Below are 57,671 nucleotides of genomic sequence, written 5' to 3'. Positions count from 1 at the left end.
GACCTCGGTGAACGAAGTCGCACCCAGCAAGCCGAGGCAACGCAGCACTTCGTCCTCGAGCAGCTCCAGCATGCGCGCCACGCCGGCTTCGCCGGCCGCCGCCAGTGCCCAGCATTGCAGCCGGCCGATGCCGACGAGGTCGGCGCCCGCCGCTATTGCCTTGACGATGTCGGTGCCGCGACAGACACCGCCATCGACCATGATTTTCGCGCGGCCCTTCACGGCATCGACGATCTCGGGCAGCACGTGCATGGCGCCGCGACCGTGATCGAGCTGACGGCCGCCATGGTTGGAGACGTAGATCCACTCGACGCCATGATCAATCGCGATCAGCGCGTCCTCTGGCGTCGCGATGCCCTTGAGGATCAGCGGGATCTTGAACTTGTCCTTGATCATCTTCACCGTCCGCCACTCCAGGCCCTTCTGGAAATCGCCGCCGGTGGCGCGCAGGCGGCTCTCGCGAACGTACCGCTTGGCGATGTCACGCTCGCGACGGCTGTAATGGGCGGTATCGACGGTCAGGCAGAAGGCGGCATAGGCGTTCTTCTCGGCCCGGCTGACAACGTCGGCGACGAAGGCATCGTCGCCGCGCACATAGAGCTGGTAGAGGCGCAGCGCGCCAGGTGCCGCCTCGGCGGTCTTCTCGAGGCCGGGCTCGGACACCGAACTCAGCATGTGCGCCGCACCGAAAGTGCCGCAGGCGCGTGCCACGCTCGCCGCGCCATCCGGATCGAAGATTTCGAGCGCGCCGACGGGGGCGAGCACCACCGGCAGGCGCATCTTGCGGCCGAATTGCTCGACCGAGCCGACGACCTTGCTGACATCGCGCAGCACGCGCGGGCGGAAGGCGATTTCGTCCAGCGCCATGCGGTTGCGACGCATCGTGGTCTCGGTCTCGGCGGCGCCGACGATGTAGTCCCAGGCGTTCTGGTTCAGATTGGCACGCGCCTTGCGGATGAATTCGTGCAGGTTCTGGAACGGCTCGGCGCTGGCGCCGAGTTCGACGTTCCTCTCCGGCCGGGTGCGGGGCGCGTCATTCATTGTTGTCCTCCCGAGAATTTGAACTCTTATTGTCATCGCCTATCGTGTCCGGCCCTCCAAAACCATCCTAAAATCGCATAGCTGCGAGGCGTGGGCCGGCGGACCGATTCCCGTCTTGCGCGAAACGGTTTCGGAACGTTGCCAAAAGTTTAGGCCCGGGCGAAGGGATTTTTTACGGTCTAGCCGCCGGCGTGGTATCTCGGCCTTGAAGAAACCAGAATGGTATTGTGAACAGCGGGCTGGATCGCCATTTGCATGGCGCAGCCGAAGCCCAAAGCAAAAAGGCCTGTCTATCCATGCGGAAAACCCTGCTGTTCCCCTTGGGCGCGCTCACCGGAGCGTGTCTGACCCTTTTGGTAGCCAGTCCGCACGGCGGCGTATGGGCAGCACGGGCGGCAGCGAGCGCGAATGACGCCTATTCCCAGCTCAATTTGTTCGGCGAAGTATTCGAGCGGGTGAAGGCGAGCTATGTCGAGAAACCCGACAATGCCAAGCTGATCGAAGGCGCGATCACCGGCATGGTGACCGCGCTCGATCCGCATTCGCGCTACATGAACGACAAGGCCTGGACCGAGATGCAGGAGACCACCTCCGGCGAGTTCGGCGGGCTCGGCATCGAGGTCACGATGGAGGAGGGCCTCGTCAAGGTCGTCTCGCCGATCGACGACACGCCGGCGTCCAAGGCCGGCATCATGTCGGGCGACCTCATCAGCAAGATCGACGGCGATGCCGTGCAGGGCATGACACTCGAGCAGGCCGTCAACAAGATGAAGGGCCCGGTCGACACCCAGACAAAGCTCACGATCGTGCGCAAGGGGGCCGACGCCCCGCTCGACGTCGCGATCAAGCGCGAGATCATCCATGTGCGCCCCGTCCGCTTCCACGTCGAGAACGGCGATATCGGCTATATCCGCGTCTCCTCGTTCAACGAGCAGACCACCGACGGCCTGAAGAAGGCAATCGCGTCGATCTCCAAGGACATCCCGCAGGAGAAGCTCGTGGGCTACGTGATGGACCTGCGCAACAATCCGGGCGGATTGCTCGACCAGGCCGTGTCGGTGTCGAGCGCGTTTCTGCAGCGCGGCGAGGTCGTCTCGACCCGCGGCCGCAATGCGGAAGAGACCCAGCGCTTTACCGCGCACGGCGGTGACCTCACCAAGGGCAAGCCGCTCGTGGTTCTGGTCAACGGCGGCTCGGCTTCGGCCTCCGAGATCGTGGCCGGCGCGCTGCATGACCACAAGCGCGCGACCATCATCGGCACGCGCTCGTTCGGCAAAGGCTCGGTGCAGACCATCATTCCGCTCGGTGCCCGCAACGGTGCGCTGGCGCTGACCACGGCGCGCTACTACACGCCGTCGGGCCGCTCGATCCAGGCCCAGGGCATCGCGCCCGACATCGAGATCCTCCAGGACGTGCCGCCCGAGCTGAAGGGCCGGATGGACACCATGGCGGAGTCCCAGATGCGCGGCCATCTTCAGGCGGCCGATGGCACGGAGCAGACCGGATCACAGTCCTATGTTCCGCCGGAAGAGAAGGACGACAAGGCGCTGCATACGGCCTATGACTTCCTGCACGGCCAAACCGCGAATGCTGTCGCGGCCAAGCCTGCGCCTAAGGCTGCGGTGCCGAACTAAGTCTCGCGATTCCAGACATTGATCGCCCGGGACTGGATGACCGCTCCTGGGCGAATTCGGTTGGGACGCTGCAACGACGCGACTTCCTGGTTCACATCGGTCAAGCGCTCGGTTTCAACTGCGTCATGGCAACGCCGGACATCGCGAGCAGCCCGCCGATGATCAACTTTGAGGTCATGTGTTCGCCAAGAAACAACACGCTCGACATCAGGGCGAACACCGGAAGTAGCAGACCGAAAGGGGCGACGCGACCCATCGAGCAACGCCCGATCAGCCAGAACCAGAGTCCAAACCCGACAATTCCTCCGATGAAAATCGTGTAGGCGAGTGCCAGCCAACCACGTCCATCCGCGGTGACAAGGCTCGCGAGTTGTCCGTGTTCAAGGAGCAACGACATCAACATGACCTGCGGCACCGTGAGCAGCGAGGACCACCCCATCAACATCAGGGGATCAAAAGGGCCGTAGCGCTTCGTCAAGACGTTGGACACGGCGAATGCGAAGGCTGCCCCGACCACGAGCAGCAGGGGAAGCGCGTTTGCCGACAGGCCGGGCTCCGCCGCCAATACGACCACGCCGACAAATGCAAGCACCACTCCGGCGGACGTGGTGAGAGACGGCCTCTCCGCGAGCAGCGGCCACGCCAACAGGACGGTGAAGGGCGGCGCGAGTTGATATGCGACGGCCGACATGCTTCCCGAGCCGAGCCCGAGGCCAACATAGAAGAGCCCGAAGTTCAGCCCACCGAGGAAAATCGAAATAGCTACGATGGGGCCGAACTGTGCACGCGTGGGCCGTTTGACGAACGGAACGAGCAGCAGCGCGATGGCCAGGAAGCGCAGTGCGAGGAAGAAGAGAGGCGGAAACTCCGTAACGCCTACCTTGATGGCCACGAACTGATAACCCCAGAGCAAGGGGACGGCCACCGCACAGACGATCTGGATGGCAGACATGGCATTCTTCCTTTCAAGACCGATCAGTCTAGATATCGACGCGCCAATAGCGGAGGCGTCCATGGGTTGTTTACCTAAATGGGTTGTTTACCTAATGAAGCGGTCGAGAAGAGCGTCAACGGCGGCTTGCGACGTGATCCGTGTCGGTGCCGTTTTGGCGACCACGCGTAGCCCCCAAAGGAAACAGACGAGAATTCGGGCGGCACTGGAAGGCTCGACGCCATCGGCCAATTTGCCCGCCGCCTTGGCACGGGACAGGGCATCAGCCAGCTTGGCCTCCATGGCCTTGAAAAAGCTCCCGATGCGACGATCAACTTCAGCGTCACGGCCGGCCAGTTCCATGGCCGTGGCCACCAGCAGGCATCCGCGCCGACCATTGGCACCGCTCGTTCGCTCAACGTAGCCGGCAAGGTAGGCCCGCAGGCCGTCGACCGGCTCTCTGCGGGGGTCGAGTTCGACGTCCATCCGAGTCACGGCATCGGCGACGTAGCGATCAAGCGCACGCAAGAACAGCGAGTGCTTGTCCCCGAAAGCGGCGTAGAGGCTGCCACGCGATAGCTTCGTCGCTCGAAGAAGGTCCGGTAGCGCGGTGGCATGATAGCCGCGCGACCAGAACACGCCCATCGCCTGTTCGACAGCGGCTTCCGTGTCGAAACTTCGGGGACGGCCACGGGGCAACTGCACTGGGCTTTGGCGGCGCATCTCCGATATATAGACCAAATGGTCTTGAATTCCAAGCGGTCGCTCGCGCCGATTGGCTGTCCGTCGATGTTTCTAGCCCGCTTCGCGGCGTCGGCTCTCGTTGCCGCCGCGCTGGGCGAGCCGGCTGCGATGGAGCGCGAACAGCTCCAGCACCTTGTCGGCAGGCTTCGCGGCGCTGAACAGATAGCCTTGCATCTCGGAGCAGCCGAGGGCGCGGAGCAGCCGCTGCTGCTCCTCGGTCTCGACGCCCTCGGCCGTGGTGGTCATGCGGCGAGCGGCCGCGAGATTGACGACGGCCTGCACGATGCTGGCGGAGCCGTCGGGGCCGGCGATGTCGTTGACGAAGCAGCGGTCGATCTTGATCTTGTCGAACGGGAAGCGGTGCAGATAGCTCAGGGAGGAGTAGCCGGTGCCGAAATCGTCGAGCGCGATGCGCACGCCGATGGCGCGGAGTTGATGCAGGATCGCGAGCGCGGTGTCGTCGTCGCGGATCAGCACCGCCTCGGTGATCTCGAGCTCGAGCCGGCTCGCCGGCAAATTGGAGGCAGCGAGCGCCGCCATGATCTTCAGCGCCAGCGTGCCGCTCTTGAACTGCACCGGTGAGACGTTGACGGCGAGGCGGATGTCGTCGGGCCAGTTGGCGGCGTCCCGGCAGGCGGTCGCCAGCACCCATTCCCCGATCTCGTTGATCAGGCCGGTGTCCTCGGCGATCGGGATGAACTCGGCCGGCGAGACCATGCCGCGCTCGGGATGACGCCAGCGCACCAGCGCCTCGCAGCCAGTGATGCGGTCGTCCTTCAGGCTGAGGCAGGGCTGGTAATAGACATCGAGGCCGCCATGGGCGATGGCGTGGCGCAGATCGATCTCGAGCTGCCGCCGCTCGTGGACCTTGGCGTCCATCTCCGGCTCGAAAAAGCGATAGGTGCGGCGTCCGGCGGCTTTGGCGGCGTACATCGCCATGTCCGCGTTCTTCAGGATCTGGTCGAGCGCCGTTCCGTGGTCGGGTGCCAGTGCGATGCCGATGCTGGCGTCGGTGGCAAGATGATGGCCCATGCAGTCAAACGGCGCGCGGATGGCCTCGAACAGCCGCGCGACGAGCTCGTTGACCTGATCCAGCGACGTCACCGCGCTCTGTACGATGGCGAATTCGTCGCCGCCAAGCCGCGCCACGAAGTCCGCCGGGCCTGCGCACCGGCGGAGGCTCTGCGCGACCGACTTCAGGAGTTCGTCGCCGACGAGATGCCCGAGCGCGTCGTTGACGCCCTTGAACTCGTCGATGTCGATATAGTGCACCGCGAGTTGTTCACCCGCGGCGACGAGAGCCAGTTCCTCGCGCAGATGCTCGTGGAACAGGGTGCGGTTGGGCAGGTCGGTCAGCGCATCGTAATGAGCGAGATGGGTGATGCGCTCCTCGATGCGCCGGCGCTCCGTGATGTCCTCATGTGTCGCCACCCAGCCGCCGTCCGTGAGCGGTTCGTTGACGATCTGGATCGAGCGACCGTCGGAGGTGTCGACCACCATCGAATTGCGCACATGGATGTCGCGCAGGACCCGTGCGATATACGGGTCCACATCGCCGGTGAAAGAGCCGGTGGCGCTGCGGTGTGCAATGATGTCGCGGAAGCTACAGCCGGGTCTCACGATTTCGGCAGACAGCCCGTACATCTCGATGTAGCGCTGATTGCAGATCACGAGCTGCTGCGAGGCGTCGAACAGCAGCAGGCCCTGGGTCATGTTGTTGACGGCGCGGTCAAGACGCTGCTTTTCCAGCGTTAGCCGTTCCCGCGAAAGGCGGTGCTGCTCCAGGAGCTTGCGCACGATCGCGATCAGCACGCCCGCGATGGCGAGCGCGGAAGAGGCGGCGACCGAGATCAGGATGCCGATCTGCTCGCGCCAGTCCATCAGTGCCGACGCGCGCGTCGTGGTAGCCATCATCAGGATCGGGAAATGGGGCAGGGCATGCGAGGAGATCAGCCGGTCCTCGCCGTCGACGGGGCTCATGAAGCGGCCGGCGAACTGATCGAGCCCGAAGACCCTCTGGTGCTCGAACGGACCGTTCTTGAAATTTCGTCCCATCAATTCGCCGGAATGGGGATATCGGGCCAGCAGAGTGCCGTCCCGATGCAGCATCGAGATCGTCGCTCCTTCGCCGAGCACGACGGTCTCGAAGAATTTTTCGAAGCCTGCCGGCTCGATGCCGCGTCCGACCACACCCATGAATTCGCCGTTCGGTCCGACGATCTTGCGCACGATGAGGATGGTCCAGGCTCCGGAGATGCGACTGTGCAGTGGTTCGATCAGGACGTCGGGAGCATTGGGATCATATCGAAAGGTCCGGAAATAGGCGCGATCGGCGACGTTCAATTTCGGGACTGGCCATGCCGTCGACGAATTGATCAAATTGCCTTCGGCATCGATGATGTTGACGCCGCCCATGTAGGGCAGTGCCTCGATCTTCGAGCGCAGCATCCGGTGGATGTCCTGGCCGGAGAGGCGTTTGCGATAGTCCGCTGCACTGGTGATGCCGGTGGCGCGAACGTGGTCGACGAAATCCTGCTGGATGACGGCGAAATCCTGCAATTGCTGGTCGAAATGATGGGCGAGCATCAGCACGGTGTTTTCCAGCTCGCGGCCGGAATTGCGAAGCGCACGTTCGCGGAAATTCTGCGCCATCAGCGTCGCGCGCCGACAGCGATCGCCGCGATCAGCAACATGCCGCCCACCACCAGCCAGCGGATCGGTCCGCTGCGGACGAAGGCATGGTCAAAAAGGCGGCTGCCGAATCTCGTCATCATGATCGATCGTTGTCATGCACACGCCAGGGTCAATTCGCGGCCCCGGAAACATCCGTTGGTTTACGGGAACGGGGTGGAGGTGAAGTTAGGAAGCTGGGTTAATGCGCCGTGAATGGACACGCACAAATACGATCGATGCGCGAAGCCGGGAGGCGTGCAGAACATCAAGTTCGGATCGATCAGCTCTTCATTGCGTTGATCGTCCGCGTGCTGCGGCGCCCCAGGATCGCCACAACGATCAGCGCCGCGACGATGTTCGCGGCGGCGCTGATCAGGATCGGCAGCGCGTAGCTGTGGCTCGCATCATAGGCGAAGCCGGCAGCGCTCGGGCCGACCAGCGTCCCGAAGGCAACGCTGGTGTAGAGAACGCCGATGATGCCGCTGACGTTGCGTCCGCCAAAATAATCCATGACAACAGAGGGTAGCACCGCGACCCAGCCGCCGTAGAACACGCCGTAGATGAAGGCGAAGGCGGCGAGGGCCCAGACATCAGCGGCAATGGCCCAGATCGCCATCGCGAACGCCATTCCGATCAGGACCATGATCAGAGAGCGGTCGCGGCCCATCCGGTCGGCGACCGCGCCGAGGAAGAAGCGGCCCGCGGTGCTGCCGGCCCCGATCACGCCGAGCAGCAGCACGGCAGAGGACGCCGCGACCCCGTGATCGCGCGCGTAAGGCACGAGATGAACGAATGGAACGAAGGCGCCGAACGAGCAGACCAGACACGATACATAAAGGGCGATAAACCGCGTCGACCGGACGGCCTCGCGCACCGAGGCGCCGCCGGCGTTGTTTGCGTCCGCCGAATCGCAAGGCGGATCGCCGTCGGGTCGGAGGCCGCGGTCCTTCGGATCGTTCTCGATGAGCAGCGACATCCCGCCGCCTAGCACCAGCGCGATCGCGCCCAGCACCAGATAAGCGCCGCGCCAGCCCGTCGATGCGATCAGCAATGAGGCGAGCGGCGGCATCGCCAGCGTACCGAGCCCGATGCCGCTCACCGCGAGCCCAGAGGCAAAGCCGCGGCGCTTGACGAACCAGCGTTGGACCGCGCCGATTGCTGGAACATAGGCGCAGCCGACGCCGAGGCCGACGCCGAGCCCGTAGGCGAGATAGACCTCCACGAGGGAACGTGCAGCGCTCGCGGCCGCTAGTCCAACCGCCATCAGGATCATGCCCGCGACGGCCAGTGGACGCGAACCGAGCCGGTCGGCGAGAGGGCCGCTGACGAGTCCGAGGGCGAAGTACAGAAAGCCCGCAATCGAGAACACCAGCGAGATTGAACCGCGGGAGGCGCCGAAATCGCGCTGGAGCGGCTCTAGAAATGCGCTGAATGTGTAGACAGAACCAAAGCCGACGAACATGACGGCAAATGCCCCCGCGACGACGAACCAGCCGTGGAAGATGCTTCGCCCAGCGGGCATGAATGGAGTGGTCAATGCTGCCTCCGCGAGGTGGGGGAAGGATGGCGACGATGCCAGGACGTGACACGCTGGAACGTTGCGCCAGCGCGAACCAGCGTGGCCTCGTCGAGATGGGCGGCAACAAGCTGGAACGCGATCGGCAGTCCGTCCGTCGATGCACCACCTGGTAGCGTGATCGTGGGATGACCGGTCATGTCGAACGCGCAGGTGTAGCGCTGCAGCTTCGCAATCAGATCCGGCTGCTCGCCGAGCGTCCGGATCATGGTCAGCGTCAACGGCGCGAAAGGGTGTACCGGGATCAGCAGCAGGTCGATGGTCTCGAACAGCGCAGTCACCTGGCCGCGCAGTGCCAGCCGCCGCAGCAGGATCTTCTGATAATCGAGACCGGAGAGCGCGCGACCAGCCTCGAGCAGCGAGGCGAGGATCGGACCATACTCGTTCTTGCGGGCAGGATAGGTCGCCTCGTGCGCGACCGCAGCTTCCACCGCGCAATTAGGGGTCCAGTCGGTGATCGCCTGTCTTACGTCGGGAAATCTGACGTTGACGGTGTGGGCGCCAAGCGCGCGGAAAGCATCAATGGCATCCGCCAACACGTGTTGTGTCGCAACGTCCACGTCCTCGCTGTTCCAGGCAGCGTCGACGCCGATCCGCAAGCCCCGCACGTCCTGTGCGGCCGCGGCAAGATAGTCCGGCACCGGATTGAGCAGCGACATCGGGTCGTTCGGGTCGTGTCCGGCGATGACCCCAAGCAGCACGCCGGCATCGACAGCGCTGCGGCCGATTGGTCCGATATGGTCGAGCGTCGCGGCCAGCTCGAACGTGCCGTGGCGGCTGACGCGGCCCCAGCTCGGTTTCAGCCCGGTCAGGCCGTTGGCGGCGGAGGGCCAGCGGATCGAGCCGCCGGTGTCGGAGCCGAGCGAGCCGAAGCAAAGTCCGGCGGCCGTCGCAACCGCCGAGCCGCTGGATATGAAATACCCGGCCAGTAATCCGGATTCCATGGATTTCGCGGTGGCGTCACCAACGGATGGTGATCGGAATAGGCGCACTCGGTGAGCTGCAACTTGCCGAGCACCACGGCGCCTGCATCCCTGAGCCTGCGCGCGACGGTCGCATCTTCACCGGGACGAAAATCGCGATGAAGCGTAGTGCCGGTCGCCGTCGGAATGCCCTTGGTCCAAAACAGATCCTTCAGCGCAATCGGTACGCCATGCAGCGGGCCCCGATACTGGCCATTTGCGATTTCGGCATCCGCGGCTTTCGCCTCGTCGATAGCCGTTTCCGCCATCACGTGAACGTAGCTGCCGAGTTCACGGTCCAGGGCGTCGATACGGTCGAGTTGCGCGCGCGTCACATCCAGCGCGGAGATTTCGCGCGCCTTGATGCGTGCAGCAAGCTCGGTGAGTTCGAGATAGTGCAGGGCTTCGGCCACGGCGTTCTCCATTTTTTGTCATCGCAATGACGCTCGGTCTCAACGAGTAATCGACACCAGTATAAATAGAATACAGGTGTCTATTGCTGTCAACAGGTAAACATGTTTTACTGGTGTTCCAATTCCTCCGGTATTCTGATGTCGAAAGAGTCACGCAAATTCCAGGTTCCCGACGCGCTGGCGAACGTCTACGATTTCGCCAACACGCTCGATGTTCGCCACTTCACGCATTTCGGTGTGGAGCACCCGCAGAGCGACGAAATTGCCGGGATGAAGCAGATCGCGGACTGGATGCAGGAGCGCGGCCTCGGCGGCGGGCGCATCACGCCCGCGATGTTCGCTACCGCGCTGCGGCTGCGCGAAGCGCTACGCGCCTATCTGCAATGCGACCCAGCCGAGCGGCGCCGGAACAAGGAGGTTCTCGGCGCGCTCGGTGACGCGCTCGCGGCGTTTCCGTTGCGGGTGGAGGCGCGGGTTGGCTGCGGCGCAGTATTATCGGCGATGCGCGCGGATGCGCTCGGCGGCCTGTCGACTATTGCGATCGAGCTACACAACGCAACGCTTGTGGGAACGCTGGACCGGCTGAAGATGTGCGCCTCGGAGGAATGTCGCCGGGTGTTCTTCGACCGGTCGAAACCGGCGACGCGGCGGTGGTGTATGTCGACGCTTTGCGGCAATCGGATGAAGACGCGCGCCTATCGCGAGCGGCAGCGCGAGGCGAAATAGATCAGCGGCAATCAGGCGCGGTAATGGCCGGACTTGCCGCCGAGCTTCTCGACCAGGTGGATGCCCTCGATGCGCACGCCGCGCTCGACCGCCTTGATCATGTCGTAGATGGTGAGGCAGGCGACCGACACGGCGGTGAGCGCCTCCATCTCGACGCCGGTCGGGCCCGTGACCTTCACAATGGCGCGGACGAGGCAGCCCGGCAGATTTGCGTCGGGCTCGATGTCGACCGTCACCTTTGACAGCGCGAGCGGATGGCAGAGCGGGATCAGCTCCGAAGTGCGCTTGGCAGCCATGATGCCGGCGATGCGGGCGGTGCCGAGCACGTCGCCCTTCTTGGCGTTGCCGGACACGATCAGGTCGAACGTCGCCTTGGTCATGACGACGCGTCCTTCCGCGACCGCGAGCCGCTCGCTCGCGGGCTTGTCGGACACGTCAACCATCCGCGCCTCGCCGGAGGCGCCGATATGAGTGAGGGCGGGGCCGGTCTTCGTCGGATTGGCCTTTGCGCGCTTACGCGCCATCAGCGCGTGCCTGTGGCGCGCGCGGTCTCGCGTGCGAGCAGCGTGCGCGTCGCAGCGGTGACGTCGGCTTGCCGCATCAGGCTCTCGCCGACCAGGAAGGTCGACATGCCGACGCGCTCGAGCCGGGCGAGATCGGCGGGCGTGAAGATGCCGCTCTCGCCGACCATCAGCCGGTCCCCGGGGATCAACGGCGCCAGCGTCTCGCTGGTCGCTAACGTGGTCTCGAAGGTACGCAGATTGCGGTTGTTGACGCCGATCATCGGCGAACGCAGTTTTAGCGCGCGGTCCAACTCGGCGTGGTCATGAATCTCGATCAGCACGTCCATGCCGTAGGCGAGGGTGGCGTCCTCGAGGTCCTTTGCCGCGGCATCATCGAGCGCCGCCATGATGATCAGGATACAGTCGGCGCCGTGCGCGCGGGCCTCCGCCACCTGATAGGTGTCGAACATGAAATCCTTGCGCAGCACCGGCAGTGAAGTTGCCGCGCGCGCGGCCACCATGAAGTCGAGATGGCCCTGGAACGAAGGCGTGTCCGTCAGCACCGACAGGCAGGCGGCGCCGCCGGCCTCATAGGCGCTGGCGAGCAGCGGCGGATCGAAATCGGCGCGGATCATGCCCTTTGACGGCGAGGCCTTCTTGACCTCCGCGATCAGGGCGTAGTCGCCGCTGGCGTGCTTGGCCTTGATTGCGCGCACGAAGCCGCGCGGTGCTGCTTGCGCCTTGGCTTGCGCCTCCATGGCCGACAGCGGCTGCGCGCGCTTGGCGGCTGCGATTTCCTCGCGCTTGTAGGCTTCGATCTTGGTCAGGATGTCCGACATGTCAGGCTCAGCCGTTCGAGACCGCGATCAAATGTTTCAGCCGCGCGCTCGCCGCGCCGCTGTCGAGCGATTTTGCGCCGATCGCGACGCCTTCCTTGAGGTCCCTGGCACGCCCGGCCACGACCAATGCGGCAGCCGCGTTGATCAACGCGACATCACGGTAGGGGCTCGGCTTGCCGTCGAGCACGCTTTGGAGCGCGATCGCATTGGCGTCGGCGTCGCCGCCTTTGAGTGCACCGGCCTCGCAGCGCGGCAGGCCGGCGTCTTCCGGCGTCACCTCGAAATTCCGGATCTCGCCATTGTGTAGCGCGGAGACGAAGGTCGGGCCGGTGAGGGTAATTTCGTCGAGGCCATCGGAGCCGTGCACGACCCAGGCGGATTCGGAGCCGAGGTTCTTGAGCACTTGCGCCAGCGGTTGCACCCATTGCCTGGAGAACACGCCGACCATCTGCCGCTTCACGCCGGCCGGATTGGACAAGGGGCCGAGCAGATTGAAGATCGTGCGTGTCGCGAGCTCCACCCGGGTCGGGCCGACGTTCTTCATGGCGGGATGATGGGCGGGGGCGAACATGAAGCCGATGCCGCATTCGCGCACGCAGCGGCTGACCTGATCCGGCCTCAGATCGATCTTCACCCCGAGCGATGCCAGCACGTCGGCGGCGCCCGAGCGCGACGACAGCGCGCGGTTGCCGTGCTTGGCCACCGGCAGACCTGTGCCCGAAACGACGAAGGAGGCGCAGGTCGAGACATTGACCGAGCCGGAGCCGTCGCCGCCGGTGCCGACGATGTCGACGGCGTCCGCGGGCGCGTCGACCGTGAGCATCTTGGAACGCATCGCCGAGACCGCGCCGGTGATCTCGTCCACGGTCTCGCCGCGCACCCGCAGCGCCATCAGGAGGCCGCCCATTTGCGAGGGCGTAGCCTCGCCGGACATCATGGCGTCGAAGGCGGAAGCCGCTTCGTCACGCGACAGGCTGGCGCCGGTCGCCACTTTTCCAATGATCGATTTCAGGTCGTCCATCGCGTGCTTTCAACTGCTCTATTGGTTCGCGCCCGTCACCTGCGCGAAGGCGGCCTGATTAATGGTGGTGCCGATTTCGGTTTCGAGCCTGTTGACGTAGGAAGCGATCTGCTCCTCGGTCTGCGCGCGGTCGAGGCTGTCCTTCAGCTTCTTGACCGCGTCGGAGGCGGCGTCGACCGTGGGATCGATGATGTCGGTGACGCGGAACACGATCACTTCGGTGCCGCCGGTCACCGGCGTCTGCCCGACGCCGTCCTTGGCGGCGCGAAAGGCGGCCGCCACGACGGCTGCGGGCACGCTGGCGGGCGAGTCATCGCGCTTGAAGCCGGTGGCGGTCTCGACCTTGGCGCCGATCGCGGCTGCTTCGTCGGCGAGCTTGCCGCCGGATTCGAGCTTCTGCACCATCTCGGTCGCCTTGGCCTTCAGCTTGGTCGCGATCTGGTCCTGCCGGCCAGCGCGCCTCGACCTGGTCGCGAACCTCGTCGAGATTGCGGTCGCGCGAGGGCGTGATGGCAACCACGTCGTACCAGACATAGCCGCCCTTGAACGAGATCGAGTCATTGTCGACACCGACATCGGTGTTGAAGGCCTGCGACACCACGTCGAGGCCCTGCGGGATGTTGGAGACCGGCTGGCCGTTCGGGGTGCGGCCGGAACGGTCGACGGCGTCGATGGTCACGGCGGTGAGGCCGAGCTTCTGCGCCGCGTCGATCACGCTGGCACCTCCGCCGCGCTCGTCTTCCATCTTGTCGCGGAGATCGGCGACCTTGACGCGCGCACGTTCGGTGGCGATCTCGCGCTTGATGTCGGCGGCGACGCTCGCATAGTTCGCCTCATTGCCCGGCTCGATCTTGTCGACCTTGACGATCGACGTGCCGAGACGGCCCTGGATCGGCTGGCTGATTTCACCGGCGGGAAGCGCGAAGACGGCGTCTCCAACCGCGGGATCGAGCGAGGATTTGGTCACGAGCCCGAGATTGACATCGGACGCGCTCAGTCCGCGCTCCTTGCCGAGGTCCTCGAACGACGTCCCGCTGGTGAGCCGCTCGCGTGCGGCCTGCGCCTCGGCGGCATTGGGGAATACGATCTGTTGGATCTGGCGCTTCTCAGGCGTGCCGAGCCGGTCCTTGCGCTGGTCGAACACTTTCTTGGCGTCCTCGTCCGACACCTCGCTCCACTTGCCGATCTCCTCCGGCGAGACCACGACGAACGCGATCTTGCGATATTCGGGCGCGCGGAACTGGACCTTGTGATCCTCGAAATAGGCGGCGAGCGCCTCGGGCGAGGGCGCGTCGATGGTGCCTGCCTGGGCTGCGTCGAGCCTGACGAATTCAATGGCGCGCTGCTCGTTCTGGAAGCGCGTCAGCACGTCGAGCATCGTCTTTGGCGGCTCGAGGCCGGCACCGATCGTACCGGTGATCTGCCGGCGCAGCGAGACCTTGCGCTGCTCGGAGACGTAGCGCTGCTCGGTATAGCCGACATTGCGGATCACGGCCTGGAAGCGATTCGGATCGAAGCTGCCGCCGACGCCCTTGAAGTTCGGGTCGTTCATGATGACCTGGCGGATCTGGTCGTCGGACTGGCCGAGCCCGAGCCGACGCGCCTCTTCGTCGAGGGCGGCTTCCGCGATCGTCTGCTGGAGCACCTGACGGTCGAGGCCGAAGGCGCGCGCCTGCTCAGGCGACAGCGGACGGCCGAACTGGCGGCTGATCTGTTGCAGGCGGTCGGTATAGGTCTGGCGGAACTCGTTCAGCGAAATCTCGGTGCCGCCGACCTTGGCCACGGTGGATTGCCCGAAGCCCTTGAAGATGTCGGCGATGCCCCAAACGCCGAAACTGATGATCAACACGCCCATCACGATGGCCATAATGGTCTTGCCGAGCCAGTTTGATGAGGCCTTGCGCATTCCTCGAAGCATTTGGTCCAACTTGTTTGGCAGGAGGGGAACGGGAGCGCGTCTTAATGCAGATTCCGCAAAAGCGCGTCACCAAATTGATAGATCATCATAAAGTGGCGGCTTTCCCCCCGCAACCTCAGGTCCAGCATGCTTTCGATCCATGCGGTTAAAAGCCCCTGGTCTCTGGAACTGCCACGGGACCTCTGCTAGCGCATGCGCAAACCTCATTTTGCTGGAAATTGACATGACCGACGCCATTCGACCGCTGATCGCCGGCAACTGGAAAATGAACGGGCTGAAGGGCTCGACTGCCGAATTCGACGCCATGCTTAATGGTGCGGCAGAGGTGGCCGGCAAGGCTGATCTGCTGGTTTGCCCACCGGCGACCCTGATCGTAGCCTTTGCCGAGAAGGCGCGCGGCAAGAAGGTCGCAGTCGGGGCCCAGGATTGCCATCCCAAGGCCTCCGGCGCCCATACCGGCGACATCGCCGCCGAAATGCTGGTGGATGCGGGCGCGACCGCCATCATTGTCGGCCATTCCGAGCGCCGCGCCGACCACGGTGAGGGCGATGCCCTGATCCGGCAGAAGGCCGAGGCTGCCTGGCGCGCGGGGGTGACGGCGATCGTCTGCATCGGCGAGACGCAGGGCCAGCGCGATGCCGGCCAGACCCTGGACATCCTGCGCGGCCAACTCAACGGCTCGCTGCCGGATGGCTCCACCGTCGCCAATCTGGTCGTGGCCTATGAGCCGGTCTGGGCGATCGGCACCGGCCTGACCCCAACGGCCCAGGATGTCGAGCAGATTCATGGCTTTATTCGGGAATTCCTGACCTCCAGGTTTAGGGGCGACGGCGCTAAAATGCGCATCCTCTATGGCGGCTCGGTCAAGCCCTCGAATGCGGCCGAGCTGATGGCGGTGAAGAACGTCAATGGCGCGCTGGTCGGCGGGGCCAGCCTGAAGGCGGCCGATTTCCTTGCGATCGCCCAAGGCTGTCCCAACTAAAGGCTGTTCCAACTAAGGGCTGCCCCTGGCTAATTCCAAACCTTAGGACCCGGCCGATGGGGGTGGCAATGCCCCTTCCGATCGTGTAACACCGCGCAACTTCAGGAAAACCCGCGAAGCACGATCGGCCGCCTCTCGGCGCTGTCGGCTTGTGACGGAAGGACACTATGCAGACCGTTGTCATCGTCATCCATCTCATGATCGTCAGCGTCATGATCGGCGCCGTGCTGCTCCAGAAGTCGGAAGGCGGCGGCCTCGGCATGGGAGGTGGCGCAGGCTTCATGTCGAGCCGCGGCACCGCGAACCTCCTGTCGCGGACCACCGCGATCTTGGCCGCGGGCTTCTTCCTGACCAGCTTGTTCCTGTCCTGGCACGCGGGCTACGACCGTGCGCCTTCGTCGATCATCGGTACACCGGCGTCGCAGAGCCAGCCGGCCGGCGGCGGGCCGATCGCGCCGCCGACCTCGGGCGGTATCCTGGATTCGCTGAAGAAGGCGGATGAGCAGCAGCAGGCTCCGGCACCGAGCGGCCCGCAGGTACCGCGTTCGCAATAAAGCAGGGGGGCCATGCAGGGCGGCTTCTACCGTCCTGCATCAACAATCCCCATCAAGGCTCTGTCACCACTCTTAGTTTTTGGCTCACCCACAGGCCCGCGGAATCTTTGGGGCGGAATACGAATCGCTTTGGCGAATCGAATTCGAGGGATTAGAGGTTAAGCCCCATGGCGCGGTACATATTCATCACCGGCGGCGTGGTTTCTTCGCTCGGCAAAGGTCTGGCTTCAGCGGCACTCGGTGCCCTGTTGCAAGCCCGAGGCTACAAGGTCCGCCTCCGCAAGCTCGACCCCTATCTCAACCTCGATCCCGGAACGATGTCGCCGTATCAGCACGGCGAAGTGTTCGTGACCGATGACGGCGCGGAAACCGATCTCGATCTCGGTCACTATGAGCGCTTCACCGGACGGCCTGCGACCAAGGCCGACAACATCACGACCGGGCGCATCTACCAGGACATCATCACCAAGGAGCGCCGCGGCGATTATCTCGGCGCGACCATCCAGGTGGTTCCGCATGTCACCAACGCCATCAAGGACTTCGTCCTCCACGGCAACGACGATTACGACTTTGTGCTGGTCGAGATCGGCGGCACCGTCGGCGACATCGAGGGCCTGCCGTTCTTCGAGGCGATCCGCCAGCTCAAGAACGAACTGCCGCGCGATCACGCGATCTACATTCATCTGACGCTGCTGCCTTACATTCCGAGCGCCGGTGAGTTGAAGACGAAGCCGACGCAGCACTCGGTCAAGGAGTTGCGCTCGATCGGCATCCAGCCGGACATCCTGCTCTGCCGTACCGACCGCGAGATCCCGAAGGAGGAGCGGCGCAAGCTCGGGCTGTTCTGTAACGTGCGCGAGAGCGCCGTCATCGAGGCGCGCGACGCCGACAGCATCTACGCCGTCCCTCAGGCCTATCATGCCGCAGGCCTCGACGACGAAGTGCTCGCCGCCTTCGGCATCGGCTCGCGGATTCCGCCGGAGCTGCGGAGCTGGCAGCAGATCAACGAGCGCATCCGCAATCCCGAAGGCGACGTCACCATCGCCATCGTCGGCAAATATACCGGCATGAAGGATGCGTATAAGTCGCTGATCGAGGCGCTCTCGCATGGCGGCATCGCCAACAAGGTGAAGGTCAATCTCGACTGGATCGAGAGCGAGATCTTCGAGAAGGAAGATCCGGCCCCCTTCCTCGAGCACGTCAACGGCATCCTGGTGCCCGGCGGCTTCGGCCAGCGCGGCGCCGAAGGCAAGATCCGCGCGGCGCAGTTCGCGCGCGAGCGCCGCGTGCCCTATTTCGGCATCTGCTTCGGCATGCAGATGGCGGTGATCGAGGCCGCACGAAACCTCGTCGGCATCGAGGACGCCAACTCCACCGAGTTCGGCCCGACCAAGGAGCCGCTCGTCGGCCTGATGACGGAATGGCTGCGCGGCAACGAGCTCGAGAAGCGCTCCAACGCCGGCGATCTCGGCGGCACGATGCGGCTCGGGGCCTATCCCGGCCGCGCTCAACCGCGGCAGCCGGGTCTCGCAGGTCTATGACGGCGCGACCGAGATTTCCGAGCGCCACCGCCACCGCTACGAGGTCAACACCGCCTACAAGGACCGCCTCGAGCAGCACGGGCTGAAATTCTCCGGCCTGTCGCCCGATGGCATCTTGCCGGAGATTGTCGAATACGAGGATCACCCCTGGTTCATCGGCGTCCAGTTCCACCCCGAGCTGAAGTCGCGGCCGTTCGAGCCGCATCCTCTCTTCGCCTCCTTCATCCAGGCGGCGATGGTGCAGTCGCGTCTCGTCTAGCAACTGTCACGCGGAACGATTGACCCGTTCTCGCCCGGAATGCCAACGGCTAATCTTGGGTTCAGCGGAGCAGGGTGCTCACGCTCCAGCCCTGACGTTCGGCGGGTCGATCTGAAGATCCAACCTGTCCAAGCCAAAGGTGTCGCGAAGCCCGGCCTGGCCAGCAGTTGTCAATTGCACAGCCCGTGTATCATTCACTCGAACCAGCCAATTCAACTCCATACAGCATCGTTGGATCTCGGCTCCGACATGGCCAGCGATGTGATATCGGCGCTCGCTCCAGTCGAGGCACGGCTTGCAAAAGATACGCTTGTTTTGGCGCTTTCGACTCAGGTCGACGCCAAATTCCGTCAGTATCTTTGCGCCGGCATCGGTGACATCTCCACCATCTTCACCCAGAACGATGCAGCCGCTGGCGACCAAAGAGTCCGCAATCGCAACGCCCAATCGACCCGCCAAATGATCGTAGCAGGTCCGACCGAACCGCAACGCAGAGTCACGCGCGGATCGAGGTTGATATCGCTGAGGAACCTCGAGAGCAGCCACCAACTTGATGCTCTCAAGCATGCTGGCGACCAGTGGTGAGGAAATACGGTAGTACCGGTAGCTGCGCTTCCTGGTTACCGAGATAAGCCGGGCGTCGACCATCTTGGACAAGTGCTCGCTGGCCGTCGGTCGCGAAATTCGTGCGAGAAGCGCCAGCTCACTTCCGGTCAAGGATTGTCCACCCATGAGGGCTGACAACATGGTCGCGCGCGCCGTATCGCCAACGAGCGCTGCAACCTCGACCATATTCGCCGCTGCAACCATAGCCTCCTCTACCATCGTCCGCATTGGATCAACAAGCGACGTGAGTTCGGCATGCACCAAACTCACGACCGGAGACAATGAGCGCGTCGGATGCGACAGCATGGGAAGTGTTGAGTCCACTTGATCGATATGTCTTGCAGGAGGCGGCCGTGAAACGCGAATCCATCAGAGTTGAACCCATTTCCACGTATTTGGAGCGACGGCGGAAGGGACCGATCTGTCCCGTCGTGGTCGCCGGTGAGACGGTTTATGTCTCAGGCCTCCCGCCATTTGATCCGGTCACCGGTGAGGTCAAGCGATTGCCGTTCGTGCAGCAAACCGAGATCGTGCTCGACCAAATGAAACTTTGCCTGGAGGTTGCCGGCTCGTCGTTGCAGGAGGTCGTGAAATGCAATGTCTACTGCACGCCTGATAGTTCAAATTTCGATGCGTTCAATGACGTCTACCAACGCTATTTCCCCGTTTCGCCACCTGCGCGCATATTTCTAACGGTGCCCTCCTGGCCGGGTGAATTTGATGTGGAGGTCGATTGTGTTGCGATTAAATCCGACCTGGAAGATCGGTCGGCGTCCGCAAGGGATATGAATGAACTAAAGCATCTCAATGCGGGCTATATGCGCTCGGTCGCCTTGAAGGATGTCGATTGGTTTCGCGAACATCTGAGCGATGACTTCCTAAACAGCAACCCTGACGGATCAGTGGTTGATCGTGCCGGGTTCATTGAACAAATCGCGAAGCCGGCAACCATATCGAATTTGGGATACGAGGACGAGCGGATCCGGATCATGGGTGATATGGCGATTGTCCATGCACGGACGACCTATACCAGAGCCGATGGGTCGGCCAGCCTCGGACGATATACCGACAGTTGGGCACGTCGAGGGGGCGTCTGGGTTTGTGTTGCCGCTCACGTCACCCGGGGATGAGCATAGGCCCGGATTTGACGGCAACCCGAGTTCGTGGTTGTCGTGCTGCCGAAGATCCCGAATACGAGGATCACCCAGGTTCATCGGCGTGCACTTGCGCAATGCGGCGTCGACCTTCGACTGCCAGAGCCCGGACCTTGCAGTCAATCGCTCGCAGGGGAGGCATGTGTGCCCAGCTACAAGACAGTCTCAGACGCAGCCGCTATAGATCACGGGAAATGTCAGGGAGGATAACAAATGATCTACGAAATGCGCATCTATCGCTGCGTGCCCGGCCGCCTGCCGGCACTGCTCAAGCGGTTCGAGACCGTCACGCTGAAGCTGTGGGAAAAGCACGGCATCAAGCAGGCCGGGTTCTTCACGACGCTGATCGGTGAATCCAACCAGGAGCTGACCTATTTTCTGGCCTGGGACTCGCTCGCCGAGCGCGAGAAGAAGTGGGCCGGCTTCATGACCGATCCGGACTGGATGAAAGCGCGCGCCGAGAGCGAGGCGGACGGCCAGATCGTCGGCAACATCATCAGCCAGATCATGGCGCCGACCGCCTTCTCGGCGGTGAAGTAGCGGTCGCCGGCGAGGGGCATCGTGGGGAGCCCGGGCGCAACCCTGATATTCTGGGGGCCCGGGCCGAATGGGGTTGATCCGCCCTTCATCGCGGATATGGTCGCGCCGAAACGAGGGATTTGCCTTGAGCTCTTCGACGTCAGCGGCGCCGGTCGTCACCATTGGCACGGTCCAATTCGGCAATGATCTGCCGATCGCGATCATTGCCGGGCCATGCCAGCTCGAAAGCCGCCAGCATGCGCTGGAGGTGGCCTCCGCGCTGAAGGAGATCGCCGCGCGGCTGAAGATCGGCCTCGTCTACAAGACCTCGTTCGACAAGGCCAATCGCACCAGCGCGTCGGCTGCGCGGGGTCTTGGGCTGACGCAGTCGCTGCCGATCTTTGCCGAAATCCGATCGTCGCTCGGCCTGCCGGTCCTGACCGACGTGCATGACGCGGCGCAGTGCGCCGAAGTGGCGCAGGCGGTGGACGTGTTGCAGATTCCCGCCTTCCTGTGCCGGCAGACCGATCTGCTGCTGGCGGCCGCCGCGACCGGCAAGGTCGTCAACGTCAAGAAGGGCCAGTTCCTCGCGCCTTGGGACATGGCCAATGTCGTGTCCAAGATCACGAGCGCGAACAATCCGAACGTGCTCGTCACCGAACGCGGTGCGTCCTTCGGCTACAACATGCTGGTCTCCGACATGCGCGCGTTGCCGATTCTTGCGCGTACCACCGGCGCGCCCGTGATCTTCGATGCCACTCATTCGGTGCAGCAGCCGGGCGGGAAGGGGACGTCCTCCGGAGGCGAGCGCGAATTCGTGCCGGTGCTCGCACGCGCGGCTGTCGCTGTCGGTGTTGCCGGCGTCTTCATCGAGACCCATCCCGACCCTGATAGCGCGCCGTCCGACGGACCTAACATGGTGCCGCTGCGCGAGTTCGAAGCGTTGATCCGCAAGCTGATGGCGTTCGACGCGCTCGCCAAGGAATCTGTCAGAACCGGCCCGCGCTGATGCAGCAAGGCGAGGCGCGGCCGCACGATCACGGCCTGCCGGCCGCGCTCTACGTCATCTCCGGTGCAAGCTTCGCCGCAGCGCTCTCCGCGCGTGCGCTCGACCCGGTGCTGCCGCACGTCGCCGAGGATTTTGGCGTCAGCATCGCGACCGCAGCCGGATTTGCCGCGGTGTTCGCCTTCACTTTCTCGATCATCCAGCCGATCGTCGGCGCCGCCGCCGATCTGTTCGGCAAGACGCGGCTGATGATCGGCTGCCTCGCGCTGCTCGGCCTGGCCAACATCCTGGGCGCGCTCTCGAGCTCGTTCTCGGTTCTTTTCGCGACCCGTATCCTCGCCGGCATCGGCTCCGGCGGCGTGTTTCCGGTGGCGCTCAGCCTGACCAGCGATCTCGTCGGTCCGGAGAAACGCCAGGTCGCGATCAGCCGCACACTCGCCGGCGCGATGACCGGCAATCTCCTCGGCGCTTCGGCCTCCGGCCTGATCGGCGATTTCCTCGGCTGGCGCGGCGTGCTGGCGGTGCTCGGCGTGCTCGTGATCGTTGCATCGATCGCGGTCGCCGCCGGTTTTCGCGGCGCCAAGGTCAAGCATCCGCCGAAGACCAGCCTGTCGGCGCTGAAGGCCGGCTATCGCACCATCTTCACCAATCCGAACGCCTATGTCTGCTATTCGGCGGTGTTCATCGAAGGCTGCTGCGTGCTCGGCCTGTTTCCCTACCTCGCTTCGTTCCTGTTCGAACTCGGCCAGACCTCGCTCTCGATCGCGGGCGTTGTCATCGCAGGCTTTGCGGTCGGCGGCTTGTTCTACACACTGACGGTGTCGCGTCTGCTGCCATGGCTGGGCATGAAGGGAATGATGATCGCGGGCATGACGCTGGTGGCCTCGCAGCTCGTTGTCCTTGCCTTCGGCCCACGCTGGGAAGTGCAGGCGTTCAATCTCATCGTCATGGGCTGGGGCTTCTACATCGCCCATGGCTGCCTCCAGATGTTCGCCAGCGAGCTCTCGGTCGAGGCACGTGCCACCGCGCTGTCGCTGCATTCGTTCTTCTTCTTCATGGGCCAGACGGTCGGGCCGCTCGCCTATGGCCTTGGCCTCCAGCATGGCGGCAAGATGCCGACCCTGTTCGCGAGCGCCGTGATCATGGTGGTGCTGGGCTTCGTCTGCGCCCGACTGCTCAAGCAGCGCGCGCCATCCGACGCGCCGACCTGACGGAAGTATCGGATGTCCGACTTTCGTAGTTCCGCCACATCAAGCTCCAGCTCGAGCATGCGAGCCGCGTCACCAAGCAGGCGACCGCGAGGTCGAGGAATCCGACACCACCGTGCGCGCCTCGACGCACAATGCCGGCTTTGCGCTTGCCAAGTTCCCGCAATGTGAAAGAATGAAGTTGGGACGACCAGCGCCCAATGCAATTTCAGGGAGAGGCGCGTGAGTGAATTGCTACATCCCGCGGCCCCCCATCACCTGCCTTCCTTCATCACCGCGCCTGGAGAAACCGACGTCCTGATGGTCGTCGTCGGCATTGTCCTGATCGGCGCCGTTCTCGCGGTCGGGAATCTCTATTTGCACCTGCATACGATGCCGGAGCGGATGGCTCACAAGTCGCAGAAATTCCAGTTTGAAATCGTGGCCGTGCTGGGGCTGCTGGCGCTGTTCACGCATAACCACCTGTTCTGGGTGATCGGCCTGTTCCTCGCCATGATCGATCTGCCGGACTTCAGCACGCCGCTACGCAAGATTGCCGGGTCGGTCGAGAAGATGGCCGGCGTCGCGCCCGGGCAGGATCCGACCGAGCCGCCAGGTGAAACCGTTGCCGCGCAGCCTTCCGCAGGAAGCAATGCCAAGGCCGAGAGCGCCAAGAGCGAAGTGGCCAGCCATGCTTGAGCTGCTTCTCTGTTCCCTCCTGACGATATTTCCGGACTATCTCTATCGCCGTTATCGGCAGGGAAAGCGCATCGGGTACGAAATCACGCTCTATTCGGTCTGGTTCGAGCTGCGATTTGGCATCATCGCCTGCCTGATGCTTACGGTCTCGCTCATCACGATGATCTTCTATTTTCATCCGTCGACGTCGTCGGCGACGTTGTTCTATCGGACTGTCCCGATCATGACCGAAGTCAACGGCCGGGTTGCCGAGGTTCATGTCGACGTCAGTGCGGACGTCAAGCAAGGCGAGGTGATTTTCAGGCTGGACAGCGCCAAGCAGGAAGCGTCGCTCCTGACGGCCAAGCGCAAGATCGCCGAAATCGACGCCGCCATGCTGGCCGCGCAGGCCGATGTCATGAAGGCGGAAGGCCAGCTTCAGGAGGCAAAGGGTTCGCTGCAGCAGGCTCAGGACGAACTCGATACCAAGACTGAATTGCAGAAGCGCAACCCCGGAATCGTTCCGCAGCGCGACATCGAAAAGCTCGGTGTGGCCGTTGCGGGTCGCCAGGGCACTCTAGACGCGGCGACCGCTTCCAAGCAATCCGCGACAACGCGGCTGAGCGCTCTGCTACCGGCGGAGAAGGCAAGCGCCGAGGCCGCATTGGCCGAAGCGCAGGTCGATCTGGACAAAACCTTCATTCGGGCCGGCGTCGACGGGCGGGTAGAGCAATTTGGACTGAGGCCAGGTGACATCGTTACGCCAAATATGCGCACGGCCGGCGTCCTGATCCCGCAGGGTGCAGGACGGCGTGCTCTCATGGCAGGGTTTGGGCAGATCGAGGCTCAGGTCTTGAAGATCGGAATGGTGGCCGAGGCCACCTGCATTTCCAAGCCGTGGACGATTATCCCGATGGTGATTACCGGTGTGCAGGACTACATCGCGGCCGGCCAGTTCAGGGGCGGTGAACAATTGGTCGAGGCGCAGCAGGTCGTGCGGCCCGGCACCATTCTCGTTTTCATGGAGCCGATCTACAAGGGCGGGCTGGAGGGCGTGACGCCCGGCAGCAGTTGTGTCGCCAACGCCTACACCAGCAATCACGAACTGATCTCGTCAGGGAAGCTCGGTTCGTTCAAGAGCTTCGGATTGCATGTCGTCGATGCGACCGGGCTTGTGCACGCCATGCTGTTGCGGATTCAGGCCCTGCTGTTGCCGATCCAGACGCTGGTGCTGAGCGGGCATTGACCCGCCCGCAACGGCCAAAGATTAGCCCCGCCCGCGATAAGGCGCGACGCCCTGCTCGGGCAGCCACAGGCCCTTCGGCGCGCGGCCGGTCTGCCAGAACACGTCGATCGGGATGCCGCCCCGCGGATACCAGTAGCCGCCGATGCGCAAGAACTTCGGCTTGATCTCACTCGCGATGCGCTTGCCGATCATCACGGTGCAGTCCTCGTGGAAGGCGCCGTGATTGCGGAAGCTCGCGATGTAGAGCTTGAGCGACTTCGACTCCAGCAGCCATTGGCCGGGGGCGTAGTCGATCATCAGATGTGCGAAATCCGGTTGTCCCGTGACCGGGCAGAGCGAGGTGAATTCCGGCACGGTGAAGCGCACCAGATAGTCCGTGCCCTTTTGCGGATTGGGCACACGGTCGAGCTGAGCTTCTTCCGGCGTGTGCGGCCATTCGACCGCACGGCCGAGCTGAAGAGATTTCTTCGCCATCGTCGTCACATCCTGTTTCGGATGCCGGGATGGACGCAAACGCCGCGGCCGTCAACCGGCGGCGATCGTCTGGATCATGATGATCCGGTCGTTGCCGGACTCGCAGCCCCAGAGCTCGCCCGGCCTGCCGTCGAGCTGGCGCACATTGGCATTGGCCTTGTCGCTGGCGAACACGTTGAACTTTTCGGTGGCGGGATCGAAGCGGACGATGGCGTTGGCGGAGAAATCGGTCAGCCAGACCTTGTCCTTGTCGTCGACATAGACCGCGTAGGTGCGGGGACGTTCGCCCGGCAGCTTCCAGGTCTTCCAGGAGGCTTCCGCGGGATTTGTGCACCGAGACGTGGCCGCTGTTCCACTCGCTGACCCAGATCCGGCTGTTCGAGTCGGACCAGACGCGCCGCGAGCCCTGGCCCGGCGTCGGCGGCTCGACGACAGCGGCATTACCGGTCGCAAGATCTATCTTCGCGATGTAGCTGCCGGCGAGCGAGGCGTACCAGACGTCGCCCTTGGGCGTGACGGTGATGCCGTAGGGGCCGACGCCCTTGGGCGCCCTGAACACGTCCATGCCGCCCGAGTTCGGCTTGAGCCGGCCGTAATAGCCGGACTGGCCGGTGAACCAGTAGGTGCCGGCCTTGTCGAACACGCCGGTGTTGAGATTGGCGTAGGCGAACTTTTCGGGCAGGCGGAACAGCGTGACCTTGAGGTCGGAAGGGTCAACGCGGGCGATCGCATTCTGGCCGCCCTCGGTGATCCAGGGCGCGCCGTCGGGGCCGATGGTCACGCCGTGAGGGGCCGCGCCCTCGCCGAGGCTGACCGTCTTATAGCTGCCATCGTTCGGATCGAGCCTGCCGAGCAGGCCCTTGCCCTGGGCCGTAAACCAGACCGTGCCATCAGGGGCGGGAGCGAGGTCGTGCAGACCGATGCCGGAGCTGACGGGGAAGTATTTTGTCCTGAACGGGCCTTCCTGCGCAAAACTTGGGCGGGCCGCGAGAAGGGCGGCGCTCGAGGCAAGAAACTGGCGGCGATTCATGGCGTTACCCCGACTGTTTCAGATTGAGGTTTTGCGCGCGGACCAGATGCCGTCAACCTTAGTCCCGGACGCCTCACGCGTCAGTCGAAGCACGCCGTCCAAGCGTTCACATTTGCTTGCGCTCCGTGTAAGACCCGCGGCACCGATCAGCCCTAACGAACGGAAGTGCATATCATGACCGCCATCATCGACATCATCGGCCGCGAAATTCTCGACAGCCGGGGCAATCCCACCGTCGAGGTCGACGTCGTGCTGGAAGATGGCGCGCTTGGCCGTGCTGCCGTGCCGTCCGGCGCCTCCACCGGCGCCCATGAGGCGGTGGAACTGCGCGACGGCGACAAGGCCCGCTATCTCGGCAAGGGCGTCACCAAGGCGGTCGGCGCCGTCAACGGTGAGATCTTCGAAGCCCTGAGCGGTCTCGATGTCGAGCAGCAGGCCCAGCTCGACCAGATCATGATCGACCTCGATGGCACGCCGAACAAGAGCCGGTTGGGCGCCAACGCCATCCTCGGCGTCTCGCTCGCCTGCGCCAAGGCGGCCGCGAACTCGCTCGACATGCCGCTCTACCGTTACGTCGGCGGCACCTCCGCGCGCCTCTTGCCGGTGCCGATGATGAACATCATCAATGGCGGCATGCACGCCGACAACCCGATCGACTTCCAGGAGTTCATGATCCTCCCCGTGGGCGCGTCCTCCTTCGCCGAAGGCCTGCGCTACGGCGCCGAAGTCTTCCATACCCTGAAGTCGGAATTGAAGAAGGCCGGCCACAACACCAATGTCGGCGACGAGGGCGGCTTTGCCCCGAACCTGCCGTCGGCGGACGCCGCGCTCGAATTCGTCATGAACGCGATCGGCAAGGCCGGCTACAAGGCAGGCTCCGACATCGTCATCGGCCTCGACTGCGCCTCGACCGAGTTCTTCAAGGACGGCAAGTACGTCTATGAAGGCGAGGGCAAGACCCGTTCGATCTCCGAACAGGCCAAGTATCTTGCCGACCTCGTCTCGCGCTATCCGATCGTGACCATCGAGGACGGCATGTCGGAAGACGACATGGACGGCTGGAAGGAGCTGACCGACCTCGTCGGCAAGAAGTGCCAGCTCGTCGGCGACGATCTCTTCGTCACCAACGTCAAGCGCCTCGCCGAAGGCATCAAGGCGGGACGTGCCAACTCGATCCTGATCAAGGTCAACCAGATCGGCACGCTGACCGAGACGCTCGCCGCCGTCGAGATGGCGCACAAGGCCGGCTACACCTCGGTGATGTCGCACCGTTCCGGCGAGACCGAGGATTCCACCATCGCCGACCTCGCGGTCGCCACCAATTGCGGTCAGATCAAGACCGGCTCCCTTGCGCGCTCCGATCGCACCGCCAAATACAACCAGCTCCTGCGCATCGAGCAGCAGCTCGGCAAGCAGGCGCTCTACGGCGGCAAGGCGGCACTGAAGGCGCTGGCATAAGCCAGCTTCTCGACAAAACAGGGGAGGATCGACATGAGCGACGGCAACACCGGCCTGCAACTGCGTTCGCTGATCAAGAAGAGCGGTGAACTCGAGATCTCGCTCCTGGACGTGGCGACCCCCGAACCCGCCGCGGACGAGGTCGTCGTCCGCGTCGAGGCGGCGCCGATCAATCCGTCCGACCTCGGGCTCCTGATCGGGGCAGCCGATATGAGCACGGCGAAGGCTTCTGGCGGCAAGGATGCCCCCGTCATCACCGCGAAGGTGCCGGAAGGCGCGATGCGGGCGATGGCAGGCCGGCTCGACGAGTCCATGCCGGTCGGTAACGAAGGCGCGGGCGTCGTGATCAGGACCGGCTCATCGGAGGCCGCGAAGGCGCTGATGGGCAAGACCGTCGCCATGATCGGCGGCGCGATGTATGCGCAGTATCGTACGTTGAAAGTGCGCGAGTGCCTGCCGCTGCCCGAAGGCACCACGCCGGCCGAAGGTGCCTCCTGCTTCGTCAATCCGCTCACGGCGCTCGGCATGACCGAGACTATGCGGCGTGAGGGTCACAAGGCGCTGGTGCACACCGCGGCCGCCTCCAATCTCGGCCAGATGCTGAACAAGATCTGCATCAAGGACGGCATCCCGCTGGTCAACATCGTGCGCAGCAAGGAGCAGGCCGACATCCTGCACAGGATCGGCGCCAAATACGTCGTCGATTCCACCGCGCCGAGCTTCCTCGGCGATCTCACCAATGCGCTGGTCGAGACCGGCGCCACCATTGCCTTCGACGCCATCGGCGGCGGCAAGCTCGCCGGCGATATCCTCAACTGCATGGAAATCGCGATCAACAAGACCGCCAAGGAATACAGCCGTTACGGCTCCAACGTGCACAAGCAGGTCTATGTCTACGGTGGGCTCGACATCCGCCCGATCGAACTGCCGCGCGGCTTCGGCATGGCCTGGGGCGTCGGCGGCTGGCTGCTGTTTCCGTTCCTGATGAAGATCGGGCAGGCGGACGGGGCCAAGCTGCGCCAGCGCGTGGTCGACGAACTGAAGACCACTTTCGCCAGCCACTACACCAAGGTGGTGTCGCTTCAGGAGGCGCTCGATCCCGCCAATATCGCGGTCTACGCCAAACGCGCCACCGGCGAAAAATTCCTCATCAACCCAAATAAATAATCGCGACGTGCGACGGCACGTCACCGAAAGAAGGTCTTGCCTTCTGAGCGAAGCGGGAGATTATTCCGCCGCCATTTGAAAGCGGAAAACCGCAAGGCGCTCAGAAGGGGACCTCTCCATGACCGATCTCAATCGCCGTCATCTGCTCGCAGGCGCCGCCGCCGTCGGTGCGGCTGCCGTAACCGGCCTCCGGCCGACCATTGCCAATGCCGCAGTGCCGCAAGCCGGGACGCAGGCGCCGGGCTTCTATCGCTACAAGGTCGGCAGCTACGAGTGCACCTCGATCAATGACGGCGCGCGCACGTTCCCGATGCCGGACAAGTTCGTCGTCAACGCGCCGAAGGAGGAAGCGCTGGCCGCAGGCGAGGCTGCCTACATGCCGAAGGGCATGGTCACGGTGCCGTTCAATCCGCAGCTCATCAACACCGGCTCCAAGCTCGTGCTGATCGATACCGGCAACGGCGTTGCCAATCTCGAGCCGAGCAAGGGCGCGGTCGGTCGCACGCTGCAGAACCTCCAGGCCGCCGGCATCGACCCCAAGAGCATCGACGTCGTGCTGCTCTCGCATCTGCATCCTGATCATACCAATGGCATTCGTCTCGCCGACGGCGCGCTCGCTTTCCCGAATGCGGAGATCATGGTGCCGGGCAAGGATTGGGAGTTCTGGACCAGCGAGGACAACGCCGCCAAGGCCGAGTCCAATCCGATGATGAAGAACTACTTCGCCAACGTGAAGAAGACGTTTGCCGGCCTCGAATCCAAGGTGACGAAGTACGATTGGGGCAAGGAGGTCGCGCCCGGCATCACCTCGATCGCGACGCCCGGCCACACGCCGGGTCACACCTCGTTCGCGGTGGCGTCCGGCGATGCCAAGGTGCTGATCCAGTCGGATGTCACCAACATTCCGGAATTCTTCGTTCGCAATCCGGACTGGCATGTCGCGTTCGACACGGATGGCCCGCTGGCACAAGCAACCCGCCACAAATTCTACGACATGGCGGCGGCCGAGAAGGCGACCGTGATCGGCTTCCACTTCACCTTCCCCTCGGTAGGTCATGTCGAGAAGGATGGCGCCAAATATCGCCTGATCCCGTCGGCGTGGAACCCGACGATCTGAGCCGGGTTGCAGATTTGTACGAAAGATCAGGCCGCCACTTGGCGGCCTGATTGTTTTGGGCGGCTGTTTCAGAAACTCAGCGTTTCCAAATCGATCTGGTCCATGCACTTGCATCCATCGCGCGAGATGGCTTAAGTGCCGCCCCGGCACTCCCGCTCAAGCTCTGAGGACATTCCATGGCCTACAATATCGTCACGATCGCCGGCAGCCTGCGCAAGGACAGCTTTTCGCTGAAGATCGCCAATGCGCTTGCCAAGCTGGCGCCGGCCTCCCTCAAGCTCGAGGTCATCACGCCGGCTGGCGTCTCGTTCTTCAACCAGGACCTCGAGGGCGCGCCGCCGGCCGACTGGTTGTCTTTCCGCGAAAAGATCCAGAAGTCGGACGGCGTTATCTTCGTCACGCCGGAATACAATCGCGCGATCCCGGGCGTGCTGAAGAACGCGATCGACGTCGCCTCGCGGCCCTATGGCAAGAGCTCGTTCAACGGCAAACCGGTCGGCATCATCTCGAATTCGCCAGGCCCGCTCGGCGGCGTCAGCGCCGCCAAGACGCTCCAGAACATCCTGCCGGGTATTTCCGGCCCGATCATGCAGCAACCGGAAGCCTATTTGAACGCGGTCGGCGACGCCTTCGATGCCGACGGCAATTTGACCAAGGACTCCCTGAAGCCCGTGCTCCAGGCCTATATCGACGCGTTTGCGGTACACGTGGCGAAGCATCACGGCTGAGGCCGCTCGATCCTTGGCATGCCCGGACAGGCCCGGGCATGCCAATTGGCGGTGGGAGTGGCGGCAATTAGCACGCCCTTAACCAACCTGAACCATCTTCCCAGGATGGTCTCCCGCGCGCGCCTGAAATCGATCCTGACCGGTCTCGCCCTCTATGCGATGGCGGCCGCAATCGTCGGCTATTTCGGCGTCAACGCCTATACCGGCAAATACGGCCTCAACGCCCGCCAGGAGCTCGACCAGGAGATCGTCGCGCTGACCAGCGAGCTGGCGCAGCTCAAGCGCGAGCGCGCCAGGAGCGAGCAGCGCGTTTCGCTGCTGCGCTCTGCGAAAATCGATCCCGACATGCTGGACGAGCGGGCGCGCTTCCAGCTCGACTACGTCAATCCGCGCGATCTCGTCCGGATGATTCCGGCGAACTAACGCGCGTCGGCGCTGGCGACGCGCCTTCGCGAGCACGCAGCCTGTCACTGATTCCATCGATCCGGCGCGATCGGGACAAGCGCGAAGCGCGTTGCCGTCGTGCGGATGACGTCAGCATGTCTGCTATCTGGTACTCCACACACCATAGCGTGAGTGACCGGAGCTAATGTTGCCCGATCAGCGCCAAACATTGTGCAATATTTCGACCACGTTGCGGTGCGGCATAACGAAACTTGCGCCGCATCGCCGCGGTGCTTTCCAAGGGCGTTTGAGTTGGGTTAGAGAGGGCTGAAGTTTTCTCTGACCCGGAATTCCCATGGCCGCACCCAAGAAAGCCGCCGCAAGCACTGCACAGGACAAGACCGACGGCGGTTCGCCTCCGGAATTCAGCAGGGAGCAGGAGCTCAAGGCGCTCCGCGACATGCTCCTGATCCGGCGGTTCGAGGAAAAGGCCGGCCAGCTCTACGGCATGGGCGCGATCGGCGGCTTCTGCCACCTCTATATCGGCCAGGAGGCCGTGGTGGTCGGGATGCAGATGGCCTTGAAGCCGGGTGATCAGGTCATCACCGGCTATCGCGATCACGGCCATATGCTCGCCACCGGCATGGAAGCCAACGGCGTCATGGCCGAGCTCACGGGCCGTCGCGGCGGCTATTCCAAGGGCAAGGGCGGCTCCATGCACATGTTCAGCAAGGAGAAGCACTTTTACGGCGGCCACGGCATCGTCGGCGCGCAGGTCTCGCTCGGCACCGGGCTCGCTTTCGCCAATCACTATCGCGGTAACGACAATGTCAGCGTCACCTATTTCGGCGACGGCGCGGCCAACCAGGGCCAGGTCTATGAGAGCTTCAACATGGCGGAGCTGTGGAAGCTGCCGGTGATCTACGTCATCGAGAACAACCGCTATGCCATGGGCACTTCGGTCTCGCGCGCGTCGGCGCAGCAGGATTTCTCCAAGCGCGGCGCCTCCTTCAACATTCCCGGCCAGCAGGTCGACGGCATGGACGTCCGTGCCGTCAAGGCCGCCGGCGATGAGGCGGCGGCATGGTGCCGCGCCGGCAAGGGGCCCTTCATCCTGGAGATGCAGACGTACCGTTATCGCGGCCACTCGATGTCCGATCCCGCAAAGTACAGAACGCGCGAGGAGGTCGAGAAAGTCCGCCACGACCAGGATCCGATCGAGCAGGTGCGCAACCGCCTGTTGGCCGCCAAGGTCAGCGAGCAGGATCTGAAGGCGATCGACGCCGAGGTGCGCGAGATCGTCAACGCGTCCGCCGATTTCGCCCAGCATGATCCCGAGCCGGATGCCGCCGAGCTCTGGACCGATATTTACCGCTGAACGCGCGCAAGCTTTCTTTTGGAGTCGATATGCCAATTCAAGTGCTGATGCCCGCGTTGTCACCCACGATGGAGAAGGGCAACCTTTCCAAATGGCTGAAAAAAGAGGGTGAGACGATCAAGTCCGGCGACGTCATCGCCGAGATCGAGACCGACAAGGCGACCATGGAGGTCGAAGCGACCGATGAAGGTACGCTCGGCAAAATCCTGATCCCCGAGGGCACAGCCGACGTGGCCGTGAACACGCCGATCGCGACGATTCTGGCTGATGGCGAGAGTGCCGCCGATCTCGCGAAGGCGCCCGCTCCGCAGCAGAAGGCAGCCGAATCCGCAGCCCCCGCCGCTGCAAAAGCCGAAGCGCCCGCGCCCAAAGCTGCGCCGGCACCGCGGGCCGTCGCAGAACCCGACCCGGAAGTGCCCGCCGGCACCGAGATGGTGACGCAGACCATCCGCGAAGCCCTGCGCGATGCCATGGCCGAAGAGATGCGCCGTGACGCCGACGTCTTCGTGATGGGCGAAGAGGTCGCCGAATACCAAGGCGCCTACAAGGTGACGCAAGGGCTGCTTCAGGAATTCGGCGCCAAGCGCGTCATCGACACGCCGATCACCGAGCACGGCTTTGCCGGCATCGGCGTCGGCGCCGCGATGACCGGTTTGAAGCCGATCGTCGAGTTCATGACCTTCAACTTCGCCATGCAGGCGATCGACCAGATCATCAACTCCGCGGCCAAGACGCTCTACATGTCCGGCGGACAGATGGGCTGCTCGATCGTGTTCCGCGGGCCCAACGGCGCCGCCGCCCGCGTCGCCGCCCAGCACAGCCAGGACTATTCCTCCTGGTATTCGAACGTCCCGGGCCTCAAGGTCGTCGCGCCGTTCTCAGCCGCTGATTACAAGGGCCTGCTCAAGGCTGCGATCCGCGATCCCAATCCGGTGATCTTCCTCGAGAACGAGATGCTCTACGGCCACACCGGCGAGGTGCCGAAGCTCGACGATTTCGTGATTCCGATCGGCAAGGCGCGCATCGTGCGCTCCGGCAGCCATGTCACCATCATCTCCTGGTCGAACGGCATGAGCTACGCGCTGAAGGCCGCCGACGAGCTCGCCAAGGATGGCATCGAGGCCGAGGTGATCGACCTGCGCACGTTGCGTCCGATGGACACCGAGACCATCGTCAACTCCGTCAAGAAGACGGGACGTGCCGTCACGGTGGAAGAGGGCTGGGCCCAGAGCGGTGTCGGTGCCGAGATCGCCGCGCGGATCATGGAGCATGCATTCGACTATCTGGATGCGCCGGTCGCCCGGGTCTCCGGCAAGGACGTGCCGATGCCCTATGCCGCGAACCTGGAAAAGCTCGCGCTGCCTTCGGCGGCCGAAGTGGTCGAGGCCGCCAAAGCCGTCTGCTACAGGTAGACCATGGCGGGCCCGAAGGAGCAGCCATTGCCACCCGACGTCCTCGTCCGCGATGATGCGGTCGAGATCCTGCGCGTGTTCGTGCTGGACGGCGGGCTGTCGATGGCGTTCCAGCGGGCCTTCGACGAGCCCGACATGTGGGGCCTGCTGCTCGTCGATCTCGCCCGTCACGCCGCGCGCGCCTATGCGCGCGAGAGCGAATACACCGAGGAGGATGCGCTGACCCGGATCATCGAGATGTTCCAGGCCGAGATCGAGCGTCCCACCGACACCGGCACCACGACGCCGCGCGGGAAGGGACACTGACCGTGGCGATCGAATCCTATCATTTCGATTTCATGCTGGAGGCGATCCGCGAGGCGGAAGCCTCGATCGCGCAAGGCGGCCTGCCGATCGGCGCCGTGCTGACCCGCGACAACAAGGTCATCGCCCGCGGCCACAACAACCGCGTGCAGGAAAAGAACGTCATCCTGCACGGCGAGATGAGCTGCCTGCGCCAAGCCGGCGTGATCTCGTTCCACGACACCGTCATGTACACGACGCTGTCGCCGTGCTCGATGTGTGCCGGCGCGCTCGCTCTGTTCAAGGTCCAACTGGTGGTGATCGGGGAATCCGTCACCTTCCCGGGCTCCAAGGACATCCTCGACAAGTTCGGCATCCCCTGGATTGATCTTGCGGACGACCGCTCCATCACAATGATGAAGAATTGGCGTTCCAATCCTGCCAATGAGCGCCTGTGGCAGGGCGACATCGGCAACTAAACCTGGTCTGTTCGTCCTCGCTTCCGGGGACGGCATTTTGAGAAGTTCTTCGTGAGGTCAGCATGCCCATCAACATCCTGATGCCCGCTCTTTCGCCGACGATGGAGAAGGGCAACCTCGCCAAATGGCTGAAGAAGGAAGGCGACAAGGTCAAATCCGGCGACATCATCGCCGAGATCGAGACCGACAAGGCGACCATGGAGGTCGAGGCCATCGACGAGGGCACGATCGCCAGGATCCTGGTGCCCGAGGGCACGCAGGATGTCCCCGTCAATGACGTGATCGCGGTGCTGGCCGGCGAGGGCGAGGACGTGAAAGCGGCAGGTGCCGCCAAGCCCAGCGCGTCGGCCGCACCTCCGAAAGCTGCCGAAGCACCGGCGCCAGCGCCTGTCGCGCCCAAGTCTGCGCCGCCCAAGGCTGCGCCGTCGCCCGCCGCTACTCCCGCGGCGAAAGCTGCCGCTGCACCGGCCGCGCAGGGCAACGGCCATGGCGGCCGCGTGTTCTCCTCGCCGCTGGCGCGCCGGCTCGCCAGGGAATCCGGCCTCGATGTGTCGATGGTGACCGGCACCGGCCCGCATGGCCGCGTGGTGGCACGCGACGTCGAGCAGGCCAAGTCCGGCAAAGGCCTCAAGGCGCAAGCGACGGCGTCGTCAGGTGCGCCCTCGAGCGCGCCGACCATGTCGGACAAGCAGATCCTGTCGCTGTTCGAGCCGGGCTCGTACGAGGTCGTCCCGCATGACGGCATGCGCCGCACGATCGCCCAGCGCCTGACCGCGTCGATCCAGAACGTCCCGCACTTCTACCTCACCATCGATTGCGACATCGGCAAGCTGCTCGCCGCACGCGAGGAGATCAACGCCGCCGCGCCGAAGGACAAGGAGAAGAAGCCGCTCTACAAGATTTCGGTCAACGACTTCGTCATCAAGGCGATGGCGGTCGCGCTGCAGAAGATCCCGAATTGCAATGTGAGCTGGACCGAATCCGGAATGGTCAAGCACCACCATTCCGACGTCGGCGTTGCGGTGGCGATGCCCGGCGGCCTGATCACGCCAATCATCCGCAAGGCCGAGACCAAGACGCTCTCCACCATCTCCAACGAGATGAAGGATTTTGCGACACGCGCCCGCTCGCGCAAGCTGAAGCCCGAGGAGTATCAGGGCGGCACCACGGCCGTTTCCAACCTCGGCATGTTCGGCATCAGCCACTTCACCGCCGTGATCAATCCGCCGCATGCGACCATCCTCGCGGTCGGCACCAGCGAGGAGCGGCCTGTGGTGCGCGGCGGCAAGATCGAGATCGCGAACATGATGAGCGTGACCTTGTCCTGCGATCACCGCGCCATCGACGGCGCGCTCGGCGCCGAGCTGATCGGTGCCTTCAAGCAACTGATCGAAAATCCCGTCATGATGATGGTGTGACGAGAAAATTCGCGTCGTCATTGCGAGCGAAGCGAAGCAATCCAGGACGTGACCGGCAGACTGGATTGTTTCGTCGCAAGAGCTCCTCGCAATGACGGTCTCGAACATTGAGGCCGGTTGAACGGGAACGAACGCAAAGCATGGCCGATACATCCTTCGACATCATCATCATCGGCTCCGGTCCCGGCGGCTATGTCACCGCGATCCGCGCCGCCCAGCTCGGCTTCAAGGTCGCGATCGTCGAAAAATCCTATCTCGGCGGCATCTGCCTGAACTGGGGTTGCATCCCGACCAAGGCGCTGCTGCGCTCGGCCGAGATCTATCACTACATGCAGCACGCCGGGGATTACGGCCTGTCGGCGGAGAAAGTGTCGTTCGACCCGAAGGCGGTGGTGCAGCGCTCGCGCGGCGTCTCGAAGCGGCTCAACGACGGCGTCGGCTTCCTGATGAAGAAGAACAAGGTCAGCGTGATCTGGGGCGCCGCATCGATCGACGCGCCCGGGAAGGTCACCGTGAAGAAGTCCGACGTCGAGGGTCCTAAGGGCACGCTGGGCGAGGGAGCTTATCAGGCAAAACACATCATCGTGGCGACCGGCGCGCGGCCGCGCGTGCTGCCGGGGCTCGAGCCCGACAAGAAGCTGATCTGGACCTATTTCGAGGCGATGGTGCCCGAGCGGATGCCGAAATCGCTGCTGGTGGTCGGCTCCGGCGCGATCGGAATCGAATTCGCCTCGTTCTTCCACACCATGGGCTCCGAGGTCACCGTGGTCGAGGTGCTGCCGCAGATCCTGCCGGTCGAGGACGCCGAGATCGCCGGCCTTGCCCGCAAGCGTTTCGAGAAGCAGGGCATCAAGATCATGTCCTCGACCAAGGTCACGAAGCTGGAGAAGAAGGCCGACAGCGTCGTCGCCACCATCGACGACGGCAAGGGCAAGCCGGTCACGACCGAGTTCGAGCGGGTGATCTCGGCGGGGGTGAGGCGTCGGCGTCGTCGGCAATATCGAGAATCTCGGCCTCGAAAAGCTCGGCGTCAAAACCGATCGCGGCGTCATCGTGATCGACGGCTACGGCAACACCAACATCCCCGGCATCTATGCCATCGGCGACGTCGCGGGTCCCCCGATGCTCGCGCACAAGGCCGAGCATGAAGGCGTGATCTGCGTCGAGGCGATCAAGGGCCTGCACCCGCATGCCATGGACAAGAACCTGATCCCGGGCTGCACCTATTGCCAGCCGCAAGTGGCCTCCGTCGGCCTCACCGAAGCCAAGGCCAAGGAGGGTGGCCGCGAGATCCGCGTCGGCCGCTTCCCCTTCGTCGGTAACGGCAAGGCGATCGCGCTCGGCGAGGACGAGGGCCTGGTCAAGGTGATCTTCGACAAGAAGACCGGCCAGCTCCTCGGCGCCCACATGATCGGCGCAGAGGTCACCGAGCTGATTCAGGGCTACGTCGTCGCCATGAATCTGGAGACCACGGAAGAAGAGCTGATGCACACGGTATTCCCGCATCCGACGCTGTCGGAGATGATGAAGGAAGCCGTGCTGGATGCCTATGGCAGGGTGTTGAATATCTGACTGCCGCCAAAGAGACCGTTCGCAAAATAAGAAGGAAACCAGCCCATGCAGGACAACGACAACCTCACCATCGAGCGCCCGAGCTTCGTCACCCATCTCGAATGCGCGATGGAAGGCGATCATTACGCCGCCGATCAGGTCCACAATCTCTCCAAGGCCGGCAAGCCGCTGCTCGTGCGTTACGACCTCGCGGGCGTGAAGAAGGCGCTGACCAAGGACGCGCTCGCCCAGCGCCCCGCCGACATGTGGCGCTACCGCGAGCTGCTGCCGGTGCGCAAATGCAAGGACATCGTCTCGCTCGGCGAGGTCACGACGCCGCTGATCCGGCTGCCCAAGCTCGGCGCCAAGCTCGGCGGCGGCGAGATCATCGTCAAGGACGAGGGGCGGCTGCCGACCGGCTCGTTCAAGGCCGCGCGGCCTGGTCATGGCAGTGTCGATGGGCAAGGCGCTAGGCATCAAGCACATGGCGATGCCGACCAACGGCAATGCCGGCGCGGCGCTCGCGGCCTATGCGACCTCCTGCGGCATCAAGACCACGATCTTCTGCCCGGCCGATACGCCGGAGGTGAATGTCAGCGAGATCGAGCTTCAGGGCGCGACCGTCTACCGCGTCAACGGCTATATCGACGATTGCGGCAAGATCGTCGGCGAGGGCAAGGCGAAAGTCGGCTGGTTCGACACCTCGACCTTGAAGGAGCCGTACCGCATCGAAGGCAAGAAGACGATGGGCCTCGAGCTCGCCGAGCAGCTCGGCTGGGACGTGCCCGACGTGATCTTCTATCCGACCGGCGGCGGCACCGGCCTGATCGGCATGTGGAAGGCGTTCGACGAGCTCGAGAAGATCGGCTTCATCGGAAGCAAGCGCCCGCGCATGGTCGCGGTGCAGGCGTCGGGCTGCGCGCCGATGGTGCGCGCCTACGAGGCCGGTACCGAGCATGCGACGCGCTGGGAGGATGCTCACACCATCGCTTCGGGCATCCGCGTGCCGCAGGCGATCGGCGACTTCCTGATCCTGCGCGCGGTGCGCGCGAGCAAGGGCTTTGCGATCGCGGTCGACGACGACAAGATCTCGTCGGCCCTGAACGAGGTCGCGCGCGAGGAGGGGCTGCTATTGTGCCCCGAAGGCGCCGCGACCTACGCCGCGTACAAGGAGAGCCTCGCCGACGGCCGTGTCAGCAAGACCGACCGCGTGATGCTGTTCAACTGCGCTACCGGCCTGAAATACCCGCTGCCAAAGGTCGACCGCACGCTCGATCGCCACAAGCCGATCGACTATTCGCAGTTCTAGCGCGTCATTTCGTCTCTTTGCGAACGATCCCTCTTCCCGTACGCGGGAAGAGACAAGAATAACAATGTCATCGCTGGGAGAACACAATGAAGGCCACTTGGGCTGCGCTGGTTGCTATTCTCGCTGTTGCAGGCGCCGCGCGCGCCGACGATTATCCTTCACGTCCCATCACCATCATCGTTCCCTTCGCCGCCGGCGGGCCGTCGGATGCGATGGCACGGGTGCTTGCCGAGCGGATGCGAACTTCGCTCGGCCAGGCCCTGGTGATCGAGAACGTCACCGGCGCCGGCGGGTCGATCGGCGTCGGCCGCGCCGTGCAATCGCCGCCGGACGGCTACACGATCTCCTTCGGCCATCTCGGCACCCACGTCGCCAACGGCGCCGTCTACAAGCTCAACTACGATCTCGTCACTGACCTCGAACCCGTGGTGCTGCTGCCGAGCAACCCGATGATCGTCGTCAGCAAGAACGCGGTGCCCGCGACCTCGCTGAAAGAGCTGATTGAATGGCTGAAGTCGCGGCCGTCGCCAGCAACCGCGGGCACGGCCGGCGCGGGGTCCGGCAGTCACATCGCCGGGGTCTATTTCGAGAGCGTCTCCGGTATCAAGCTGCAATACGTGCCGTATCGCGGCACCGCGCCCGCCCTGAACGATCTCATCGCCGGCCAGATCGACGTCATCGTCGACCAGACCTCCAACTCCATCAACCAGGTCCGCGCCGGCACCATTCGCGCCTACGCCATCACCGACGACAAGCGCCTGTCGTCGGCACCCGACATCCCGACCACGGCGGAGGCCGGGCTGAAGGGTTTTAGCATGACGCTGTGGTCCGGCCTGTGGGTGCCGAAGGGTACGCCGAAGGCAATCGTCACCAAGCTCAATGCCGCAGCCGTGGAAGCGCTGAACGATCCCGCCGTGAAGAAGCAGCTGGAAAGTCAGGGCCTGGAGATGACGCCGCAGGATCAGCTCACGCCCGAAGCGCTTGGCGCGCGTCAGAAAGCCGAGATCGCGAAATGGTGGCCGATCATCAAGGCCGCGAACATCAAGGTGGATTGAGGGGCGGTGTCTGCGTTCCGAGCGCAACACCCACAGACCTCATCCTGAGGAGGCATCGCGGCCGTCTCACGAAGGATGCGCCGCAACCGAGAGCGGGGCCTTCACCCTTCGAGACGCCTGCTTCGCAGGCTCCTCAGGATGAGGGGATAGAGCGGATGCAAACGGATTTCACTCCGTTCCCGTAAATCCCACCGGCGTCGCCACGGCCGCCGCATCCTTGGTCACCACGCGCTGATCGCTCTTGCCGGCGACCATGCCGCTGCCCTCGAACCGGGCGCGATAGACCAGCACGTTTTCAATCACGCGCTGGACGTAGTTGCGCGTCTCCGACAGCGGGATGCGCTCGACCCAGTCGACCGGATCGACCTTGGGGTCGCGGGGATCACCGCGTGCCTGCACCCATTCGCGCACGCGGCCACGGCCGGCATTGTAGCCGGCGAAGGTCATGATCTGGTTGCCGCGGTATTCCGAGAGAAGTGCGCTGAGCTCGGCCGCCCCCATCTGCGTGTTGTAGACGGGATCGGAGACCATCTTGTCCCAGTCATAGGTCACGCCGAACCGCTTGGCGGTATCGCGGCCGGCTTCCGGCGTCACCTGCATCAGCCCGACTGCGTTGGCCGCCGACTTGTCGCGCTGGTCGAACGAGCTTTCGGTGCGCGCCACCGAATAGATCACGCTGGTCTCGATCGCAGGCGCCACCTGCTTGTGCTCGGGAATGCCGATGGTGGGGAAGGCGTAGTGGTCGAGCGCAAGCCCGCGCGCCAGCGCTGATTTGCCGACCTCCAGCATGACCCGCGCGTCTTTGTGCCGGCCGGCGAGCTCGCCGAGCGCTTCGAGCGCCGCGACGTCGGTGCTCTCCTTGGCGAAATCCTCGGCGTAGTAATACACCATGTCGCGCTCATTGACGCCGTAGAGCATGTCGGCGGCGCGCACGCGTTCGTCCGTGGGCGGTGTATCAGCCGCGGCCAGCACGGGCGAGGGCGCGCGCAGCTCGATCCGGTCAAGGCCGAGTTTGGCGCGGGCGAGCTGTCCGTAATAGGCGGTCGGATAGCGCGCCGCCGTCTGATAGCTCAGGCGCGCATCGGCCGTTGCGTTCATCGCCTCGGCGGCGCGGCCGCGCCAATAGTTGGCCCGCGACAGCGCGATCGGATTGGCCGAACCTTCGTCGATCGCGGCGAAATGCATCATCGCCGCCCTGGGATCGTCGAGATAGCGCAGCGCGATCCAGCCGCACATGAAGTGATAGTCGACGCGATAGACTTCCATCGCGGGGACGGCCGCCGAGCGCACCACGTCATAGGCGGTTTTGAACTTGCCTTGGTCGAGCAGCTTTCGCGCAAGCAGGCGGCGCTCGCGCCACCAGGCGTCGGTGTCCTGAGCCGCCATCGTATCGGGCGCGGCGGCCAGGATCACCTCGGCGGCGTCGTCGATGCGGTCGTTCTGGAGATGCCATTGCGCGCGGCACAGCACATAGCCGAGATCGCGGCGCGCCTCGGCCGGAACGTCCTCGAGATAGTCCTTGGCCTTGGTGACCTTGCCGGTGACGGCGGCGCAGGCCTTGACGATCGCGAGCGCATCCTCGCCGAGCCGCTTGGCGGCGCGCCGCGCTCCTGCGTAGTCCTTGGCGCCGAGACGCTTGTCCATGCGGGCGCGATGGTCCTCAGCGGTCAGGAGATCGCGGAACGCTTCGTAGGAATCCTCTTCGCTGCGCTCGGACAATTCATCCGTGCGCCAGGCCTCACGCACCAGACGTGCGGCCCTGTCGCTGTCGCCCTCCGTCACCAGCACGCGGGCGAGCGCGAACTTGCCCTTGGCGCTGGTCGGCCGGTCCATCGTGAATTTGTGCACCGTCGCCGCGTCGGCCTTCTCCTGCCACAGCCGGGCCTCGGCACGGCGGCGGAGCAGGGCGCTGCTCGGCCAGTCCGGATTGGCGGCCAGGAAGGCGGCGTAGCGCTTGAAATTCGCGGTGCTCTCGGAATGGCGCAGCATGAACCAGTCGGCGAGTTTCTGTCCGGCGGGGTCAATGATGCGGTCGCGCGCCGCGCTCGCATCGTCGGTCTTGCCCTTTCGCGCGAGGTCGATGGCGTCTTTCAACGCGGCGAGATCGCCGGTCAGCGGCGGGACTGCCTGCTTGTCCGAGGGCTCGTCGTCGGACTTCTTGGACTTGCGCTTGGCCTCGGCATGCTTGCCGTGCCGCGCTTTGCCGGCGGAGGCATGGCGCTGCTTGCCGGCTTTCGCTTCATGCGTCTTCTTCGGCGCGGACGATTTGTGACTGCTCTTCGCTGCCAGCTCATTAGGAATGAAGGCCAAAGCGGCCACGGCAACGACACACGCGAGCGAGCGTAGGCACTGGTTCATTCGATGGTCCCCCCGCGAAACCACTACAAACCAAGGTCCGCGACGACATGCGGCTTGAGAATCAAGGACGACATCAAAACGATGCCACCACATCGTTTCGCATTCCTCACGCTCGTTCAACAATGCGGCAAAATACGGATCGGGAACGCGGGAACTTCCGAAACGCCGGGAAAAGGCCGCTTTTTTAACCTTCTCGGGGTTCGCGTGACGGTTGCGCACAGCTCACGGCGTCGCGAATGGCCAGATTGCGCGTGTTCCCCCGTCAAATCCGGTGTACTGAGTTCCCTCAAGCCATCCTTTCAGCCTTTGCTCCGTACCCATGCCACTTTTCAACCAGTCGATCCGGCGCAAGATCGTCGGCATCGCCCTCGGATTGATCGTCCTGATGCTGGTCACCTCGATCCTGTCGATGGTGATGTCGAGCCAGGTCGGTGTCCTGCTCAACGAGCTGACCGATCGCTACATCCCGGCCTATGGCCATCTGGCACGCGCCAACATCCGATCGCTGGAACGGGCACTCGCATTGCGGCGCATGGTCATGACCAAGATGCAGTCGCCGTCGGACGAAGAGGCCTATGCGGCGCGCCTTCGCGAGTTCGAGGAAACCGACCGCAGGATCGAGGAGGAGGCCGAAAGCGCGCGCAAGCTCATCAACGCGATTATCGACGATCCCAGAACGGCCTCCGACAATGCCGCGCTGGCGCGGATCGAGACCCGCATCGAGACCGCCGTCGCCGAGCTGCGCCGTGACCTGAACGAGGACCACGCAAAACTCCTTAAGCAGGTCGATGGCAAACAGATGACGGAAGCGCGCGGCACGCTGGAACATCTCGATCTGTTGCGCGATCAGTTCAATCAGCAGATCGATGCGATCCGCGCCGACATGCTGAAGCAGGTATTTGCCAGCACATCGCAGGTGATAGGTCGTCAGCGTCAGGCGATGATCATTTCGGGCATCGTGACCTTGCTCGCGGCGATCGTCGGATTCGCTTTTGCGCTGCTGGTCAGTAGCGGCATCACGCGTCCGGTGCGGCTGTTGCTGGCTGGCACCCGCGAGGTCGAGGCGGGCCGGTTCGACAAGACCATCACTGTCTCGACCCAGGACGAGATCGGCGAGCTCGCCGCCGCCTTCAACCGCATGATCGAGCAGTTGCGGCACAACGAGCGCATTCGCGAGACCTTTGGCCGCTACATCGATCCCAAGGTGGTGCAGGGCCTGATCGACCGGCCGGAAGTCGCCATCGACGGCCAGCGCCGGGTCATGACCATCATGTTCTGCGACATGAGCGGCTTCACCTCGATGAGCGAAGGCATGACCCCGCGCGGCCTGGTCAAGGTGATGAACCACTATTTCACGGTGATGTCCGCCCCCGTCAGGAACCATCGCGGCATCATCGACAAATATATCGGCGACGCCATCATGGCCTATTGGGGTCCACCCTTCATCGAGGAGGACGAGCCGGCGCTGCTCGCAGGCCTTGCTGCCATCGACATGGCCGATCAGGTGCCTGCGCTGCAGCAGCAATTGCCGGATCTGCTCGGCATCCGCGCCATGCCCGGGCTTTGCGATCTGCGCATCGGCATCGCCACCGGCGAAGTCCTGACCGGCAGCATCGGCTCCGAGCTGATGATGAGCTTTACCGTGATGGGCGATGCCGTGAACCTTGCCTCGCGCTTGGAGGCCGTCAACAAGACCTATGGCACCCGCATCCTGATCTCGCAGGCGACGGCGGATGCGATCGGCTCGCACCTCGCGCTGCGCGAGGTCGATCGTCTTGCAGTCGCCGGCCAGAGCGCGCCGCAAACGATCTTCGAGGTGATGGGCCGGGCAGGCGCGCTCACTGCCGCGCATGAGAGCCTGCGTTCGCACTACGCCGAAGGCCTCGCCGCCTATCGCGCCCGACGCTTCGACGAGGCGCGTGCCGCCTTCAACGCGGCGCTCGAAGCCGTCCCCGGCGATGGCCCCGCGCGCGCACTGCTCGCCCGCCTGGCGCAGTTCGAGGTTAATCCGCCGGACGAAGGCTGGAACGGCGCCTGGCGGCTTCAGCAGAAATAGCCGGCCGCGGGAAAAATTGGTTCTACTCGATAACGATGTTCGCCGTGACCTATTTCCCGGGCTTAGGTTTGATGTCCTTGAGGCGTTTGATGGGGATACGCCGATGACAGAACTTGAGGACAGGCTGGAGCGGTTCGAGACGCTCACCGCGGAATGCGAGTTGATCGCCAAGCTCGCCACCGACCGCACCAAGCGGGAATTTTATCTGAAGCTTTCGGAGCAGTATCGCCAGCTGGCGTTGGATATGCGTCAGGCGATCGCGACCAAGGCTGCGGCCTGACGCCGGCTGCAATCCGTTCTTAACACTTGGCGCGCATCCTACATGTCGATGCGGGGACGCTTGCTGTGCTTCTCCGCTGTGGGAATGCCGGGGCACGTTGCGATGCAGCGCGCCTTGTAAACATTGTTTTGTCGTGCCTCACAGGGCGATCCCATGCGGCTCCTTGCGGTGATGATTCTTGCGCTCATGACGGCAGCCTGCAATCAGGAGCAGGACATCACCGGCTCGACCCCGGTCTGCGCAATGCGGAACTACACCTCCTACAATTCCCGCGACATGAACCAGTGCGTTGCCGCCTGCAAGGCGTGCGACCACGGCAACACGGTCACTTGCAGCACCTCTTGCACCCTCAAGGGTGCGCGCTGAGCTGCTCAACTTCCTGGAGTTAAGAGGCCGCCGTGGCCTTGAAGGTGTTTTGGCACCGGAACGATTCACATCGTAGCCCGCCGTTCGACCCCCTCGCAGGGCGGCTGGGAACTGCCGCGGGAGGAGGATCCAACCAGTGCAAATGTGCTAGGATCGCTGCCAGGAGTTCATTCATGGGCCATCAGTTCCTGCCGCCCCACGCAGACTGTTTCCGCCTTCACCCGGTCGCGCCGCGACTTGCGCCGATGTTCGGCTTCGCGCTGCTGACCGTGTCATGCGCGCTTGCTAGCTTTGCGTTCGCCTGCGCCACGCCGTTTGCGGCTTTTGCGGTTGTCGCCGCCGCGATGCTGCCGCTGGGTCCGGCGCTGCTCGTCGTTACCGGCGCGTGGCTGGTGAACCAGACCATCGGTTTCGGCGTGCTGCACTACCCCCTTGACGCCAGCACCATCGCCTGGGGCTTTGTCATCGGCGCGGCCGCGCTTCTATCGACCACCGGGGCGTCGGCCGTGCTTCGCATGCTGCCGCAAGGCCGCACGCCGCTGATGCTGGCGATCGCGCTCGTGGTCGCCTACGTGGCCTACGAGTTCACGCTGCTTGCCGCGACGCCGTTCCTCGGCGGAGAGGGCGCTTTCACCTCTGTCATCGTCACGCGCATTGGGTTGACCAGCGCCGTCTGGCTCGCCGGCCTCGTTGCCGTCTGTGAGATCCTCCGCCTGGTCGATCCGTTCAGCCGTGCGACGCGGAACGCCTAAGCGCCGCGTCCTCGCCAAAGCCGCCGGCATTTCCGTCCCTGCGATCCGCTACTACGAGAGCATCGGTCTTCTGACGGCGCCGGCGCGGCAAGGAGGCCAGCGCATCTACGGCAGCGACGACCTCAGGGCGCTCAGTCTCGTCAGGCATTGCCGCGAGCTCGACTTCTCGATCGACGAGACGCGCGACATCTTCGCATCCGTTCAGCGGCGGCTGCCCTGTAGCGACACCAAGACTTTTGCGGAGAAGCACCTCGGGTCGATCAGGAAGAGAATTGCGGAGCTGCGCGCTGGAGATGACGTTAGCTGCGCTGGTCAGCGGCTGCGAGGCGACGTGCTGCGGGAGTGCCGCGCCGGATTGCGTGATCCCGCAGCCGGGATGCGGGGTCTCGTAACCCGATGGAGCGAAAGCGCAATCCGGGGGCCGCTCGCCCGTCATCGGGCACTTGCCGGATCACGCTTGCGCTCCACCGGACCTTGCTGTTTCGCCCCTCTGTCAAGCCGGCGCATCTAAAATATTCCACTTTACCGAAATTCGGAAATGGCGTATGTGTCGCCCATCCCGGCTCACCCTTGAGGGGCGACCATGTGTCGTGATGGTCGTAGAGCCGGGCGTGCGGTGGACGCGGCAGCGTCGGGCGCGAAAGTGCGGGCAGGGCGGATTGCTCTCCGTGAGCCCAGAACTTCGTGCCGACGAGCGGCGCTGTCAGGTTCGTCTCGTCATCAGGTCGGCGGCAACGTGCACAACGTCGTCGAAACCGGTGGCGACAAGCGAGCCGTGCGTACGGCAAAACCGTGTGGTCCTGGCCGTCGTTGCTACGGTCAAGCCTTGGCGGAGGCGGCATTCGCGTCAACCGGCGCGGTGTCCGCGACTTTCGTGAAGGCGAGGGAGGCCAACAGGAACTCGGCTCCCGGGAGAGCACGGCATAAGCCGTAAAGCCACTGCGCAGGGAAGGCCGAGTGATTTGGCTACACCTGTATGCTGCTGTGCGGTTTCCTTGCGCTACCTTTCGCGCAGCGGACCGCGGGTGCCAGCCGGCACCTGGCCTTCCCTGCGCCCTCCTGGACAAGAGGGTGGATCGACCAGCAAAGCTCGGGCGAAATGCGCCGCGAGGACGCGAAGGCGTGTCTGTCGTTTGAAATGGATGCGACGTTGGATTCCGCTCTCGTGCCCCGGACGCCGCGCAGCGCCTTGCGGTGCGCTGCCGAGCCGGGGCCCATGCTGCAGAGAATTCGCGGCTTCTGGGTCCCGGCTCTGCGCCGCAACGCTAAGAGGCGTTGCAGCTTGTCCGGGACACGAGAGTGAGCACCGACGATGCCCCTTGCTCGCGAGCGCAGCGACTTGTCCGCCGAAGCTTTAGCGAAGGCGGAAGCAATCCAGAATCCCTCCGCGGAAAGATTCTGATCTCCTACCCAGGATGCGGCGCAGCGCTTCCGGGACACGTGAGTGGTGATGAAGGCGCCGACTCAGCCGAACTGCGCGCCCTCATCTTGCCGAAGTGAGCGCGCGCGCCACCGCCGCAAAATCTGAGGTTGTGGACCGCCCTTCCAGCGAGGGTATCACTGTAGGCTTTCCCGTGTCCTTCGGGTCACGATTGTGCCGTCCATGCAACACTCATCCCGGATCTAACCCTCATCTCTGTCCATTCGCATCAACGCCGCTTTTTGGCCACACCTGAACTTGAATAAAATCGCTCTAATGTTTTAGCGGCAGCGGTGGTCCTGAAAGGCGACGGGAAATCCCAAGGTCGATTCAAATCTTGGCTCTGATTTTTCGGGTCTGAAAGGGTTGGCCGGGGAAACTGGTTTGCGATGGACGCAAAGACCGACATCAAGCAGAGGCTGCCGAGCCGTCACGTGACGGAAGGCCCTGCGCGCGCGCCCCATCGCTCCTACCTCTACGCCATGGGTCTCACCACCGAGCAGATCCACCAGCCGTTCGTCGGCGTCGCCTCGTGCTGGAATGAGGCCGCGCCCTGCAACATCTCCCTGATGCGCCAGGCGCAGGCGGTGAAGAAGGGCGTCGCATCCGCCGGCGGCACGCCGCGCGAGTTCTGCACCATCACCGTGACCGACGGCATCGCCATGGGCCATGACGGCATGCGCTCCTCGCTGCCGTCCCGCGAATGCATCGCCGATTCCGTCGAGCTGACGATCCGCGGCCACGCCTATGATGCCCTCGTTGGCCTCGCCGGCTGCGACAAGTCGTTGCCGGGCATGATGATGGCGATGGTCCGCCTCAACGTGCCCTCGATCTTCATCTACGGCGGCTCGATCCTGCCCGGCAATTTCCGGGGCCAGCAGGTCACCGTGCAGGACATGTTCGAAGCCGTCGGCAAGCACTCGGTCGGAGCGATGTCGGACGAGGATCTCGACGAGATCGAGCGCGTGGCGTGCCCCTCGGCGGGTGCCTGCGGCGCTCAGTTCACCGCCAACACGATGGCGACCGTCTCCGAGGCGATCGGCCTGGCGCTGCCGTACTCGGCTGGTGCTCCGGCACCGTATGAAATTCGCGACGCCTTCTGCATGACCGCGGGCGAGCAGGTCATGGCCTTGATCGCTCAAAACATCCGGCCGCGCGACATCGTCACCCGCAAGGCGCTGGAGAATGCGGCCGCCGTGGTCGCCGCGTCCGGTGGCTCGACCAATGCTGCATTGCACCTGCCGGCGATCGCGCACGAGTGCGGCATCAAGTTTGACCTGTTCGACGTCGCCGAAATCTTCAAAAAGACACCATATGTCGCTGATTTGAAGCCGGGCGGCCGTTATGTCGCCAAAGACATGTTTGAAGTAGGTGGCATACCGCTTCTGATGAAGACGCTGCTCGACAACGGATTTCTCCACGGTGACTGCATTACGGTTACCGGTCGAACGATCGCCGAAAATCTCAAAAGCGTGAAATGGAATCCGCACCAGGACGTGGTGCACCCGGCAGACAAGCCCATCACCGTCACCGGCGGTGTGGTCGGTCTGAAGGGCAATTTGGCGCCAGAAGGTGCGATCGTGAAAGTCGCGGGAATGTCCAACCTCAGGTTTACCGGTCCGGCCAGGTGCTTCGACCGTGAGGAGGATGCTTTCGAGGCCGTCCAGAAGCGTACCTACCGCGAAGGCGAAGTCATCGTGATCCGCTACGAGGGGCCGAAGGGCGGTCCCGGCATGCGGGAAATGCTCCAGACCACCGCGGCGCTGACCGGCCAGGGCATGGGCGGCAAGATCGCGCTCATCACCGACGGCCGCTTTTCCGGCGCCACCCGCGGCTTCTGCATCGGCCATGTCGGGCCTGAAGCCGCCATCGGCGGCCCGATCGGGCTGCTCGAGGACGGCGACATCATCGAGATCGACGCGGTCGCCGGGACACTTGACGTAAAATTGAGCGACCAGGAGCTTGCCCAGCGCAAGACCAAATGGAGCGCTCGCGCGACTAACCACACGACGGGCGCGCTCTGGAAATATGCTCAGCAGGTTGGACCGGCGGTCGGGGGGGCAGTGACCCATCCGGGCGGCGCGCACGAGAAACAGTGCTATGCGGACATCTAGGCGTATCATAGTTGCGTTTGTGTTTGGGGCTACCGCGCTAGGCGCGCCGGCGCTCGCCTTCGACGGCGCGCCCGTCAGCCCGAAGGATGCGACCATCCCGGTGGTGACGACCTTGCCGGGCGCAGCGGGCAAGGTGCGCAATGTGCCGCCGGCGGTCGCGACCCAGGAAACCTCGCTCAGCGCCCTGCAATATGCCGCCGAGGGTGGCCACCCCATCGCGCAGTGGAGGCTCGGCCGCATGTACGCCAATGGCGACGGCGTTGCCCAGGATGATGTGCGCGCGTTCGAGTATTTCAGCCGCATCGCCAACGCACATGCCGAGGACAGCCCCTCGGCGCCGCAGGCCCAGATTGTCGCCAACGCCTTTGTCGCGCTTGGCCGCTATTATCTGAGCGGCATCCCGAATTCGAAAGTCAAGCCGGACCAGGAGCGGGCGCGGGAGATGTTCTCCTATGCCGCGTCCTATTTCGGCAACGCGGATGCGCAATACGACCTCGCCCGCCTGTACCTGAAGACACCGGACGCCTCGCGCGAGGATTTTCGCTACGGCGCGCGCTGGCTTGGGCTCGCCGCGCAGAAGGGCCAGCACGAGGCCCAGGCGCTGCTCGGTCAGATGCTGTTCAACGGCGACCGCCTGCCGCGGCAGGCCGCGCGCGGCCTGATGTGGCTGACGCTGGCGCGTGACAGCGCAGGTAGCGACGAGACCTGGATCAAGGAAAACTACAACCGCGCCTTCGCAAAATCCTCCGACGACGACCGCGCCATGTGCCTGCAAATGCTGGAGCAGTGGGTGCAGGGCCGCCGGGAGTGATTGGTTGAGGCGGCCTCACGCCGCCTCGAGATCCAGATCCGCCCACACCGGCACGTGGTCCGACGGCTTCTCCCAGCTGCGCACATAGCTGTCGATGCCGACATTGGCGAGCCGGTCGCTGGCCTGTGGCGACAGCAGCAGATGGTCGATCCGCAGGCCGTGATTCTTCTGCCAGGCGCCGGCCTGGTAGTCCCAGAAGGTGTAGAGCCCGGGCTCGTCAGTAACCGCCCGCAGCGCATCGGTCAGGCCGAGGCCGAGCAGGGACTGAAAACTCTCCCGCGTCTCAGGCTTGAACAGGGCGTCCTCGGTCCAGGCGGCGGGGTTATGGACGTCGCGGGCATGCGGGATGACGTTGAAGTCGCCTGCGAGGACCAGTGGCTCCTCGGACTTGAGGCGCTCCTTCGAATACTCAAGAAGCCGCGACATCCATTTGAGCTTGTAGGGATATTTCTCGGTCCCGACCGGATTGCCATTGGGCAGATAGAGGCAGGCGACGCGCAGCACCCCACGCTTCAGAGTGACCACGCCTTCGAGGAAGCGAGCGTGCGCATCCTCGTCGTCGCCGGTCAGCCCCGACTTGGTCTCGTCGAACCGGAGCTTCGAGAGCAGGGCGACACCGTTGAACGTCTTCTGCCCATGGGTGACCACGTTGTAGCCGAGCGCCTCGATCTCCAGCCGCGGGAAGGCCTCGTCGACGCATTTGATCTCCTGGAGGCAGACGATGTCCGGCTGGCACTCCTTCAGCCAGGTCAGCAGCAGATCAATCCGCTGCCGGACCGAGTTCACGTTCCAGGTGGCAATTCTGATGGGCATGTCGGCGGGCTCCGGGCAGGGGCCATGGTTAGAACAAACTGCAAACGCGCCCGTCAAGGCGCCCGCAAAATCTCCCACAAAATTAACCCGGCTTAAGCCGGGCCTGGGCCATTGATACTGAAAAGGTTTTTCGAATGGCATGGCCGGACAAATCCATGAAGCGAACCGAGCCGCGCGACGGCCTGATCGGCGCGTTCCTGTACTGGCTCGGCGGCTTCGAGATCGAGGACGGCCTGACTGCCGATCTCAGCGAGCGCGAGCTGCGCCGCATCCGCGCCAAGCAGATCGACGCGGTGACCCGGCTGATCCCGATGACGATGGCCGTCACCATGCTCAATGTCGCGGTCGTGCTAGTGCTGTTCTGGGGCCGGGGCTGGAACGATTTCCTCGCAATCTGGGGCATGACCCTCGCCGCCACCGCCTCGCTCGCGGTGCGCGCGTGGCGGCGTTCGCATCGGAACCCGCCGCAAGAGGCTACCGCGCGCGCCGCGCGGCAGATGCTGCGGCAGGCATTTTTCCTGGCCGCGATCTGGGGCACGCTGCCGCTCGCCCTGTTCAGCCGCATCGAGCCGACCAGCCAGCTCATCCTGGCCTGCCTGATGGTCGGCATGATGTCCGGCGGCGCCTTCACGCTCTCGACCTTCCCGCGCGCCGGCCTCGTCTATCTCGCGACGACAACGATCGCCTGCGCCGGCGCACTGCTGTTATGCGGCACCGGGCCTTACCTCGTGACCGCGGTGTTCCTGCTGCTGTTCGCGTTCTTCATGGCGCGCAACATCGTCTCACAAGGCAATCTGTTCCTCGGCAATCTCAAGGCCCAGCTCGAGCTCGAGCGCCAGACCGAGATCATTTCGCTGCTGCTGAAGGATTTTCAGGAGAACGCCAGCGACTGGCTGTGGCAGACCGATGCCGAAGGGCATCTGGTCGACGTGCCCGAGCGCTTCGCCGCCGTCGCGCAGCTGCCGCTGCAGCTGCTGAAGGGCTCGCATTTCGCCGACGTGCTCGACATGCTGTGCCCCGAGGACAAAAGCGCGGCCTACAACGTCGTCGGGCTGATGGAGCACGCCGAACCGCTGCACGAGATGAACCTCAAGGTCGTTGCCGGCGGCGAGGCGCGGCTGTGGTCGCTTACTGCGAATCCAGCCCACGACCGCGACGGCCAATTCCTCGGCTATCGCGGCTTCGGCCGCGACGTGACCGAGCGCTGGCGCGCGGAAAAGGCCGAGGCCGAGAGCCGCGCCAAATCGGATTTCCTGGCGGTGATGAGCCATGAGATCCGCACGCCCATGAATGGTGTGCTCGGGCTCGCCAGCATGTTGCTGGAGACGAAGCTCGATCCGGAGCAGCACGAGGCGGTCACGTCGATCCGCGAATCCGGCGATAATCTCCAGCGCATCCTCAACGACATCCTCGATCTGTCCAAGCTCGAGGCCGGACGCTTCGCGTTCGAGGCGATCGACATCGCGCCGCAGGCGCTGGTCGAGACAGTCGCGACCGTCGTGCGCGCGAGCGCCAAGAGCAAGGGGCTCACGGTCAAGGTCGAGCTTGATCCGAACCTGCCGCCGACGTTGCGCGGCGACGTCGCACGCATCAGGCAGGTGCTGCTCAACCTCGCTTCCAACGCGGTGAAATTCACCGACCAAGGCGAAGTCACGATCGCAGCAGTCTGTCAGGCGCGCCGCGATCTGCTCGCCACTGTCGAATGGAGCGTGACCGACAGCGGCATCGGCATCGCCCCCGAAAAGCTCGGCCAGCTCTTCTCTGACTTTGCGCAGGCCGATGCCTCGATCAGCCGCCGCTTCGGCGGCACCGGGCTGGGCCTGGCGATCTCCCGGCGCATCATCGAGCAGATGGGCGGCACCATCGGCGTCACCTCGACGCCGGGTGAGGGCTCGACCTTCCGCTTCACGCTGGTGCTGCCCTGGAGCCAGGCGCAGGCATCCGACCACAATTCAGACCGCGACGAAGCCGACGATCTGAAGGCGCGTATCGCCGAACTCGACCGGCCGTTGAAGGTGCTGGTCGCGGAGGACGATGCCGTCAACCGCATGGTCGTCAGCAAGATGCTCGGCGCCTTCGACGTCGAGCTGCGCGTCGTGGCCGACGGCGTCGAGGCCGTCGAGACGGTTGCCGAGAGCAACTATGATGTCGTGCTGATGGACGTGCGCATGCCCGAGATGGACGGCCTTGCTGCGACGCGTGCGATCCGCGCACAGGGCGGGCGCTTCGAAGCCCTGCCGATCGTCGCGCTGACCGCCAACGCCTTCGCCGAAGACGTCAAGATATGCCGCGAGGCGGGCATGTCCGACTTCCTGGCAAAACCGTTGCGCAAGCCCGCGCTGGTCGCGGCACTGCTGCGCGCGCTGGACGGCCAATTGGTGTCGGAGGACGCACCGCTTCAGCCGGAGCAGATGCCGGTCGAGGTGGACTGGACGGACGAGGAAAGGCAGATCACCGGCGCATAGCCGGCGACGTCAGATCGAGAAGCTGGTCCCGCAGCCGCAGGACGCGGTGGCGTTCGGATTGTTGACGCGGAACGAGGCGCCGATCAGATCGTCGACGAAATCGACCTGCGAGCCCGCCAGGAACGGCTGCGAGGCGGAATCGACCAGCACCACCGCATTGTCCTGCTCGATCACGAGATCGTCGTCGGTGCGGGCACGGTCAATGTCGAACTTGTACTGGAAGCCGGAGCAGCCGCCGCCCTCGACCGAGATCCGCAGCATCGCGCCAGACCCTTCGCCCTTGAGGATCTCCCCAATCCGGCGTGCGGCCTTGTCACTGATGGTCACGTCAGTCGTCATCGTTCGTCTCCGATAGTCCCGCGGTCACACCAAGGGCACTTGAAGGAAGGGGACTTGAAGGTCACTTGCCCAATTCATTTGGTATCCCGGGTGCGGCATAGTTAAGTACCACCATACGCAGAATCAAATGGATAGAGACTAAATTCGCCGTGTCCGTCGGAATGGCTGCCCCCCACGCGCCCTATGCCTGCGATCCCGAGCGCAGCCGCGGCCGGTTGGTTGCGGAACCGCCGAGCCAGACCCGCAGTCCGTTCCGGCGGGATTGCGACCGGGTGATCCATTCCACCGCGTTCCGCCGGCTGAAGTATAAGACCCAGGTGTTCGTGTTCCACGAGGGCGACCACTACCGCACCCGGCTGACCCATTCGCTGGAGGTGGCGCAGATCGCCCGCGCGCTGGCCCGGCAGCTCGGGCTGGACGAGGATCTCACGGAAACCCTCGCGCTCGCCCACGACCTCGGCCATCCGCCCTTCGGGCATGCGGGCGAGCGGGCACTGGACGCCTGCCTGAAGGAGTTTGGCGGCTTCGACCACAACGCCCAGACCTTGCGCGTCGTTGCGGCGCTGGAGCACCGCTATCCTGATTTCGACGGGCTCAACCTGACCTGGGAGGCGCTGGAGGGCATCGTCAAGCACAACGGTCCACTGACCGATCGCAGCGGCGCGCCGGTCGGACATTATCGCGAGCACGGCATTCCCGTCGGCATCGCCGACTACATCAAGATCTACGATCTCGAATTGTGGAGCTTCGCCTCACTCGAAGCACAGGTCGCCGCGATTGCCGACGACATCGCCTATGATGCCCACGACATCGACGATGGCCTGCGCGCCGGCCTGTTTCACCTCGACGACCTCAAGGTGATGCCGTTGACCGCGGAGATCATCGCCGAGACCTCCGCGCATTACCCCGACCTCGAAGACGTCAGGCGCGGCGCCGAGCTGGTGCGCGAGCTGATCTCGCACCTGATCGGCGCGGTGTTCGCCGAGGCGCAGAAGAACCTCGCCGCCGTGAAACCGCAATCCGCCCAGGATGTGCGCCAGCAGAGCCGGGCTCTAATCGCGTTCCCCGCCGCGGTCGCCGAGGAGGAGGCCGCCATCAAGCGCTTTCTCTATCAGCACATGTACCGCCACAAGCGGGTCATGCGGGTGATGGGCGAGGCGGAACAGATCCTGTTCGACCTGTTCGCCAAATACCTCAAATCGCCCGGCGAGCTGCCGCCGGAATGGCTGGTCGGGGCGGAGGCGGACAATGAAGGCGACCGGGCCCGGCGGATCGGCAATTTCATTGCCGGAATGACCGACCGTTTCGCTCTGACCGAGCACCAGCGGCTCTTTGACTCGACCCCGGATTTGCGTTAGGCGGCGCCCATGCCCGACACATCCTCAGCACTGCACCTGTTCGCCGACGTGCTCGCACGCGTGCACGCGGTCTGCCGCGTGCTCGCGACGGAAGCCAACTGGCCCGAGGGTATCGATTTCTCGCGCGTGGTGGTCGAGCCGCCGCGCGACGCCACCCATGGCGACATGGCGACCAACGCCGCCATGGTGCTTGCGAAAGAGGCAAAGGCAAAGCCGCGCGATCTCGCCGAGCAGATCGCCGAGCGCCTGCGCGCGGATACCCTGATCGCCAAGGTGGACGTCGCCGGCCCAGGCTTCATCAACTTGACGCTGAAGCCGGCTGCCTGGGCGGAAGCGCTGCGTACGGTGCTGCGCGAGGGCGCCGATTACGGCCGCGCCCGCGGCGGCTCAAAGGTCAATGTCGAATACGTCTCGGCCAACCCGACCGGGGCCGATGCATGTCGGCCATTGCCGCGGCGCCGTGTTCGGCGATGCGCTGGCGAGCCTGCTCGAGTTCGCAGGCCGTGACGTCACGCGCGAATACTACATCAACGACGCCGGCGCGCAGGTCGACGTGCTCGCCCGCTCGGCGTTCCTCCGGTATCGCGAAGCGCTCGGCGAGGACATCGGCGCGATCCCGGAAGGCCTTTATCCCGGCGACTATCTGAAGCCCGTCGGGCAAGCGCTGGTGAATGAGCATGGCGACAAGCTCCTCGCAATGAGCGAGGCCGCATGGCTGCCGACGGTGCGCGCCAAGGCGATCGCGATGATGATGGACGAGATCAAGGGCGATCTCGGCGCGCTGAACATCCGCCACGACGTGTTCTTTTCGGAGCGCTCGCTGCTGGACCCCGGCAACAACAAGGTCGCCGAGACGATCGATTTCCTGCGCGCCAAGGGCGACATCTATCAGGGCCGCCTGCCGCGGCCTAAGGGCGCTCCGGCCGAGGGGATTGGGAAGATCGCGAGCAGCTGCTGTTCAAGGCGACGGCCTATGGCGACGACGTCGATCGTCCGCTGATCAAGTCAGACAATTCCTACACCTACTTCGCCTCCGACATCGCCTACCACAAGAACAAGTTCGACCGCGGCTTTGCCGAGATGATCGACGTCTGGGGCGCCGACCATGGCGGCTATATCAAGCGCATGCAGGCGGCGGTGAAGGCGACGACCTCCGGCAAGGGGGCGCTCGACGTCAAGATCGTCCAGCTCGTGAAATTGCTGCGCAACGGCGAGCCGGTGAAAATGTCGAAGCGGAGCGGGGACTTCGTCACCTTGCGTGAGGTGGTGGATGAGGTCGGCCAGGACGCCGTCCGCTTCATGATGCTCTATCGCAAGAACGATGCGGTGCTCGACTTCGACCTCGCCAAGGTCATGGAACAGTCGCGCGACAACCCGGTGTTCTACGTCCAGTACGGTCACGCCCGTGGCCACTCGATCTTCCGCAATGCACGCGCGGAGGTGTTCCCGGAACTCCCCGAGGATACGGAAAAGCGCATCGCATGGCTCGCTGAGTCGGCGGTAGAGCGGCTGTCGGACCCGGCTGAGCTCGACCTTCTCAAGCGGCTCGCAATTTTTCCGCGCATGCTGGAAGCGGCCGCAAGCGCCCACGAGCCGCACCGAATTGCCTTCTATCTCTATGATTTAGCCAGCGAATTTCATGCACTTTGGACGAAGGGGCGCGATTTGCCCTATTTACGCTTCATTATCAATAATGATGCACTTCTAACGAAGGCGCGGCTGGCCATGGTCCAGGGCGTCGTCTCTGTCCTGGCATCGGGCCTCGCCATCCTCGGCGTCCATGCTCCGGACGAGATGCGGTAGTTTGGGGCGAACTACTTAAGGGGATTGTTGGGGGTAACCGGCAGAAGCCGGATCGCTTAGACTTGGTTGAAAGCCTTGTGGGTCGAAAGCCGTGCCTTGGTCGAGGGGGCGTGCGGCTTTCCCGAAGGGACGCATCATCACGATGGCCGAACGATATCAGGACAGACCGTTTCCTTCCGATGACTATGGTCGCGGTGGTGATCAGCATGGGAGGGCCGAGAGCGGCGATCCCTTGGCCGAGCTCGCTCGCCTGATCGGGCAGACCGATCCGTTCGCAGCGCAGGGGCGGCCCGGCGCGCACCCGCCAGCAGCGCCTGCGCCTGCCCAGGGCTATCAGGACCATGACTACCGGCAGGACGATTACCAGCAGGACCATGTAGAGCAGGCCTCGCCGCCGCCCGGACCACCCTCATGGATGCGGCGCGCCAATGTGCAGCCCGCGCCAGCCCCTGAGCCTGCCTATCCCGTTTCCGGAAGCCCGGTTCATCCGTTGCATCGCTATTCAGCCCAGCCGACCGCGCCAGAGCCTGATTTTCATCAGCCGCAGGCCCATCAGGATCCCGCCTACCAGGATCAGACTTATCAAGCTCAGGCCTACCAGGATCAGGCCTACCAGCAGCCCGATCAGGCTTACCAGGAGCAAGCCTATCAGCAGCCCGATCCGGCGCGCTACGACGATGCGCTCTACGGACGGCTGGAGGCGGGCGAGCAGGACTACCAGCGCGACCCCGCCTATCCCGACGATCCTTACGCGTTCCAGAGCGACTATCCCGAGGCCGAT

Annotated in this window: 45 protein-coding genes and 8 pseudogenes (2 of these 53 running past the window's edge); 36 read left to right on the top strand and 17 right to left on the bottom strand. The window is 64.0% G+C overall.

Going from position 1 to position 57,671, the window contains the following annotated elements:
- Positions 1-1,041 carry the 5' portion of an alpha-hydroxy acid oxidase gene (locus ACVWW3_RS12390; protein ID WP_456649888.1) on the bottom strand. 93 nt of this gene lie to the left of the window's left edge, so the window shows 1,041 of its 1,134 coding nt (coding positions 1-1,041); the start codon lies at positions 1,039-1,041; its stop codon lies off the left edge, out of view.
- Positions 1,042-1,337: 296 nt separating this feature from the next.
- Here ACVWW3_RS12390 and ACVWW3_RS12385 point away from each other — a divergent pair, with 296 nt between their 5' ends.
- Entirely contained in the window at positions 1,338-2,675 is a 1,338-nt protein-coding gene (locus tag ACVWW3_RS12385; RefSeq protein ID WP_354106528.1) for a S41 family peptidase, read from the top strand.
- A 100-nt stretch (positions 2,676-2,775) separates the two neighbouring features.
- Here ACVWW3_RS12385 and ACVWW3_RS12380 read toward each other — a convergent pair whose 3' ends face one another.
- The 6 genes and pseudogenes from ACVWW3_RS12380 to ACVWW3_RS12355 all read right to left on the bottom strand — a co-directional run bounded on the left by ACVWW3_RS12380 (position 2,776) and on the right by ACVWW3_RS12355 (position 9,974).
- Positions 2,776-3,627, bottom strand: coding sequence for a DMT family transporter (locus ACVWW3_RS12380; protein ID WP_456649889.1), 852 nt, complete (start codon positions 3,625-3,627; stop codon positions 2,776-2,778).
- A gap of 87 nt (positions 3,628-3,714) precedes the next feature.
- Positions 3,715-4,251, bottom strand: coding sequence for a TetR/AcrR family transcriptional regulator (locus tag ACVWW3_RS12375; RefSeq protein ID WP_456649890.1), 537 nt, complete (start codon positions 4,249-4,251; stop codon positions 3,715-3,717).
- 150 nt (positions 4,252-4,401) lie between these two features.
- A pseudogene (locus ACVWW3_RS12370) lies at positions 4,402-7,124 on the bottom strand (bifunctional diguanylate cyclase/phosphodiesterase).
- 179 nt (positions 7,125-7,303) lie between these two features.
- The gene (locus ACVWW3_RS12365) at positions 7,304-8,560 is read right to left on the bottom strand and encodes an MFS transporter (RefSeq protein ID WP_456649892.1); all 1,257 of its coding nucleotides are present in this window, start codon (positions 8,558-8,560) and stop codon (positions 7,304-7,306) included.
- Entirely contained in the window at positions 8,557-9,513 is a 957-nt protein-coding gene (locus ACVWW3_RS12360; protein WP_456672403.1) for an amidase, read from the bottom strand. Before ACVWW3_RS12360 ends, ACVWW3_RS12365 begins: the two co-directional genes overlap by 4 nt.
- A complete protein-coding gene (locus ACVWW3_RS12355) occupies positions 9,408-9,974 on the bottom strand; it encodes an amidase family protein (RefSeq protein ID WP_456671974.1) in 567 nt (188 codons plus the stop codon). The genes ACVWW3_RS12360 and ACVWW3_RS12355 overlap by 106 nt, the downstream gene beginning before the upstream one ends.
- Before the next feature lie 138 nt (positions 9,975-10,112).
- Here ACVWW3_RS12355 and ACVWW3_RS12350 point away from each other — a divergent pair, with 138 nt between their 5' ends.
- Positions 10,113-10,700 (top strand): CGNR zinc finger domain-containing protein, encoded by a 588-nt coding sequence (locus ACVWW3_RS12350; protein WP_456649894.1) that lies wholly within the window; start codon positions 10,113-10,115, stop codon positions 10,698-10,700.
- Positions 10,701-10,711: 11 nt separating this feature from the next.
- Here ACVWW3_RS12350 and moaC read toward each other — a convergent pair whose 3' ends face one another.
- From moaC to ACVWW3_RS12330, 4 genes and pseudogenes are all read right to left on the bottom strand, one after another.
- Positions 10,712-11,224 (bottom strand): cyclic pyranopterin monophosphate synthase MoaC, encoded by a 513-nt coding sequence (gene moaC, locus ACVWW3_RS12345; protein ID WP_456649895.1) that lies wholly within the window; start codon positions 11,222-11,224, stop codon positions 10,712-10,714.
- Entirely contained in the window at positions 11,224-12,042 is an 819-nt protein-coding gene (trpC, locus tag ACVWW3_RS12340; RefSeq protein WP_247349215.1) for an indole-3-glycerol phosphate synthase TrpC, read from the bottom strand. The genes moaC and trpC overlap by 1 nt, the downstream gene beginning before the upstream one ends.
- 7 nt (positions 12,043-12,049) lie before the next feature.
- Positions 12,050-13,063 carry an anthranilate phosphoribosyltransferase gene (gene trpD / locus ACVWW3_RS12335; RefSeq protein ID WP_247349214.1) on the bottom strand — a complete coding sequence of 338 codons (1,014 nt, stop codon included), beginning with the start codon at positions 13,061-13,063 and terminating at the stop codon, positions 12,050-12,052.
- Between the two features lie 18 nt (positions 13,064-13,081).
- Positions 13,082-14,981: pseudogene (locus tag ACVWW3_RS12330) on the bottom strand (SurA N-terminal domain-containing protein).
- Positions 14,982-15,204: 223 nt separating this feature from the next.
- Between ACVWW3_RS12330 and tpiA the strand changes: the two are divergent.
- The 3 genes and pseudogenes from tpiA to ACVWW3_RS12315 all read left to right on the top strand — a co-directional run bounded on the left by tpiA (position 15,205) and on the right by ACVWW3_RS12315 (position 18,317).
- Positions 15,205-15,963 carry a triose-phosphate isomerase gene (gene tpiA / locus ACVWW3_RS12325; RefSeq protein WP_456649897.1) on the top strand — a complete coding sequence of 253 codons (759 nt, stop codon included), beginning with the start codon at positions 15,205-15,207 and terminating at the stop codon, positions 15,961-15,963.
- Positions 15,964-16,130: 167 nt separating this feature from the next.
- A complete protein-coding gene (gene secG, locus ACVWW3_RS12320) occupies positions 16,131-16,517 on the top strand; it encodes a preprotein translocase subunit SecG (RefSeq protein ID WP_247349211.1) in 387 nt (128 codons plus the stop codon).
- A gap of 167 nt (positions 16,518-16,684) precedes the next feature.
- Positions 16,685-18,317: pseudogene (locus ACVWW3_RS12315) on the top strand (CTP synthase).
- A gap of 78 nt (positions 18,318-18,395) precedes the next feature.
- On the opposite strand, the gene ACVWW3_RS12310 reads toward ACVWW3_RS12315, so the two are convergent.
- On the bottom strand, positions 18,396-19,229 hold the full coding sequence (locus ACVWW3_RS12310; protein WP_456649898.1) for an ArsR/SmtB family transcription factor: 834 nt from the start codon (positions 19,227-19,229) through the stop codon (positions 18,396-18,398).
- 47 nt (positions 19,230-19,276) lie between these two features.
- On the opposite strand from ACVWW3_RS12310, the pseudogene ACVWW3_RS12305 reads away from it, so the two are divergent.
- The 7 genes and pseudogenes from ACVWW3_RS12305 to ACVWW3_RS12275 form a co-directional block, all read left to right on the top strand.
- Positions 19,277-19,669 (top strand): annotated as a pseudogene (locus ACVWW3_RS12305) (RidA family protein); the annotation flags it as partial.
- 39 nt (positions 19,670-19,708) lie between these two features.
- The gene (locus ACVWW3_RS12300) at positions 19,709-20,053 is read left to right on the top strand and encodes a nuclear transport factor 2 family protein (protein ID WP_456652018.1); all 345 of its coding nucleotides are present in this window, start codon (positions 19,709-19,711) and stop codon (positions 20,051-20,053) included.
- Positions 20,054-20,290: 237 nt separating this feature from the next.
- On the top strand, positions 20,291-20,617 hold the full coding sequence (locus tag ACVWW3_RS12295) for an NIPSNAP family protein (RefSeq protein WP_247349208.1): 327 nt from the start codon (positions 20,291-20,293) through the stop codon (positions 20,615-20,617).
- Positions 20,618-20,741: 124 nt separating this feature from the next.
- Positions 20,742-21,605: a 3-deoxy-8-phosphooctulonate synthase gene (kdsA, locus tag ACVWW3_RS12290; RefSeq protein WP_456649899.1), complete on the top strand. Its 864-nt coding sequence runs from the start codon at positions 20,742-20,744 to the stop codon at positions 21,603-21,605.
- Complete coding sequence (locus ACVWW3_RS12285) at positions 21,605-22,813, top strand: MFS transporter (RefSeq protein ID WP_456649900.1); 1,209 nt, start codon at positions 21,605-21,607, stop codon at positions 22,811-22,813. The genes kdsA and ACVWW3_RS12285 overlap by 1 nt, the downstream gene beginning before the upstream one ends.
- 219 nt (positions 22,814-23,032) lie before the next feature.
- Positions 23,033-23,488, top strand: a complete 456-nt coding sequence (locus ACVWW3_RS12280) for a hypothetical protein (protein ID WP_247446580.1) — start codon at positions 23,033-23,035, stop codon at positions 23,486-23,488.
- Positions 23,481-24,713 (top strand): HlyD family secretion protein, encoded by a 1,233-nt coding sequence (locus tag ACVWW3_RS12275; protein WP_456649901.1) that lies wholly within the window; start codon positions 23,481-23,483, stop codon positions 24,711-24,713. The genes ACVWW3_RS12280 and ACVWW3_RS12275 overlap by 8 nt, the downstream gene beginning before the upstream one ends.
- Positions 24,714-24,734: 21 nt before the next feature.
- Here the strand turns inward: ACVWW3_RS12275 and queF are convergent, their stop codons facing one another.
- Complete coding sequence (gene queF, locus ACVWW3_RS12270; protein ID WP_456649902.1) at positions 24,735-25,187, bottom strand: preQ(1) synthase; 453 nt, start codon at positions 25,185-25,187, stop codon at positions 24,735-24,737.
- 51 nt (positions 25,188-25,238) lie between these two features.
- Positions 25,239-26,217 (bottom strand): annotated as a pseudogene (locus ACVWW3_RS12265) (Vgb family protein).
- A gap of 174 nt (positions 26,218-26,391) precedes the next feature.
- Between ACVWW3_RS12265 and eno the strand changes: the two are divergent.
- From eno to ACVWW3_RS12200, 13 genes and pseudogenes are all read left to right on the top strand, one after another.
- Positions 26,392-27,675, top strand: coding sequence for a phosphopyruvate hydratase (gene eno / locus ACVWW3_RS12260; RefSeq protein WP_007590612.1), 1,284 nt, complete (start codon positions 26,392-26,394; stop codon positions 27,673-27,675).
- A 33-nt stretch (positions 27,676-27,708) separates the two neighbouring features.
- Positions 27,709-28,842: a zinc-binding dehydrogenase gene (locus tag ACVWW3_RS12255; protein WP_456649904.1), complete on the top strand. Its 1,134-nt coding sequence runs from the start codon at positions 27,709-27,711 to the stop codon at positions 28,840-28,842.
- 118 nt (positions 28,843-28,960) lie between these two features.
- Positions 28,961-29,959, top strand: a complete 999-nt coding sequence (locus tag ACVWW3_RS12250) for an MBL fold metallo-hydrolase (RefSeq protein ID WP_456649905.1) — start codon at positions 28,961-28,963, stop codon at positions 29,957-29,959.
- 176 nt (positions 29,960-30,135) lie between these two features.
- Positions 30,136-30,687 (top strand): NADPH-dependent FMN reductase, encoded by a 552-nt coding sequence (locus ACVWW3_RS12245; RefSeq protein WP_247446588.1) that lies wholly within the window; start codon positions 30,136-30,138, stop codon positions 30,685-30,687.
- A gap of 105 nt (positions 30,688-30,792) precedes the next feature.
- Complete coding sequence (locus ACVWW3_RS12240) at positions 30,793-31,110, top strand: FtsB family cell division protein (RefSeq protein WP_247349469.1); 318 nt, start codon at positions 30,793-30,795, stop codon at positions 31,108-31,110.
- Positions 31,111-31,426: 316 nt separating this feature from the next.
- Positions 31,427-32,449, top strand: coding sequence for a pyruvate dehydrogenase (acetyl-transferring) E1 component subunit alpha (gene pdhA / locus ACVWW3_RS12235; RefSeq protein ID WP_456649906.1), 1,023 nt, complete (start codon positions 31,427-31,429; stop codon positions 32,447-32,449).
- Positions 32,450-32,478: 29 nt separating this feature from the next.
- Positions 32,479-33,861, top strand: coding sequence for a pyruvate dehydrogenase complex E1 component subunit beta (locus tag ACVWW3_RS12230; RefSeq protein WP_456649907.1), 1,383 nt, complete (start codon positions 32,479-32,481; stop codon positions 33,859-33,861).
- Positions 33,862-33,864: 3 nt separating this feature from the next.
- Positions 33,865-34,167, top strand: coding sequence for a DUF5076 domain-containing protein (locus tag ACVWW3_RS12225; protein ID WP_456649908.1), 303 nt, complete (start codon positions 33,865-33,867; stop codon positions 34,165-34,167).
- Between the two features lie 2 nt (positions 34,168-34,169).
- The gene (locus tag ACVWW3_RS12220; protein WP_247446590.1) at positions 34,170-34,622 is read left to right on the top strand and encodes a nucleoside deaminase; all 453 of its coding nucleotides are present in this window, start codon (positions 34,170-34,172) and stop codon (positions 34,620-34,622) included.
- Positions 34,623-34,684: 62 nt separating this feature from the next.
- Complete coding sequence (locus tag ACVWW3_RS12215) at positions 34,685-36,040, top strand: pyruvate dehydrogenase complex dihydrolipoamide acetyltransferase (RefSeq protein WP_456649909.1); 1,356 nt, start codon at positions 34,685-34,687, stop codon at positions 36,038-36,040.
- Positions 36,041-36,180: 140 nt separating this feature from the next.
- Positions 36,181-37,612 (top strand): annotated as a pseudogene (gene lpdA, locus ACVWW3_RS12210) (dihydrolipoyl dehydrogenase).
- A 45-nt stretch (positions 37,613-37,657) separates the two neighbouring features.
- A pseudogene (locus ACVWW3_RS12205) lies at positions 37,658-38,900 on the top strand (threonine synthase).
- Between the two features lie 86 nt (positions 38,901-38,986).
- A complete protein-coding gene (locus ACVWW3_RS12200) occupies positions 38,987-39,955 on the top strand; it encodes a tripartite tricarboxylate transporter substrate binding protein BugD (RefSeq protein WP_354047960.1) in 969 nt (322 codons plus the stop codon).
- A gap of 168 nt (positions 39,956-40,123) precedes the next feature.
- On the opposite strand, the gene ACVWW3_RS12195 is transcribed toward ACVWW3_RS12200, so the two are convergent.
- On the bottom strand, positions 40,124-42,313 hold the full coding sequence (locus ACVWW3_RS12195) for a lytic transglycosylase domain-containing protein (RefSeq protein ID WP_456649911.1): 2,190 nt from the start codon (positions 42,311-42,313) through the stop codon (positions 40,124-40,126).
- 319 nt (positions 42,314-42,632) lie between these two features.
- Between ACVWW3_RS12195 and ACVWW3_RS12190 the strand changes: the two genes are divergently transcribed.
- The 7 genes from ACVWW3_RS12190 to ACVWW3_RS12160 all read left to right on the top strand — a co-directional run bounded on the left by ACVWW3_RS12190 (position 42,633) and on the right by ACVWW3_RS12160 (position 50,112).
- Complete coding sequence (locus tag ACVWW3_RS12190; RefSeq protein WP_456671973.1) at positions 42,633-44,369, top strand: adenylate/guanylate cyclase domain-containing protein; 1,737 nt, start codon at positions 42,633-42,635, stop codon at positions 44,367-44,369.
- A 103-nt stretch (positions 44,370-44,472) separates the two neighbouring features.
- Positions 44,473-44,649 carry a hypothetical protein gene (locus ACVWW3_RS12185; RefSeq protein WP_247349180.1) on the top strand — a complete coding sequence of 59 codons (177 nt, stop codon included), beginning with the start codon at positions 44,473-44,475 and terminating at the stop codon, positions 44,647-44,649.
- A 153-nt stretch (positions 44,650-44,802) separates the two neighbouring features.
- Positions 44,803-45,015, top strand: coding sequence for a hypothetical protein (locus tag ACVWW3_RS12180; protein ID WP_247349178.1), 213 nt, complete (start codon positions 44,803-44,805; stop codon positions 45,013-45,015).
- A gap of 173 nt (positions 45,016-45,188) precedes the next feature.
- Positions 45,189-45,767, top strand: coding sequence for a hypothetical protein (locus ACVWW3_RS12175; protein ID WP_456649912.1), 579 nt, complete (start codon positions 45,189-45,191; stop codon positions 45,765-45,767).
- The gene (locus ACVWW3_RS12170) at positions 45,748-46,278 is read left to right on the top strand and encodes a MerR family transcriptional regulator (RefSeq protein WP_456649913.1); all 531 of its coding nucleotides are present in this window, start codon (positions 45,748-45,750) and stop codon (positions 46,276-46,278) included. Before ACVWW3_RS12175 ends, ACVWW3_RS12170 begins: the two co-directional genes overlap by 20 nt.
- 1,298 nt (positions 46,279-47,576) lie before the next feature.
- Positions 47,577-49,301 carry a dihydroxy-acid dehydratase gene (gene ilvD / locus ACVWW3_RS12165; RefSeq protein WP_247349176.1) on the top strand — a complete coding sequence of 575 codons (1,725 nt, stop codon included), beginning with the start codon at positions 47,577-47,579 and terminating at the stop codon, positions 49,299-49,301.
- Entirely contained in the window at positions 49,288-50,112 is an 825-nt protein-coding gene (locus ACVWW3_RS12160) for a tetratricopeptide repeat protein (protein ID WP_247446600.1), read from the top strand. Before ilvD ends, ACVWW3_RS12160 begins: the two co-directional genes overlap by 14 nt.
- 15 nt (positions 50,113-50,127) lie before the next feature.
- Here the strand turns inward: ACVWW3_RS12160 and xth are convergent, their stop codons facing one another.
- Positions 50,128-50,925: an exodeoxyribonuclease III gene (gene xth / locus ACVWW3_RS12155; RefSeq protein ID WP_354047949.1), complete on the bottom strand. Its 798-nt coding sequence runs from the start codon at positions 50,923-50,925 to the stop codon at positions 50,128-50,130.
- 134 nt (positions 50,926-51,059) lie between these two features.
- On the opposite strand from xth, the gene ACVWW3_RS12150 reads away from it, so the two are divergent.
- Positions 51,060-53,390 carry an ATP-binding protein gene (locus ACVWW3_RS12150; protein ID WP_456649914.1) on the top strand — a complete coding sequence of 777 codons (2,331 nt, stop codon included), beginning with the start codon at positions 51,060-51,062 and terminating at the stop codon, positions 53,388-53,390.
- Positions 53,391-53,399: 9 nt separating this feature from the next.
- Here the strand turns inward: ACVWW3_RS12150 and erpA are convergent, their stop codons facing one another.
- On the bottom strand, positions 53,400-53,729 hold the full coding sequence (gene erpA, locus ACVWW3_RS12145) for an iron-sulfur cluster insertion protein ErpA (RefSeq protein ID WP_007610737.1): 330 nt from the start codon (positions 53,727-53,729) through the stop codon (positions 53,400-53,402).
- Between the two features lie 149 nt (positions 53,730-53,878).
- On the opposite strand from erpA, the gene ACVWW3_RS12140 reads away from it, so the two are divergent.
- The 3 genes and pseudogenes from ACVWW3_RS12140 to ACVWW3_RS12130 all read left to right on the top strand — a co-directional run.
- Positions 53,879-55,087 (top strand): deoxyguanosinetriphosphate triphosphohydrolase, encoded by a 1,209-nt coding sequence (locus ACVWW3_RS12140; protein WP_456671972.1) that lies wholly within the window; start codon positions 53,879-53,881, stop codon positions 55,085-55,087.
- A 9-nt stretch (positions 55,088-55,096) separates the two neighbouring features.
- A pseudogene (gene argS / locus ACVWW3_RS12135) lies at positions 55,097-56,890 on the top strand (arginine--tRNA ligase).
- A 142-nt stretch (positions 56,891-57,032) separates the two neighbouring features.
- On the top strand, positions 57,033-57,671 hold the 5' end (the start) of the coding sequence (locus ACVWW3_RS12130; RefSeq protein ID WP_456649916.1) for an SPOR domain-containing protein. It continues 930 nt past the right edge of the window; the window shows 639 of its 1,569 coding nt (coding positions 1-639); it begins with the start codon at positions 57,033-57,035; the stop codon falls past the right edge of the window.

It is taken from the genome of Bradyrhizobium sp. LM2.9, assembly GCF_054056555.1.
This window is presented reverse-complemented; position numbering and strand designations above follow the sequence as displayed.

What these genes read in the sequence shown, in the direction of transcription:
- ACVWW3_RS12385 (WP_354106528.1), top strand. Translation starts at nt 1,338, where the DNA reads ATGCGGAAAACCCTGCTGTTCCCCTTGGGCGCGCTCACCGGAGCGTGT.
- ACVWW3_RS12380 (WP_456649889.1), bottom strand. Translation starts at nt 3,627, where the DNA reads ATGTCTGCCATCCAGATCGTCTGTGCGGTGGCCGTCCCCTTGCTCTGG.
- ACVWW3_RS12375 (WP_456649890.1), bottom strand. Translation starts at nt 4,251, where the DNA reads ATGGGCGTGTTCTGGTCGCGCGGCTATCATGCCACCGCGCTACCGGAC.
- ACVWW3_RS12350 (WP_456649894.1), top strand. Translation starts at nt 10,113, where the DNA reads ATGTCGAAAGAGTCACGCAAATTCCAGGTTCCCGACGCGCTGGCGAAC.
- moaC (WP_456649895.1), bottom strand. Translation starts at nt 11,224, where the DNA reads ATGGCGCGTAAGCGCGCAAAGGCCAATCCGACGAAGACCGGCCCCGCC.
- trpC (WP_247349215.1), bottom strand. Translation starts at nt 12,042, where the DNA reads ATGTCGGACATCCTGACCAAGATCGAAGCCTACAAGCGCGAGGAAATC.
- trpD (WP_247349214.1), bottom strand. Translation starts at nt 13,063, where the DNA reads ATGGACGACCTGAAATCGATCATTGGAAAAGTGGCGACCGGCGCCAGC.
- tpiA (WP_456649897.1), top strand. Translation starts at nt 15,205, where the DNA reads ATGACCGACGCCATTCGACCGCTGATCGCCGGCAACTGGAAAATGAAC.
- secG (WP_247349211.1), top strand. Translation starts at nt 16,131, where the DNA reads ATGCAGACCGTTGTCATCGTCATCCATCTCATGATCGTCAGCGTCATG.
- ACVWW3_RS12310 (WP_456649898.1), bottom strand. Translation starts at nt 19,229, where the DNA reads ATGCTGTCGCATCCGACGCGCTCATTGTCTCCGGTCGTGAGTTTGGTG.
- ACVWW3_RS12300 (WP_456652018.1), top strand. Translation starts at nt 19,709, where the DNA reads ATGAATGAACTAAAGCATCTCAATGCGGGCTATATGCGCTCGGTCGCC.
- ACVWW3_RS12295 (WP_247349208.1), top strand. Translation starts at nt 20,291, where the DNA reads ATGATCTACGAAATGCGCATCTATCGCTGCGTGCCCGGCCGCCTGCCG.
- ACVWW3_RS12285 (WP_456649900.1), top strand. Translation starts at nt 21,605, where the DNA reads ATGCAGCAAGGCGAGGCGCGGCCGCACGATCACGGCCTGCCGGCCGCG.
- ACVWW3_RS12275 (WP_456649901.1), top strand. Translation starts at nt 23,481, where the DNA reads ATGCTTGAGCTGCTTCTCTGTTCCCTCCTGACGATATTTCCGGACTAT.
- queF (WP_456649902.1), bottom strand. Translation starts at nt 25,187, where the DNA reads ATGGCGAAGAAATCTCTTCAGCTCGGCCGTGCGGTCGAATGGCCGCAC.
- eno (WP_007590612.1), top strand. Translation starts at nt 26,392, where the DNA reads ATGACCGCCATCATCGACATCATCGGCCGCGAAATTCTCGACAGCCGG.
- ACVWW3_RS12255 (WP_456649904.1), top strand. Translation starts at nt 27,709, where the DNA reads ATGAGCGACGGCAACACCGGCCTGCAACTGCGTTCGCTGATCAAGAAG.
- ACVWW3_RS12250 (WP_456649905.1), top strand. Translation starts at nt 28,961, where the DNA reads ATGACCGATCTCAATCGCCGTCATCTGCTCGCAGGCGCCGCCGCCGTC.
- ACVWW3_RS12245 (WP_247446588.1), top strand. Translation starts at nt 30,136, where the DNA reads ATGGCCTACAATATCGTCACGATCGCCGGCAGCCTGCGCAAGGACAGC.
- ACVWW3_RS12240 (WP_247349469.1), top strand. Translation starts at nt 30,793, where the DNA reads ATGGTCTCCCGCGCGCGCCTGAAATCGATCCTGACCGGTCTCGCCCTC.
- pdhA (WP_456649906.1), top strand. Translation starts at nt 31,427, where the DNA reads ATGGCCGCACCCAAGAAAGCCGCCGCAAGCACTGCACAGGACAAGACC.
- ACVWW3_RS12230 (WP_456649907.1), top strand. Translation starts at nt 32,479, where the DNA reads ATGCCAATTCAAGTGCTGATGCCCGCGTTGTCACCCACGATGGAGAAG.
- ACVWW3_RS12225 (WP_456649908.1), top strand. Translation starts at nt 33,865, where the DNA reads ATGGCGGGCCCGAAGGAGCAGCCATTGCCACCCGACGTCCTCGTCCGC.
- ACVWW3_RS12215 (WP_456649909.1), top strand. Translation starts at nt 34,685, where the DNA reads ATGCCCATCAACATCCTGATGCCCGCTCTTTCGCCGACGATGGAGAAG.
- ACVWW3_RS12200 (WP_354047960.1), top strand. Translation starts at nt 38,987, where the DNA reads ATGAAGGCCACTTGGGCTGCGCTGGTTGCTATTCTCGCTGTTGCAGGC.
- ACVWW3_RS12195 (WP_456649911.1), bottom strand. Translation starts at nt 42,313, where the DNA reads ATGAACCAGTGCCTACGCTCGCTCGCGTGTGTCGTTGCCGTGGCCGCT.
- ACVWW3_RS12190 (WP_456671973.1), top strand. Translation starts at nt 42,633, where the DNA reads ATGCCACTTTTCAACCAGTCGATCCGGCGCAAGATCGTCGGCATCGCC.
- ACVWW3_RS12185 (WP_247349180.1), top strand. Translation starts at nt 44,473, where the DNA reads ATGACAGAACTTGAGGACAGGCTGGAGCGGTTCGAGACGCTCACCGCG.
- ACVWW3_RS12180 (WP_247349178.1), top strand. Translation starts at nt 44,803, where the DNA reads ATGCGGCTCCTTGCGGTGATGATTCTTGCGCTCATGACGGCAGCCTGC.
- ACVWW3_RS12175 (WP_456649912.1), top strand. Translation starts at nt 45,189, where the DNA reads ATGGGCCATCAGTTCCTGCCGCCCCACGCAGACTGTTTCCGCCTTCAC.
- ilvD (WP_247349176.1), top strand. Translation starts at nt 47,577, where the DNA reads ATGGACGCAAAGACCGACATCAAGCAGAGGCTGCCGAGCCGTCACGTG.
- ACVWW3_RS12160 (WP_247446600.1), top strand. Translation starts at nt 49,288, where the DNA reads ATGCGGACATCTAGGCGTATCATAGTTGCGTTTGTGTTTGGGGCTACC.
- xth (WP_354047949.1), bottom strand. Translation starts at nt 50,925, where the DNA reads ATGCCCATCAGAATTGCCACCTGGAACGTGAACTCGGTCCGGCAGCGG.
- ACVWW3_RS12150 (WP_456649914.1), top strand. Translation starts at nt 51,060, where the DNA reads ATGGCATGGCCGGACAAATCCATGAAGCGAACCGAGCCGCGCGACGGC.
- erpA (WP_007610737.1), bottom strand. Translation starts at nt 53,729, where the DNA reads ATGACGACTGACGTGACCATCAGTGACAAGGCCGCACGCCGGATTGGG.